Annotated in this window: 48 protein-coding genes (1 of these 48 cut by a window edge); 24 read left to right on the top strand and 24 right to left on the bottom strand. The window is 70.4% G+C overall.

The genetic code is table 11. From position 1 onward, the window contains the following. Positions 1–611 carry the 3' end of a sulfotransferase family protein gene (locus ABB55_RS08845; RefSeq protein ID WP_152981982.1) on the top strand. The gene continues 1051 nt to the left of window position 1, outside the view, so the window shows 611 of its 1662 coding nt (coding positions 1052–1662); its start codon lies off the left edge, out of view; it ends in the stop codon at positions 609–611. Here ABB55_RS08845 and ABB55_RS08840 read toward each other — a convergent pair. Genes ABB55_RS08840 through ABB55_RS08825 form a run of 4 tightly spaced genes read right to left on the bottom strand, consistent with a single transcriptional unit; the run spans position 577 to position 3423 of the window. Further along, positions 577–1836 (bottom strand): CCA tRNA nucleotidyltransferase, encoded by a 1260-nt coding sequence (locus ABB55_RS08840; RefSeq protein WP_054358489.1) that lies wholly within the window; start codon positions 1834–1836, stop codon positions 577–579. The genes ABB55_RS08845 and ABB55_RS08840 overlap by 35 nt on opposite strands. After that, the gene (locus ABB55_RS08835) at positions 1833–2108 is read right to left on the bottom strand and encodes a DUF6111 family protein (protein WP_054358488.1); all 276 of its coding nucleotides are present in this window, start codon (positions 2106–2108) and stop codon (positions 1833–1835) included. The genes ABB55_RS08840 and ABB55_RS08835 overlap by 4 nt, the downstream gene beginning before the upstream one ends. Beyond that, entirely contained in the window at positions 2108–2788 is a 681-nt protein-coding gene (locus ABB55_RS08830; protein ID WP_054358487.1) for a CoA pyrophosphatase, read from the bottom strand. The genes ABB55_RS08835 and ABB55_RS08830 overlap by 1 nt, the downstream gene beginning before the upstream one ends. Before the next feature lie 44 nt (positions 2789–2832). Further along, a complete protein-coding gene (locus ABB55_RS08825) occupies positions 2833–3423 on the bottom strand; it encodes a DUF1285 domain-containing protein (protein ID WP_054358486.1) in 591 nt (196 codons plus the stop codon). A gap of 268 nt (positions 3424–3691) precedes the next feature. Between ABB55_RS08825 and ABB55_RS08820 the strand changes: the two genes are divergently transcribed. From ABB55_RS08820 to ABB55_RS08805, 4 genes are read left to right on the top strand one after another with little or no spacing between them, the layout of a single operon-like run. After that, complete coding sequence (locus ABB55_RS08820; RefSeq protein ID WP_140941019.1) at positions 3692–4699, top strand: AAA family ATPase; 1008 nt, start codon at positions 3692–3694, stop codon at positions 4697–4699. A gap of 8 nt (positions 4700–4707) precedes the next feature. Continuing rightward, on the top strand, positions 4708–5652 hold the full coding sequence (locus tag ABB55_RS08815; RefSeq protein ID WP_054358484.1) for a DUF58 domain-containing protein: 945 nt from the start codon (positions 4708–4710) through the stop codon (positions 5650–5652). Then, complete coding sequence (locus ABB55_RS08810) at positions 5652–8513, top strand: DUF4159 domain-containing protein (protein ID WP_244472158.1); 2862 nt, start codon at positions 5652–5654, stop codon at positions 8511–8513. The genes ABB55_RS08815 and ABB55_RS08810 overlap by 1 nt, the downstream gene beginning before the upstream one ends. Positions 8514–8568: 55 nt before the next feature. Further along, positions 8569–10650, top strand: a complete 2082-nt coding sequence (locus ABB55_RS08805) for a hypothetical protein (RefSeq protein WP_054358482.1) — start codon at positions 8569–8571, stop codon at positions 10648–10650. Positions 10651–10935: 285 nt separating this feature from the next. Here the strand turns inward: ABB55_RS08805 and ABB55_RS08800 are convergent, their stop codons facing one another. Together ABB55_RS08800 and ABB55_RS08795 are read right to left on the bottom strand one after the other, a co-directional pair. Next, positions 10936–11442 (bottom strand): GNAT family N-acetyltransferase, encoded by a 507-nt coding sequence (locus ABB55_RS08800; RefSeq protein WP_054361924.1) that lies wholly within the window; start codon positions 11440–11442, stop codon positions 10936–10938. Positions 11443–11819: 377 nt separating this feature from the next. After that, positions 11820–12287: an NUDIX domain-containing protein gene (locus ABB55_RS08795; protein WP_054358481.1), complete on the bottom strand. Its 468-nt coding sequence runs from the start codon at positions 12285–12287 to the stop codon at positions 11820–11822. Between the two features lie 668 nt (positions 12288–12955). On the opposite strand from ABB55_RS08795, the gene ABB55_RS08790 reads away from it, so the two are divergent. After that, positions 12956–13855, top strand: a complete 900-nt coding sequence (locus tag ABB55_RS08790; protein WP_054358480.1) for a metallophosphoesterase family protein — start codon at positions 12956–12958, stop codon at positions 13853–13855. A gap of 65 nt (positions 13856–13920) precedes the next feature. Here ABB55_RS08790 and ABB55_RS08785 read toward each other — a convergent pair whose 3' ends face one another. Then, the gene (locus ABB55_RS08785) at positions 13921–14610 is read right to left on the bottom strand and encodes a hypothetical protein (RefSeq protein WP_152981981.1); all 690 of its coding nucleotides are present in this window, start codon (positions 14608–14610) and stop codon (positions 13921–13923) included. Positions 14611–14715: 105 nt separating this feature from the next. Between ABB55_RS08785 and ABB55_RS08780 the strand changes: the two genes are divergently transcribed. Next, positions 14716–15195 (top strand): YbaK/EbsC family protein, encoded by a 480-nt coding sequence (locus tag ABB55_RS08780; protein ID WP_054358478.1) that lies wholly within the window; start codon positions 14716–14718, stop codon positions 15193–15195. 45 nt (positions 15196–15240) lie between these two features. On the opposite strand, the gene ABB55_RS08775 is transcribed toward ABB55_RS08780, so the two are convergent. The 4 genes from ABB55_RS08775 to ABB55_RS08760 all read right to left on the bottom strand — a co-directional run bounded on the left by ABB55_RS08775 (position 15241) and on the right by ABB55_RS08760 (position 18107). Then, entirely contained in the window at positions 15241–16227 is a 987-nt protein-coding gene (locus tag ABB55_RS08775) for a S1/P1 nuclease (RefSeq protein ID WP_054358477.1), read from the bottom strand. 142 nt (positions 16228–16369) lie between these two features. Then, positions 16370–16594, bottom strand: a complete 225-nt coding sequence (locus tag ABB55_RS08770; RefSeq protein WP_054358476.1) for a YodC family protein — start codon at positions 16592–16594, stop codon at positions 16370–16372. Between the two features lie 81 nt (positions 16595–16675). Beyond that, positions 16676–17575, bottom strand: coding sequence for an oxygen-dependent coproporphyrinogen oxidase (hemF, locus tag ABB55_RS08765; protein ID WP_054358475.1), 900 nt, complete (start codon positions 17573–17575; stop codon positions 16676–16678). Positions 17576–17633: 58 nt separating this feature from the next. Continuing rightward, positions 17634–18107, bottom strand: coding sequence for a tRNA (cytidine(34)-2'-O)-methyltransferase (locus tag ABB55_RS08760; RefSeq protein ID WP_054358474.1), 474 nt, complete (start codon positions 18105–18107; stop codon positions 17634–17636). Between the two features lie 349 nt (positions 18108–18456). Between ABB55_RS08760 and petA the strand changes: the two genes are divergently transcribed. From petA to ABB55_RS08725, 7 genes are all read left to right on the top strand, one after another. Then, positions 18457–18990 carry a ubiquinol-cytochrome c reductase iron-sulfur subunit gene (petA, locus tag ABB55_RS30860; protein WP_054358473.1) on the top strand — a complete coding sequence of 178 codons (534 nt, stop codon included), beginning with the start codon at positions 18457–18459 and terminating at the stop codon, positions 18988–18990. Between the two features lie 24 nt (positions 18991–19014). After that, positions 19015–20265: a cytochrome b gene (locus ABB55_RS08750; protein WP_054358472.1), complete on the top strand. Its 1251-nt coding sequence runs from the start codon at positions 19015–19017 to the stop codon at positions 20263–20265. Between the two features lie 26 nt (positions 20266–20291). Continuing rightward, a complete protein-coding gene (locus tag ABB55_RS08745; RefSeq protein ID WP_054358471.1) occupies positions 20292–21173 on the top strand; it encodes a cytochrome c1 in 882 nt (293 codons plus the stop codon). 273 nt (positions 21174–21446) lie between these two features. After that, positions 21447–22499, top strand: coding sequence for a dienelactone hydrolase family protein (locus ABB55_RS08740; RefSeq protein ID WP_054358470.1), 1053 nt, complete (start codon positions 21447–21449; stop codon positions 22497–22499). Positions 22500–22648: 149 nt separating this feature from the next. Further along, the gene (locus tag ABB55_RS08735; RefSeq protein WP_054358469.1) at positions 22649–23524 is read left to right on the top strand and encodes an S-methyl-5'-thioadenosine phosphorylase; all 876 of its coding nucleotides are present in this window, start codon (positions 22649–22651) and stop codon (positions 23522–23524) included. 113 nt (positions 23525–23637) lie between these two features. Further along, positions 23638–25758 carry a methyl-accepting chemotaxis protein gene (locus ABB55_RS08730; protein WP_054358468.1) on the top strand — a complete coding sequence of 707 codons (2121 nt, stop codon included), beginning with the start codon at positions 23638–23640 and terminating at the stop codon, positions 25756–25758. A gap of 145 nt (positions 25759–25903) precedes the next feature. Then, complete coding sequence (locus ABB55_RS08725) at positions 25904–26431, top strand: adenine phosphoribosyltransferase (protein ID WP_054358467.1); 528 nt, start codon at positions 25904–25906, stop codon at positions 26429–26431. Between the two features lie 43 nt (positions 26432–26474). On the opposite strand, the gene epmA is transcribed toward ABB55_RS08725, so the two are convergent. Further along, positions 26475–27518 carry an EF-P lysine aminoacylase EpmA gene (gene epmA / locus ABB55_RS08720; protein WP_054358466.1) on the bottom strand — a complete coding sequence of 348 codons (1044 nt, stop codon included), beginning with the start codon at positions 27516–27518 and terminating at the stop codon, positions 26475–26477. A 122-nt stretch (positions 27519–27640) separates the two neighbouring features. Here epmA and efp point away from each other — a divergent pair, with 122 nt between their 5' ends. Further along, positions 27641–28207 carry an elongation factor P gene (gene efp, locus ABB55_RS08715; RefSeq protein ID WP_054358465.1) on the top strand — a complete coding sequence of 189 codons (567 nt, stop codon included), beginning with the start codon at positions 27641–27643 and terminating at the stop codon, positions 28205–28207. Positions 28208–28302: 95 nt separating this feature from the next. Here the strand turns inward: efp and ABB55_RS08710 are convergent, their stop codons facing one another. After that, positions 28303–31776 (bottom strand): indolepyruvate ferredoxin oxidoreductase family protein, encoded by a 3474-nt coding sequence (locus ABB55_RS08710; RefSeq protein WP_054358464.1) that lies wholly within the window; start codon positions 31774–31776, stop codon positions 28303–28305. Between the two features lie 217 nt (positions 31777–31993). Between ABB55_RS08710 and ABB55_RS08705 the strand changes: the two genes are divergently transcribed. Then, a complete protein-coding gene (locus tag ABB55_RS08705; protein ID WP_083463470.1) occupies positions 31994–34303 on the top strand; it encodes a heavy metal translocating P-type ATPase in 2310 nt (769 codons plus the stop codon). Positions 34304–34350: 47 nt separating this feature from the next. On the opposite strand, the gene ABB55_RS08700 is transcribed toward ABB55_RS08705, so the two are convergent. The 6 genes from ABB55_RS08700 to aztA form a co-directional block, all read right to left on the bottom strand. Further along, positions 34351–34932 carry an HXXEE domain-containing protein gene (locus ABB55_RS08700; protein ID WP_054358463.1) on the bottom strand — a complete coding sequence of 194 codons (582 nt, stop codon included), beginning with the start codon at positions 34930–34932 and terminating at the stop codon, positions 34351–34353. Positions 34933–35032: 100 nt separating this feature from the next. Then, positions 35033–36016 (bottom strand): WD40 repeat domain-containing protein, encoded by a 984-nt coding sequence (locus tag ABB55_RS08695; RefSeq protein WP_054358462.1) that lies wholly within the window; start codon positions 36014–36016, stop codon positions 35033–35035. Positions 36017–36289: 273 nt separating this feature from the next. Beyond that, positions 36290–37273: a CobW family GTP-binding protein gene (locus tag ABB55_RS08690; protein ID WP_054358461.1), complete on the bottom strand. Its 984-nt coding sequence runs from the start codon at positions 37271–37273 to the stop codon at positions 36290–36292. A 94-nt stretch (positions 37274–37367) separates the two neighbouring features. Then, on the bottom strand, positions 37368–38351 hold the full coding sequence (locus ABB55_RS08685) for a metal ABC transporter substrate-binding protein (protein ID WP_054358460.1): 984 nt from the start codon (positions 38349–38351) through the stop codon (positions 37368–37370). 65 nt (positions 38352–38416) lie between these two features. Then, entirely contained in the window at positions 38417–39286 is an 870-nt protein-coding gene (locus ABB55_RS08680; RefSeq protein ID WP_054358459.1) for a metal ABC transporter permease, read from the bottom strand. A gap of 11 nt (positions 39287–39297) precedes the next feature. Next, complete coding sequence (aztA, locus tag ABB55_RS08675) at positions 39298–40044, bottom strand: zinc ABC transporter ATP-binding protein AztA (protein WP_054358458.1); 747 nt, start codon at positions 40042–40044, stop codon at positions 39298–39300. Between the two features lie 133 nt (positions 40045–40177). Between aztA and ABB55_RS08670 the strand changes: the two genes are divergently transcribed. After that, entirely contained in the window at positions 40178–40522 is a 345-nt protein-coding gene (locus tag ABB55_RS08670) for a hypothetical protein (RefSeq protein ID WP_054358457.1), read from the top strand. A 315-nt stretch (positions 40523–40837) separates the two neighbouring features. Beyond that, complete coding sequence (locus tag ABB55_RS08665) at positions 40838–42223, top strand: FAD-binding oxidoreductase (RefSeq protein ID WP_054358456.1); 1386 nt, start codon at positions 40838–40840, stop codon at positions 42221–42223. A gap of 123 nt (positions 42224–42346) precedes the next feature. Here the strand turns inward: ABB55_RS08665 and ABB55_RS08660 are convergent, their stop codons facing one another. After that, positions 42347–43888, bottom strand: coding sequence for a bifunctional metallophosphatase/5'-nucleotidase (locus tag ABB55_RS08660; RefSeq protein WP_054358455.1), 1542 nt, complete (start codon positions 43886–43888; stop codon positions 42347–42349). A 202-nt stretch (positions 43889–44090) separates the two neighbouring features. Here ABB55_RS08660 and hemH point away from each other — a divergent pair, with 202 nt between their 5' ends. The 3 genes from hemH to ABB55_RS08645 all read left to right on the top strand — a co-directional run bounded on the left by hemH (position 44091) and on the right by ABB55_RS08645 (position 46891). Further along, positions 44091–45224, top strand: coding sequence for a ferrochelatase (gene hemH, locus ABB55_RS08655; protein WP_083463469.1), 1134 nt, complete (start codon positions 44091–44093; stop codon positions 45222–45224). 192 nt (positions 45225–45416) lie between these two features. Beyond that, positions 45417–46355: an SPFH domain-containing protein gene (locus ABB55_RS08650; protein WP_276557182.1), complete on the top strand. Its 939-nt coding sequence runs from the start codon at positions 45417–45419 to the stop codon at positions 46353–46355. Positions 46356–46435: 80 nt separating this feature from the next. Then, entirely contained in the window at positions 46436–46891 is a 456-nt protein-coding gene (locus tag ABB55_RS08645) for an NfeD family protein (RefSeq protein WP_054358454.1), read from the top strand. A 150-nt stretch (positions 46892–47041) separates the two neighbouring features. On the opposite strand, the gene ABB55_RS08640 is transcribed toward ABB55_RS08645, so the two are convergent. Next, a complete protein-coding gene (locus tag ABB55_RS08640) occupies positions 47042–48079 on the bottom strand; it encodes a KpsF/GutQ family sugar-phosphate isomerase (protein ID WP_083463468.1) in 1038 nt (345 codons plus the stop codon). Between the two features lie 260 nt (positions 48080–48339). Here ABB55_RS08640 and ABB55_RS08635 point away from each other — a divergent pair, with 260 nt between their 5' ends. Further along, on the top strand, positions 48340–50187 hold the full coding sequence (locus tag ABB55_RS08635) for an outer membrane beta-barrel protein (RefSeq protein ID WP_054358453.1): 1848 nt from the start codon (positions 48340–48342) through the stop codon (positions 50185–50187). 141 nt (positions 50188–50328) lie between these two features. Here the strand turns inward: ABB55_RS08635 and galU are convergent, their stop codons facing one another. Further along, positions 50329–51204 carry a UTP--glucose-1-phosphate uridylyltransferase GalU gene (gene galU / locus ABB55_RS08630; RefSeq protein ID WP_054358452.1) on the bottom strand — a complete coding sequence of 292 codons (876 nt, stop codon included), beginning with the start codon at positions 51202–51204 and terminating at the stop codon, positions 50329–50331. A 465-nt stretch (positions 51205–51669) separates the two neighbouring features. Here galU and ABB55_RS08625 point away from each other — a divergent pair, with 465 nt between their 5' ends. Both ABB55_RS08625 and ABB55_RS08620 read left to right on the top strand, forming a co-directional pair. Then, positions 51670–52860 carry a lytic murein transglycosylase gene (locus ABB55_RS08625; protein WP_244472157.1) on the top strand — a complete coding sequence of 397 codons (1191 nt, stop codon included), beginning with the start codon at positions 51670–51672 and terminating at the stop codon, positions 52858–52860. Between the two features lie 74 nt (positions 52861–52934). Beyond that, positions 52935–54353: an SGNH/GDSL hydrolase family protein gene (locus ABB55_RS08620; protein ID WP_054358451.1), complete on the top strand. Its 1419-nt coding sequence runs from the start codon at positions 52935–52937 to the stop codon at positions 54351–54353. A 155-nt stretch (positions 54354–54508) separates the two neighbouring features. Here the strand turns inward: ABB55_RS08620 and ABB55_RS08615 are convergent, their stop codons facing one another. After that, on the bottom strand, positions 54509–55927 hold the full coding sequence (locus tag ABB55_RS08615) for a glutamate synthase subunit beta (protein ID WP_054358450.1): 1419 nt from the start codon (positions 55925–55927) through the stop codon (positions 54509–54511). A gap of 89 nt (positions 55928–56016) precedes the next feature. Then, the coding region (locus tag ABB55_RS08610) for a GltB/FmdC/FwdC-like GXGXG domain-containing protein (RefSeq protein ID WP_476742257.1) at positions 56017–57131 on the bottom strand (1115 nt) is incomplete at its 5' end.

Genomic DNA, 57131 nt, shown 5'->3' with positions numbered 1-57131 from the left:
TCCGCCCGCGCTTCGACTTCGTGCTCCTCTGCCTGCAGCGCTCGGGCTCGCACATGCTCGGATCGGCGCTCGGGCACCATCCGCGGGTCGCCTTTCACGGCGAGTTCGAGCCGCTCCGCCGCCGCGGCCACTATGCGGCCCAGAGCGGCAAGCTGAACTTCGCCGCCGTGATGTACAATCAGGCGGAAACCGCGGCGTCGCTGGGGGTCGACCTTTCGAGCCTGCCGATCATCCACCTGGTCCGCGATCCGCGCGCGGTGGCGGTCAGCAACCTGCGCAGCGCCCTGTCGCGCCGGGAACTCGGCCGCGCCCACCGCGCCCATTTTCGCGACCCGGCCGCGATCCCCGCGCAGATGAACTATGTCCCTCCGGAAGATGCGATCCGGGACTGGATGGCGAAGCATGCGGACGATTTCGCCCGGCTGAGGCCGCTGATCGGCGACAATCCGCGCATCCTGACCGTCGACTATGGCGAATTGACCGGATCCGGCGACATTCGGGAGCTTCGGCCCGAGCCGGCCGAGCGGATCTGCCGCTTCCTCGGCATCGAGCCCGCGCCGCTGCCGGTGTCGATCGTCAAGTCCGGGGGGCCGGTTCCGGAAGCGGAGTGAGCGCCAGGCGCGCCATCAGCTCGCCGCCGGTCAGCGCGAAATCGCTGGCCAGCCAGAGCGTTTCGGCCTCGGCGAGAAGTTCGCCGATCCGCGGTCCCCTCTCGATGCCCGCCGCCATCAGGTCGCGTCCGCCGATCGGCAGGCGCGGTGCGCGCCAGCGCCAGGGCAGGGCGAGATGATGGGCGAAGGCATCGTCCGCCGCGATCCGCCCGCGCGCCGCCGCCAGCGCCAGCGCGTCGCGATGACCGACCTCGCCGGCCCGGTAGAGCAGCCGGCGCGCCGCCGCCTCGTCGAAATCCGTCCCGATGGCGCGCGCCATGGCGACGGCGAGCGCCATCCGGTCGCGCGCCGCGCCGGGCAGGCGGAGACGCTCGACCAGCCGCGGCGCATCGGCCTCGGTCCAGACGGCCAGCGCGGCCAGGAACAGCGGCCAGTCGGCCTTGCCGCCGGGCGCCACGACGGCGTCGCGGGCGACGGCGTGCAGCCGCGCGAAGCCGGCGAGATCGGCGGCCCCGCCGAGCACCCGTTGCAACAGGCCGCAATCGCTCATGATCGTCGCCGTCGCCGGTGCGCCGGACGCGACGACCAGCTTGGCGGTCTCCTGCCCGATCCGCTCGGCGGAGAGCCGATCGAGCCCGTCGCGTGCCCGGATGCAGGCCGCCAGGCCGGCGCCGTCGGGCGCGCCGTGCCCATAGGCGGCATGGAAGCGGAAGAAGCGCAGGATGCGCAGATAGTCCTCGCGGATGCGGTCCTCGGGCCGGCCGATGAAGCGGACCCGGCGGGCGATGCAGTCCTCGATCCCGCCGACGAGATCGCGCACGCGGCCGTCCGGCGTCGCATAGAGGGCATTCATGGTGAAGTCGCGCCGCTGCGCATCGGCGTTCCAGTCGCGGCCGAAGCGCACGGTCGCGTGGCGGCCGTGGGTCTCGATATCCTCGCGCAGCGTGGTGACCTCGAACGGATGGCCGTCGACCACCACCGTGACGGTGCCGTGGTCGATGCCGGTCGGCACCGGCTTCAGCCCGGCGCGTTCGGCGCGCGCCATGACGGTCGGCGGGGCGGCGGTCGTGGCGATGTCGACATCGTTGACCGGCAGGCCCATCAGGGTGTTGCGGACCGCGCCGCCGACCGCCAGGGCCTCGTCGCCGTCGCGTGCGATCACCCGGAACAGGCGCTGCAGGCGCGGATCGACGAGCCACCCGGCTCCGGCGATCGAGGCGGTCACTTCGTGTCGAACCGGCCCGGCACCAGTTTCCCGTTTTCCATGTGGGTCGGAATGTAGCGGCCATTGAGACCGGCATGGCCGCTGTCGTCGAGCACGGCCAAGCCCGCGAGGCCGATCGCCACCAGGACCAGGCCGGACAGGACGAGCCAGACGATGGGCGCTGCGGCCAGGATTCCGACCTCGCCGATCTGTCCGCGCGCCTTGGCGTAGGCGGCCCAGATCACGAAGGGTGTCAGGAACAGGCTCAGTTCAATCAGCACCTGGCGCAGCATCAGACGTATAGCCTCTCGTATATTCGGCGCAGGATGCCGGCCGTCACACCCCATATATAGTGATCGCCATAGGGCATTTCATAGAAATATCGCCGGCCCGAGGGGGCTTCGCGAAAATTGATGCGGTGGTTGTCCGGGTTCATCAGGAAGCCGAGCGGCACCTCGAAGACATCGGCGACCTCGTTCGGGTTGGGCGTGGCCCGGTAGCCGGGGCGGATCATGGCCAGGACCGGCAGGATGCGGAAGCCCGAGCGCGTGTGGTAGGGCGCCGCGTAGCCGATCATCTCGACGAGGCCGCGATCGAGCCCGATCTCCTCCTCGGCCTCGCGCAGCGCGGCCTCCGCCGGCGAAGCGTCGGTCGGATCGATCTTGCCGCCCGGAAAGGCGATCTGCCCGGCATGAGAGGAGAGATGGTCGGTGCGGCGGGTCAGGATCACGCTCGCCTCCGGCTCGCGGGCGACGATCGGCACCAGCACCGCCGCATCGCGCAGCCGGGGCTGCGGCTCGAAGATCCGCCCGTCCGGGTTCAGCCAGTCGTCGCCGGTCGGCTCGCCGGCATAGACCGCGTCGGGGTCGAGCGTCAGACGCGGCGTCGCGACGGCGCGGAAGCGCTGCGGGGCGAACGGCGAGGCGGCGACGGCGGACGCGTCGAGCGGATCGGAAGCAAGGTGGAGGGGCAAGGGCGGCGTCCGGATCGGCCGAGGCTCATCGCCTGGGCGTTCGTTCATTCGAGGCTCGTCGCCTCGGCGGCAGGGAGAATGGGGAAGAATCGGCCGGCCGACCAGACCCCGAACCAGGGCGCACCGTCGACCGGGGCCTCGGTGCCGGCGGCGACCAGCTCATACATCACCGCGCGGGCGAGCCGCGCCTCCAGGCGGCCGCGGACGTGAAGATAGGGCCGGAGGCCCTGATTGTCGGCGTCGATTTCGAAGCGCAGCGGATGCTCCGGCCCGGCTTCGACGACGTCGCCGACATTGGTGCGGAAGACGAGCTTCTGCGCCGCTTCCGCGCCCACGGCCTGCATCTCGACGGCCAGGAAGGGGGCGTCGTCGACGCGGATGCCGCATTTCTCGACCGGGGTGACCAGATAGGTGCGGCCGTCCTCGTCGCGCCGCAGCACCGAGGCGAACAGGCGCACCAGCGCTTCCCGGCCGATCGGGGTGCCCATGTAGAACCAGGTGCCGTCGGCGGCGATGCGCATGTCGATGTCGCCGCAGAAGGGCGGATTCCAGCGCTCGACCGGCGGCGTGCCGCGGATCTGCCCGGCGCGGGCGATCAGCGCCTCCAGCCCTCCCATCACTTTGCCGTTATCCATCCGCCTGCGTTCCCTGGAACCGCGCCCCGCATCGACCCGGCCGTCCCAGGCAGTTGGGGCTTTGGCCTTGATTTGTCCACCGTTGATCCATGTGATCCCATCAGGAATAGGTCGTCCGGCTTCGGCTGCGGCAGGATGCCTGCGACGAAGGAGACCGGCCGGTGCGGAATATCCGGGTGCGCAACACCGGGCTTCCTGCCAAGATCGGTTCCGGCAGGCGGACTCGGGGTATCGGCGATCCCGGCGTGACAAGAGAGGTTCCGGCCGCATGAGTGCGATGAACGAGATGGTCAAGGTCGACGACAAGGCGATCATCGCCGAGGCGGAAGGTGCGGTCGAGACGCTCGCTCGGGTCAAGGCCGGCGTCGGCGAGGTGATCTTCGGCCAGGAGAGCGTCGTCGAGCGCTCGCTGGTGACGATCCTGTCCGGCGGCCACGGCCTGCTGGTCGGCGTGCCCGGGCTCGCCAAGACCAAGCTCGTCGAGACCCTCGGCACCGTGCTCGGGCTCGATGCCCGCCGCATCCAGTTCACACCCGACCTGATGCCGTCCGACATCGTCGGCTCCGAAGTGCTCGACCAGGCCGGCGACGGCTCGCGCTCGTTCCGCTTCATCCGCGGTCCGGTCTTCGCCCAGCTGCTGATGGCCGACGAGATCAACCGCGCCAGCCCGCGCACGCAGTCGGCGCTCCTGCAGGCGATGCAGGAATACCACGTCACCGTCGCCGGCCAGCGCCACGACCTGCCGCGCCCGTTCCACGTGCTGGCGACGCAGAACCCGCTCGAGCAGGAGGGCACCTATCCGCTGCCCGAAGCCCAGCTCGACCGCTTCCTGATGCAGATCGACGTGCACTATCCCGACCTCGCCTCCGAGCGCCGCATCCTCCTGGAGACGACCGGCGCCGGCGAGGCCCGTGCGGCCGCGGTGCTGTCCGCGGAGCGGCTGGCTGCCATGCAGGCGCTGGTCCGGCGCATGCCGGTCGGCGAGACGGTGGTCGAGGGCATCCTCGAACTGGTCCGCTCCTGCCGGCCGATGGAGGAGACCGACGACATCACCCGCCACATCGCCTGGGGTCCCGGCCCGCGCGCCAGTCAGGCGCTGATGCTGACCGTGCGCGCCCGCGCGCTGCTCGACGGCCGGCTGGCGCCCTCGCTGGACGACGTCCAGGCGCTGGCCGAGCCGGTGCTGCAGCACCGCATGGCGCTGACCTTCGCGGCGCGGGCGGACGGCATGACCATCGCCCAATTGATCGGCAAGGCGAGGGCTCGGATCGGTTGAGCGACAGGATGAAGGGAGCCGGAGTGGCGGACAGGAACGGTCTCGGACTGGTCAAGACGGCGAAGAGCCTGTCCGCGGCCCTGCCGGATCTGCTCGTCGAGGCCCGTCGCGTCGCCGCCACCGTGGCGGCCGGCTGGCATGGCCGCCGGCAGGCCGGACCGGGCGAGACCTTCTGGCAGTTCCGGCCCTTCACGGCCGGCGAATCGGTCGGCCGGATCGACTGGCGGCGCTCCGCGCGCGACGATCATCTCTATGTCCGCGAGCGCGAATGGGAGAGCGCCCATACGGTCTGGCTGTGGCCGGATCTGTCGCCCTCGATGGACTTCCAGTCCCGCCTCGCCCCCGTGACCAAGCGCGACCGGGCGGTCGTGCTGCTGCTCGCCGTCGCCGATCTGCTCGCCCGCGGCGGCGAGCGCGTCGGCGTACCCGGCCTGCTGCGCCCGACGCCGCACCGGGCCGCCGCCGAGCGCGCCGCGGCGGCGCTGACCCATCTGACCGGCCGCGAGGCCTTCCCGGACAGCCATCCGATCCGCCGCTTCTCCGATCTCGTGCTGGTCGGCGACTTCCTCGATCCGATCGAGACCACCGCGGCGGTCTTGACCCGGATCGCAGGATCGGGCGCGCGCGGCCATCTGGTGCAGGTGATGGACCCGGTCGAGGAGACCTTCCCGTTCGCCGGCCGGACCGAGTTCCGCGATCCGGAGACCGGCGCGCGCATCGTCGCCGGCCGGGCCGAGGACTGGCAGGCCGCCTATCGCGACCGGCTGGCCGCGCATCGCGACCAACTGCGCCGCCTCGCCGCGCGGCTCGGCTGGACCTACCTGATCCACCACACCGACCGTTCGGCCGCCGAACCGCTGCTGGCGCTGCACGGCCGCCTGTCGGCCTCGGCGCGCGGCGCCGGCAACGTCAAGGCGGGCGGCTCCGTCTCGACCCTGGAGGTCGCATCGTGATGGGCCTCCTGCCGCTCGGCTTCACCGCCCCCCTGATGCTCGGCGCGCTTGTCCTGCTGCCGGCGATCTGGTGGCTGTTGCGCCTGACCCCGCCGCGTCCGCAGGAGATCGCCTTCCCGCCGACCCGGCTTCTGTTCGACATCGTCAAGCGCGAGGAGACCCCGAACCGGAGCCCCTGGTGGCTGACGCTGCTGCGGCTGCTCCTTGCCGCCCTGGTGATCATGGCGCTGGCCGGCCCGGTCTGGCGACCGCTCGCCCGCAGCGACGGCGGCAGCGGGCCGCTCTGGCTGGTCGTCGACAACGGCTGGGGCTCCGCCGACCGCTGGGGATCGATCCGGTCGGTCGCCGAACGGCTGATCGCCCAGGCCTCGGATGCCGGCCGTCCCGTCGCCCTGATCGCGACCGCCGAGGGCACCAGCCAGCCGCTCGACCCGGGCGCCGTCGGCGAGGCGCGCAACCGTCTCGCCGCCCTGGAACCGCGGCCATGGCAGCCCGATCGCGCCGCCCTGCTGCCGTCCCTGCGCAAGAGCGCCGAGAAGACCGCACCGGGCTCGGTGATCTGGCTCTCCGACGGCCTCGACCACCAGTCCGGCACGCGCTTCGCCGCCGACCTGCAGGGCTTCGCGGGCGCGACGCCGATCACCGTCTATGCCGGCGGCACCTTGCTGCCGCTCGCGCTCGGCGAGACCGAGAACCAGCTGAAGGCCCTGACCGCGACGCTGCTGCGCGCCGACACGGCGGGCCCGCGCGGCGGCCTCGTCCGCGCGCTCGATCCGAAGGGCCGCGTCGTCGCCGAAGTCCCGTTCGGCTTCGCGGCCGGGCAGGCGTCGACGACGGCGAGCTTCGACCTGCCGATCGAGCTCAGGAACGACATCGCCCGGGTCGAGATCGAGGGCGCCGGCCATGCCGCGGCCGTGCAACTGCTCGACGAGCGCTGGCGCCGGCGCGCGGTCGGCCTGCTGTCGGGCTCGAGCGCCGACACGGCCCAGCCGCTGCTCTCCCCCGTGCATTATCTGACCCGTGCCTTGGCGCCCTTCGCCGAGGTGCGCGAGCCGCGCGCGACCGATACCGCCCAGGCGATCCGCGATCTCGTGCGGCAGAACGTGTCGGTGATCATGACCGCCGACATCGGCACCATCGTCGGCGATGCCGAGAAGGTGACCGAGGACTGGGTCGCCAATGGCGGCGTGCTGGTCCGCTTCGCCGGTCCCCGGCTCGCGGCCGTCAAGGGCGGCGACCGGCTGGTGCCGGTGGCGCTGCGCCAGGGCGGGCGGACGCTCGGCGGCGCCCTGTCGTGGTCGCAGCCGCAGGCGCTCGGCAGCTTCAGCCAGACCGGCCCCTTCGCGGGTCTCGACGTGCCGCGCGACGTGACCGTGACCCGGCAGGTGCTGGCCGAACCGCATCCCGATCTCGCCCAGAAGACCTGGGCCAGCCTGACCGACGGCACGCCGCTGGTCACCGCGACGCGGCTCGGCAAGGGCTGGCTGATCCTGTTCCACGTCACCGCCGATACCGGCTGGTCGAACCTGCCGCTGTCCGGCAGCTTCATCGAGATGCTGCGCCGGGTCGTCGCCTATTCGTCCGCCAGCACCGGCAAGACCGAGGCCGGCGGCGCCGGAACCGGCCAGGAGGCCGCCGAGGCCGGCAACCGCGCCGCCGCGGGCCCGGTCCTGCTGGCCCCGCTGCGCCTGCTCGACGGCTATGGGCGCCCGGTGCTGCCCGGCGCCGACGCCAAGCCGATCCCGGAAGGCCGGCGCGACCTGGAGGTCGGACGCGAACACCCGCCGGGGCTCTACGGAACCGAGGAGGCCTTCGTGGCACTGAATCTGATGCGGGCGGGCGACAGGATCGCCGCGCTCGATCTCTCGGCCGTCCCCGCCGCCCGGGTCGAGGCCTATGCGGCCGGCGGCCCGCGCGACCTGAAGCCCTTCGCCTTCGCGGCCGCGCTCCTGCTGCTCCTTCTGGACGGCGTCGCGGTGCTGTATCTCGCCGGCCGCCTCCTGCGCCGGCCCGCGGTTTCGGCCGCCATGCTGGTCCTTGCGGCCCTGACCGCGCTGGCGCCGCTTTCGGGCCACGCGGTCGCGGCCGACGCGGCACGCGAGAAGTTCGAGCGCGATGCCGCCCTGGGCACGCGGCTCGCCTATGTGGTCACCGGCAATGCCGAGATCGACGAGGTCTCGCGCCGCGGACTGGAAGGCCTGTCGCGGGTGCTCGCCGACCGCACCGCCCTGGAGCCGGCCATGCCGGTCGGGGTCGACCTGACCCGCGACGAACTGGCCTTCTTCCCGCTGCTCTATTGGCCGGTCGATGCCGGCGCCGCGCGCCCGGACCCCAAGGTGATCACCCGGGTCGATGCCTTCATGAAGAATGGCGGCACCATCCTGTTCGACACCCGCGACACGCTCAATGCCGGCGTCCTGCGCGGCACCGGGCGGACCTCGCCGGCCAACGAGGCGCTGCGGCGCATCCTGACCGGTCTGGACATCCCGGATCTGGAGCCTGTCCCGACCGATCACGTCCTGACCAAATCCTTCTATCTGCTGCAGGATTTCCCCGGCCGCTTCGACGGCGGCTCGCTCTGGGTGGAGGCGACGCCGCCGCAGGATCCCGCGCAGGCGGCCGAGCGGCCGGTGCGGCCGGGCGACGGCGTCTCGCCGATCATGATCACCGGCAACGATTTCGCCGGCGCCTGGGCGCTGAGCGACGGCGGCGACTTCTTCCTGCCGACCGTGCCGAACGATCCGCGCCAGCGGGAGATCGCCTTCCGGGTCGGGGTCAATATCGTCATGTACACGCTGACCGGGAACTACAAGGCCGACCAGGTCCATATCCCGGCCCTTCTGGAAAGGCTCGGCCAGTGACCCTGCCCACGGTCGTGCCCCATCCGTCCGGTCCGCCGCGGGAGGACCGTGCCCGATGAGCTGGTCCTTCGATGCCGCGCCGCTGATGCCGCTCTGGCTGATCGCGCTCTTCGGGCTCGGCGCCGGTGCGCTCGCGCTGGTCTCGATCCTGGCCGGCCTGCGCGGCGGCTGGCTGCGCGTCGGCGCGGTCGCGGCGCTGGTGCTCGCCCTGATCAATCCGGTCTTCCAGCGCGAGGATCGCGAGGCGCTGCCGAGCGTGGTCGCGCTGGTGGTCGACAAGAGCCAGAGCCAGGCGCTCGGCACGCGCACCCGCGAGACCGAGCAGGCGCGCGCGACGCTGGCCCGCCAGATCGGCGCGCTCAAGGGCTTCGAGCTGCGCGAGGTCGAGGTCGGCACCGATCGCGACGGCGCCGGCGCCGACGGCACGCGGCTGTTCCAGGCGCTCGGCCAGGCCTTCTCGGACGTGCCGCCCGAGCGGATCGGCGGCGTCGTCATGCTGACCGACGGCCAGATCCACGACGTGCCCAAGGACAAGGCCGCGCTCGGCTTCGACGCGCCGCTGCATGTGCTGCTGTCGGGCCGCGAGCGCGAGATCGACCGCCGCGTGGTCGTCACCACCGCGCCGCGCTTCGGCCTGGTCGGCGCCGAGCAGAAGATCGCCTACCGGGTGATCGATTCCGGTGCGGTGCCGCCGGGTGGGCGGGTCAAGGTCACGATCCGGCGCGACGGCGAGACCGTCACGGTCCAGCAGGTGACGCCCGGCCAGGTCGCCAACGCCACCGTCAAGATCACCCATGCCGGCGACAACATCGTCGAGATCGAGGCCGAGGCCATCGCCGACGAACTGACCACGGTCAACAACCGGGCGGTCAGCACCATCGAGGGCATCCGCGAAAACCTGCGCGTGCTGCTGGTCTCCGGCGAGCCGCATGCCGGCGAACGGACCTGGCGCAACCTGCTCAAGTCGGATGCCTCGGTCGATCTCGTCCATTTCACCATCCTGCGGCCCCCGGAGAAGCAGGACGGCACGCCGATCCATGAGCTGTCGCTGATCGCCTTCCCGACGCGCGAGCTGTTCCAGGAGAAGATCAAGGATTTCGACCTGATCATCTTCGATCGCTACCAGCGCCGCGGCATCCTGCCGTCGATCTATTTCGACAATATCGCGCGATACGTGCGCGAAGGCGGCGCCGTGCTGGTCGCCTCCGGCCCCGATCCGGCCGGCGCCGGCAGCCTGTTCCGCACGCCGCTGGCCAGCGTGCTGCCGGCCGAGCCGAACGGCGTGGTGCGCGAGGAGCCCTTCTTTCCGAAGGTCAGCACGGTCGGCCAGCGCCATCCGGTCACCCGGGCGCTGCCCGGCGGTGCCTCCGACCCGCCGCAGTGGAGCCGCTGGTTCCGCCTGATCGAGGCGACGCCGTCGAGCGGCACGGCGGTGATGACCGGCATCAACGACAAGCCGGCCCTGATCCTGTCGCGTGAAGGCGCCGGACGGGTCGGGCTGCTGCTGTCCGACCATGTCTGGCTCTGGGCGCGCGGCTACGAGGGTGGCGGGCCGCATGGCCAGCTGCTGCGGCGGCTCGCCCATTGGCTGATGAAGGAGCCGGATCTCGAGGAGGAGGCCCTGCGGCTGGTGCAGCGCGGCCGCGACCTGGTCGTCGAGCGCCAGACGCTCGGCGCCGAGGTCAAGCCGGTGACCATCACCAAGCCGACCGGCGAGACGCTGACGGCGAAGCTGGAGCAGTCCGAGCCGGGCCTCTGGCGCACCCAGACGCCGGCGCGCGAACTCGGCCTGTGGCGCGTCACCGACGGGGAGCGCACCGCGCTCGCCCATATCGGCCCGCCCAATCCGCGCGAATTCACCGACGTGCTGTCGAGTGCCCGCCCGACCGAGGCGCTGGCCCAGTCGACCGGCGGCGGCGTGCGCCGGCTGGTTCAGTCCGGCGATCAGGTGACCACGCCGCGCGTGCTGCCGCTGCGCGCCGGCGTCACCCTGTCGGGCAGCGACTGGATCGGCCTGAAGCAGACCAATGCCAGCGTCCTCAAGGGTGTCGACCGCTACGGCTTCTTCACCGGCCTGCTCGGCCTCGCCCTGCTGCTCGGCGCGGTCTCGCTATTGTGGTGGCGCGAAGGGCGGTAGCCCATCCGGGTGGTACGCCGGCGGTCCGGCCCCCTCGCTCGCGCTCGGGTGCGTTCGGGATTTCGATCGCGGTGCGATCGATCGGCGCGCGATGCGCACCGACCATCCCTCGTCCGGCCCCCTCGCTCGCGCTCGGGTGCGTTCGGGATTTCGATCGCGGTGCGATCGATCGGCGCGCGATGCGCACCGACCATCCCTCGTCCGGCCCCCTCGCTCGCGCTCGGGTGCGTTCGGGATTTCGATCGCGGTGCGATCGATCGGCGCGCGATGCGCACCGACCATCCCTCACCCCCAGCGCCAGTTCTTGGCGGGGCCTTGGGCCTGGGCGTGAGCACCGGGGGTCAATTCGGCGATGAGGACGCGCCGGGTGTCGACCGGACCCGGCAGTTGCACCCGCTCCGGAGGCACGTGGCGGAAGCCCAGCGGCCCGTAATAGGGCTCGTCGCCGACCAGAAGGACCATGCGGTGGCCGAGCCGGGCCGCGGCCTCCAGCGAGGTCCGGACGAGGGCGCGACCGATCCCGCGGTTGCCGAAATCCGGATGGACGGCCAGCGGGCCGAGCAGGAGCGCCGGATCCGCGCCGATCCGGATCGGCGTCAGCCGCACGGACCCCGCGACCCGGCTGCCGACCAGCGCGACCAGCGAGAGATCCGGGTCGGCCGGGACGCCTTCGCGCAGCCGGAAGGCCGTCTTGGCGAAACGGCCGGGACCGAAACCGATCTCGTGCAGATCCTCGATCGCGGCGTCGTCTTCGGGCAGTTCGGGGCGAATCAAATAGAGGGGCGCGTGCATCAGCATGGGTCCGGTATCGTCGTCAGTCAGGCGGGCATTTGTGCCCGCGCTCGAACCGGAACCCCTGGACCGCACTGCTGCCGATGGCGGAGGCGTCGGGATCAGGACTTGGCGCGCGGGCCGGCGGCGTGGATCGCTCCACGTCGTTCGCCTCGTCGTCGCTGCGCCATGCCGAACCGCACGATCCGCTCCCGTTGACCCAATGTTGGGTTAACCCAATGTCGGGTTGCCCCGATGTCGGGTTGACCCAATATCGGGTCCACAATGACTGCCGGCCGGAGATCGGCTGTTCCGAACCCGCCGCGCAGAGGGTTTGTCGCTAGCATGAGCGGCACGGTGGTTCAAGGGCACCGAGCGGCTCGATGGCGCAATGCTGCCTACCAGATGTCGGCGCGCGGGGCGCCCTCGACCACCTCGGCGATGCGCCGCCGGGTGGCCCCGGTCGTCTCCTCCGGCAGGGCGTCGAGCGGAAAGAAGCCGACTTCGCGGATTTCCGCATTGGGCACGAAGGGCGACGGGCTCATCGTGAAGGCTTCGACCACGAACAGCGCGACGTGATCGCGCCGCGACGTGCGGCTGTTCAGATAGAGGCCGAAGATGCGGCTTTCCTCGACCCGGAGGCCGCCTTCCTCCTCCAACTCCCGCACCAGGGCGCGGCCGGCGCTCTCGCCCGGGTCGACGCCGCCGCCCGGCAGGTACCAGCCGGGCAGATATCCGTGCCGGACCAGGAAGATGCGGCGCTGCCCGTCGACCACGAAGCCGCGCACGCCGAGCGTCACCGGACGGGTGACGAGACCCGACCAGGTCACGGTGCGCCGCACGATCGGCTTCAGGCGATTGAGCACGCTCGGTGGTCTCCTGTCGGCCGACAATCTAGCCGAAACCGGTTCATGAAGTCTTCTTCAGCCGAGGCACCCGCCTGCTTCCACAAAGGAAGCCGTCTGCGGTGCCGTCCCGCTGCCCGCCATGTGGCGTCTGCATGGCGGCATTGCCAGACGGAGGGCTGCCGTTTTGCTGTGCTTTTGCCTATTTGATGACGTGTGCAATGCACAATGGATGGCCGCCGCGGGCGGTCACGAGACGGCAGTCCGCCCCCTGCGGGCAGCGACGCCGTCCGCTTTGAGGACCTGTCATGTTCGCCGTTCTGCGCCGGATGTTCCGGATCGAAAGCTTTTCCTGGGCGCCTGCGGTCGATTGGACCAATCCGCGCGTCGTCGCGACGCTGCGCACCTTCCCGAACACCTGAGCCTGACCGGACACCCGAGCCGGATCGCGTCCGGTCGGGTGCGGCCATCGCGCCGGCGGTCGCCTCCGATCGTCGGAACCTCCCGGGCGGCATGAAGTTGGCTAGCGGAGCCGTCGCCGGGTCCTGTCCGGCGCTGGCCGCTTTTTGCATGTCTGGCGTTTCCTCGGACGCCGGCATGGGCTAAAGCGGTCGCGCCGCCGACGGGAGACCGACCGGCGGTCCGGCCGTTTCGCGGACCGGGTTTCCGACCAGCCCCGCGCGAGGCTCATGTATTCTTTCGCCCATCTGTCCGATCCCCATCTCGGCCCGCTGCCCGACGTCCGCCTGCGCGAACTGATGTCCAAGCGGGTGCTCGGCTATCTCAACTGGCGGCTCAACCGCGGGCGCGGCGCCATGCGGCCGACCGTGCTCGACGACCTGGTCGCCGACATGCGCGCCCATGCGCCCGGGCATGTCTGCGTGACCGGCGATCTCGTCAACATCGCGCTCGACGCCGAGGTCCATTCGGCGCGCGCCTGGCTGATGTCGCTCGGCGCCGCCGCCGACGTGTCCGTGGTGCCGGGCAACCACGACGCCTATGTGCGCACCGCCCTGAAGCAGGCGACCGAGGTCTGGGGGCCGTTCCTGACCGGCGACGGCAGCGAGCATGTCCGCTTTCCCTATCTGCGCCGCCGCGGTCCGGTCGCCTTCGTCGGCGTCTCCTCGGCCAAGGCGACCGGCCCGTTCATGGCCACCGGCACCTTCGACGTGAGCCAGGGCATGCGGCTGGCCGAACTCCTGGAGACGCTCGGCCGCGAGGGATTGTTCCGCTGCGTGATGATCCATCATCCGCCGATCCGCGGCGCGGCGCCCTGGGCGGCCCGGCTGATCGGCGCCGAGCGGTTCCGCCGGATCGTGCGCGAGGCCGGCGCCGAACTGGTCCTGCACGGCCATACCCACAAGGGCACCGTCGGCTTCATCGACGGGCCGACCGGCAGCGTACCGGTCGTCGGCGTGCCGTCGGCCTCGGCCTCGCCGCGGGCCGACCGGCGCGGTGCCGGCTGGAACCATTTCACCGTCGAGGGCGGGCCGGGCGACTGGACGCTGACCCATGTCGAGCGCGGCTTCGCGCCGGGGGCGAGCCAGGCCGGCGAGATCGCGCGCCGGACCCTCAGGCCCGGGACCTGACGGCCGGGCGGCCGGGGCCCGATCTGGCCTGGCCCGAACTGGCCGGCCTGATTCCTGGCCGATGCTCAGCCCGAACGCAGGATCGCGAAGGCGAGCAGGGCCGCGATGCCGAGGGCGAGGCCGGCCGCGAAGGCTGCGAGCGTCGACAGGCGGCCGGGCAGGGGCCCCGGCGCTGCGGGCGGCGTCGCCTCGGAAGAGGTCGGGACGGCCGGAGCGCCGTGCCCAGTGCCCGGCTCCCCAGTGCCCAGCTCCCCAGTGCCCTGACCCCCGGTACCACGTCCCCCGGTACTCCGTCGCGCCAGCAGCCAATCGGCCTCGAAAACCTGCTCGCGCTCGATCAGCCGCTCGGCGATGTAGTCGGTGACCGCATCGGCCATCTGGTCGAGCGCGGCGGTCTCGCGCAGCACCACGCGGCCGAGCCGGGTATCCTTCACGAAACGGTAGGTGCGCCGGTCGCGCGCCAGCGCGACATGGCTGGTCATGTCGATCCACAAGCGCGGCGGGTCGGTCGGCGGGATCGCCAGGGTGAAGAATTCCACCTCCGGCGGAACGTCCCGGGCCACGTCGGCCAGGGCCTCGGCCAGCAGGTGCAGACGGGCGCGCTCGGTGGCGGCGAGGTCGGCGAGGCTGTCGGCCTTCGCGGTGGCAACCTCGCGGACGCGCCGGATCGCCTCCTGCAGGCTGCGGACGGTCCCGGCCGGGCGACCGGACGGATCGGCATCGACCATCTCGAACGGCTCCAAGCGTTCCGGCATGGCCGCAACCCGTTGACCGGGCTTGCGGCGGTGGACGCCGATATCCTACCAGCAAGCCGGCCCGGTGCCATCCGCACAGGGCAGGAAACGGGAGACATAGGGACCATGGCGGAAAAGCTGAGCGGAATCGATCGGGTCCGCCTTGCCGCGACCGAACTCGGTCTGGCGGTCGAGATCGTCGAGATGCCGGGCTCGACCCGCACGGCCGAGGATGCCGCGGCGGCCTGCGGCTGTGCCGTCGGCCAGATCGTCAAGTCGCTGGTCTTCGTCGGCGCCGAGACGCGTCGTCCGCTGCTGCTGCTCGTCTCGGGCGCCAACCGGGTCGACGAGACCGGCGTCCGGGCGGCGATCGGCGAGGCGCTGGAGCGCCCGGATGCCACCTATGTCCGCACCACCACCGGCTTCGCGATCGGCGGCGTCGCCCCGATCGGCCACGAGACGCCGATGGTGACCTATCTCGACCGCGACCTGCTCGCCTTCGAGACCGTGTGGGCCGCCGCCGGCAGTCCGAAGGCGGTGTTCGCAGTTGCGCCCGCCCAGTTGGCGGCGGCGACCGGCGCGACCGTCATCGCGGTTACCGGCTGAACGGCGCCCGGGCGGGGAGCGGGCAGCAGCCTGTCCGTCGAGGGGCTACCGCAGTGCCGCGTTGATCAGGTTGGCGAGGCGCGCGCCGGCCACGGCCGCCTGTTGGCGGGCGACCGAGCGGGCTGCGGTCTCGTAGGCGCGGTCGAGGCGGATCGGGCCCTCACCGGAGCGGACCGGCTCGGCATAGGCGTAGCGGCGGGCGAGCGCGGCGCTCTCGGCGAACCAGGCGTCCGGGTCGGCGATGGCGGCGCGTGCCCGGTCGGCTCCCGGCAGCACGCTGGCCGACGGGCGCACGCGCTTCGGGTCGGTGCCGGCCGGGTCGCGGCCGAGCGCATCCTTGACGGCCTGGCGCGGCGTCGAGCCGGTGCCGAGCAGGCGGTCCCAATAGGCATGCAGCGGGATGATCTCGCCGGTCGCCGGCTGAACGTCGACGAAATTGCCCCCGGCATCGCCGCCCGGCCGCAGGACCGAACTGCGCGCGACCGCATGCAGTGGCTGGTGGGCATCGGCGACCAGATGGATCAGCCAGACCAGATCGTAGGAGCGGACGTCGTCCGTCGCGCCCGAGCCCGGCGCCAGGGCGGCGGAGAGCAGCTTGATCTGCGAGGCCGCGTCGACCGGATCGGCATGCACGGCCGGCGTGCCGTCCTCGCTGAAGCCGATATCCTTGAAATGCCAGTAGGCGTGCGGGAGCTTGTCGCCCCAGCCGATATTGCGGCCGGCCTCCGGCCCGTCGACCTTGTCGTCGCGGGCGTCGTAGCCGGGCGTGTCCTTGATCTCGTCGGCCCAGACCGAGGCGCGGATGAAGGCATATTGCCGGCCGGTGGCCTCGTCGGGCGCGCCCGCCGACCAGAGCCGGTACTGCTCGGCATTGACCCGCAGCAGCGCGTCGACCTTCGCCCGAACCGGCTCGTCGAGCCGCTCCCAGGCCAGCGCCGCGATCTGCATGTGACCGGCATCCCACCAGGCGGGAGCCGATGTCGCCGAGGCCGCAGCCAGGCCGAGCGCGAGGAAGAGGGCGGCGGGTCTCATGGCGGGCTCCGGCTGCACGGTCCCCGATCGGCCGGGGACCGCGACGATCCTCGCATGTCGGCCCGGCCCGAACAACGACCGCCCCGGTCCGGGCGGCGGAAGGTCGGGCCGCGTCTCGCGGAGCGCGCGGGCCGGCGCGGCCTCAGTCGTCGTCGTCTTCGATCTCGTCGTCCGCGTCCTCGATCTCGTCATCCGACTCGATCAGAGCGAGCGCGATCGGCGGGACCGTGCCGGTGCGGAGCGTCTGGTCCTGCTCGGAAAACCACAGGCAGGTGATCGCGGTGGGGGTCACCTCGGTCACCGTCATGGCCGGGCCGCCTGAGCGCAGGGAGACGACATCGCCGGGGGAAAACAGGGTGTCGGACATGGAAAGCCTCCATCGAAGGAAGGCGTCAGCCTAGCTGATTCCCGTTGCGCCAGAAGCGGCTGCGGGTTTTCCCGCATGGTCTCACGGCCATTTCACCACGGGCGGCATCGAGGAGAGGATCGAATCGACATTGCCGCCGGTCTTCAGGCCGAAGATCGTGCCGCGGTCGTAGAGCAGGTTGAACTCGACGTAGCGGCCGCGCCGGACGAGCTGCTCCTCGCGGTCGGCCTCGGTCCAGGGCGTGCCCATGTTGCGCCGGACCAGCTCCGGATAGATGCCCAGGAAGGCTTCGCCGACCGCCTGCGTGAAGGCGAGATCCTGCGCGAAGCCGTTGCCGTCGAGATAGTCGTAGAAGATGCCGCCGATGCCGCGCATCTCGTTGCGGTGCTTCAGGAAGAAGTACTCGTCGCACCAGGCCTTGTAGCGCGGATAGTCGGCGCCGTGGGCCTGGCAGGCGGCCTCCATGGCGGCATGGAAGGCGATCGTGTCGGGATCGTCCTGGGTCCGCCGCTGGTCGAGCACCGGCGTCAGGTCCGCGCCGCCGCCGAACCAGCGCCGGGTCGTGACGACCATGCGGGTGTTCATGTGCACGGCCGGGACATTCGGATTGTGCAGATGGGCGATCAGCGAGATGCCGCTGGCCCAGAAGCGCGGGTCCTCGGCGGCGCCGGGCACCTGGCTGCGGAATTCCGGGCTGAACTCGCCGTGCACCGTCGAGCAGTGCACGCCGACCTTCTCGAAGACGCGGCCCTTCATGATCGACATCACGCCGCCGCCGCCGTCCTGGCCGGTGTGGTCGGTGCGCTGCCATGGCGTGCGCTCGAAGCGGCCGGCCGGCCCGGTCGCGCCTGCGGCATCGGCGAACGGGCCGTCGAAGGCGTCCTCGATCTGCTCGAAGGCCGCGCAAATGCGGTCGCGCAGGGTCTCGAACCAGGCGCGGGCAACCGTCTTTTCGGTCTCGATGGTGGCGGGCAGGGACAAGGACGACCTCTTGCGGGCTCGGGCGGGAACGGCGCGCGATGGCGGGCCGCTCACGACACTACTCCGCCGGCCCGGCTGCGGGAAAGCCGCCTGTCTGGCGCAGGGCCTCGCCCAGGATCATGCCGGCGGCGACCGCGACATTGACCGAGCGCATCCCGGCGACCATCGGGATGACCACCCGCGCCTCGGCCAGATCGTGCACGGCATCCGGCACCCCGGCCGATTCCCGCCCGAGCATGAGCAGATCGCCGGGCCGATACGCGAATTCGGTATAGGGCATGGCGGCGCGGGTGGTGACCAGGACGAGGCGCCCGCCGGCCTGCCGGCGCCAGGTCTCGAAGGCTGCGAAGCTGTCGTGCCGGGTCAGCGTGGCGGCCGGCAGATAGTCCAGCCCGGCGCGACGCAAGCCCTTGTCGGTAATGACGAAGCCCGCCGGTTCGATGAGATCGACCGGCACGCCGAGGCAGGCGGCGAGGCGCAGAATCGAACCCGTATTCTGCGGGATGTCGGGCTGGTAGAGGACAAGGCGCATGGGTTCGTCTCCGAATGCGGACAGGCATGCCGATGTCCTGGCATTCGTCAATGGCTATCGGGATTTAGGCTTTCATGTTGCGGTGCCGCGACGTGGTCGTAAATCCGGCCGATTGCTGCTTTCGGCGTGCTGGACAATCTTCGGAAGTAGTGCCAAAACACCGCGCGACCGGCCGAAGCTGCGCCAAGGCACGCCGTTTCCTGCCGATCTCGGCGCCCGCCTGCGCCCGTCCGCCTTCTTCCGAAGAACCGCCTTCCGGGCACCCGGTCGCGCGGTTGTCGCGGCAGAGGCGGGTCGAACGGGGCGGAACGGCGAGACGGGTCGGCCGCATGTTCGAGAGGATCCGATCTTGGCTAACACCCACACGGCAGAACCGACCCGCCGCGACTTTCTCTACATCGCGACCGGCGCCGCCGGCGCGGTCGGCGCCGCGTCGCTGGCCTGGCCCTTCATCGCCCAGATGAACCCCGACGCCTCCGCCCTGGCGCTGGCCTCCCTGGAGGTCGATGTCTCGGCGATCAAGCCGGGCCAGATCGTCACGGTGAAATGGCGCGGCAAGCCGGTCTTCATCCGCAATCGCACGCCGGAGGAGATAGAAGCGGCCCGCAAGGTTCCGCTCGGCGAGCTGAAGGATCCGCAGACCGACGAGGCGCGCGTCCAGAAGGGCCGCGACAACTGGCTGATCGTGGTCGGCGTCTGCACCCATCTCGGCTGCGTGCCGCTCGGCGGCGTCGGACAGCGCGGCGAATACAATGGCTGGTTCTGTCCCTGCCATGGCTCGTCCTACGACACCTCCGGCCGCATTCGAAAGGGCCCGGCGCCGTACAACCTGCCCGTTCCCTCCGTCCAGTTTCTGTCCGACAAGGTCGTCAAGATCGGCTGATCGCCGGCTTCGGGAGACGAGATCATGCAGGGTCATTCGACCTATACTCCGAACAACGGCTTCACGCGCTGGCTCGAGCGGCGGCTGCCGATCATCAGCATGGCGCACGGCCAGGCGGTTGCCTTTCCGGTTCCGAAGAATCTGAACTACTTCTGGACCTTCGGCGCGATCCTGATGGTCATGCTGGTCTGCCAGCTGCTGACCGGCATCGTGCTCGTGATGCACTACACGCCGCACACCTCCCTGGCCTTCGCCTCCGTCGAGCACATCATGCGCGACGTGAACTGGGGCTGGCTCCTGCGCTACATGCACGCCAACGGCGCGTCGATGTTCTTCATCGCCGTCTACATCCACATGTTCCGCGGCTTCTACTACGGCTCCTACAAGGAACCGCGCGAAGTCCTCTGGATCCTGGGCGTGCTGATCTTCCTGGTCATGATGGCCACCGCCTTCATGGGCTACGTGCTGCCGTGGGGCCAGATGAGCTTCTGGGGCGCCACCGTCATCACCAACCTGTTCTCGGCCTTCCCGTTCGTCGGCGAGCCGATCGTGACCTGGCTCTGGGGCGGCTTCTCGGTCGACAACCCGACCCTCAACCGCTTCTTCTCGCTGCACTATCTGCTGCCCTTCGTGATCGTCGGCATCGTCATCCTGCACATCTGGGCGCTGCATGTCGTCGGGCAGAACAATCCGGCCGGCGTCGAAGTCAAGTCGATGCAGCAGGACACCGTGCCGTTCACCCCCTATGCGACGCTGAAGGACGCCTTCGCGGTGGTGTGCTTCCTGATCGTGTTCGCCTGGTTCCTGTTCTACGTGCCCAACTTCATGGGTCACCCGGACAACTACATCGAAGCGAACCCGATGGTGACGCCGGCCCATATCGTGCCGGAGTGGTACTTCCTGCCCTTCTACGCGATCCTGCGCGCCATCCCGTCCAAGCTCGGCGGCGTGCTGTGCATGTTCGGCGCCATCGCGGTGATGTTCATCGTGCCCTGGCTCGACACCTCGCGCGTCAAGTCGGGCGCCTACCGGCCGCTGTTCAAGCAGTTCTTCTGGGTGTTCGCGATCGTCTGCGTCGGCCTCGGCTATCTCGGCTCGCTGCCGGCGGAAGGGACCTACGTGCTGTGGGCGCGCGTGCTCACCGCCTACTACTTCCTGCACTTCCTGGTGATCCTGCCGGTTCTGGGTCTGATCGAGACCCCGAAGCCGCTGCCGGCCTCCATCAGCGAGGCGGTGCTCGGCAAGGCGGGTGCCGCTGCGGCGCACAAGGCCTGACACGAGCGATCACGGAGACGAGACCCATGAACATCCATCCTCGTATCGCTCGCTCCCCGATCGCCGGCGCCCTGCGCGCCGTCGCGGTCGCGGCCGGCCTCGCGCTTCTGTCCGGGACGGCGATCGCCGCGGAAGAAGGCGCCGCGGTGCATCATCCGGAAATCACGGCCCAGAAATGGTCCTTCGCCGGGCCGTTCGGCCGGTTCGACAAGGGTCAGCTGCAGCGCGGCTACAAGGTCTACAAGAACGTCTGCGCCAACTGCCACTCGATGAAGTATGTCGCCTTCCGCAATCTTTCGGACGAGGGCGGCCCCGGCTTCACCGAGGAGCAGGTCAAGGCGATCGCTGCCGAATACAAGGTCACCGACGGCCCGAACGACGACGGCGAGATGTTCCAGCGTCCCGCCCGCCCGTCGGACCGCTTCCCGTCGCCCTTCCCGAACGAGCAGGCTGCGCGCGTCGCCAACGGCAACGCCCTGCCGCCGGACCTGTCGCTGATGGGCAAGGCCCGCGCCGCCCATCGCGGCTTCCCGGGCTTCGTCTTCGACATCTTCACGCAGTACCAGGAATCCGGTCCGGACTACGTCTACAGCCTGCTGACCGGCTACACCGACGCCCCGCACGGGCAGGAATGCGCCTCGGGCCTGAACTACAACAAGGCCTTCCTGGCCGGCGCCTGCATCGCCATGGCCAAGCCGATCGAGGACGGCGTCGTCGACTATACCGACGGCACCCCGGCCACGGTCGAGAACTATGCCCGCGACGTGTCGGCCTTCCTGATGTGGACCGCCGAGCCGAAGCTCGAGGACCGCAAGCGGACCGGCTTCAAGGTCATGGCCTTCCTGATCGTGTTCGCCGGCCTGCTGTGGTTCACCAAGCGCAAGATCTGGGCGGACGTGGCACACTGATCGCCCGCCATCCTGACGACCTGCGAACGGGGCCTTCGGGCCCCGTTTTGCGTTTCAGCGGGGCGATCGGGCGGGCCGTCGTCCGGAAGCTTCGCGGCACCCGCGCGGCCGGGTTTGACTGCGATCCGTCAGTCGATTTTCCGAATATGTTTCGTTGATGTAGTCTGGCTGAAACAATGAAATGATGACGTAGCGATACCGAAACTCGATAGTGATAGACTTTCTCATCGGCAAGACTAAAAGGCTCTCAACCCATCACGGAGCCCAGTCTCGATGTTTGTCCGGTCATTTGTTCTTTCCTGTTCCTTTCTGACGTCTCTCATCATCGTCGGAACCGGTGTCCGTGCGGCGGAAGTCCGCCATGCCGCGCCCGAGCCGGCGGAGACGCTGACCATCCCGGACGTGGTTCCGGCCATGCCCGACAAGGTCAGCTTCCAGAGCAAGCTGTCGGCGGACAGCTACAATCTGATCGACGGCTATCTGTGGAAGCCGGTCGGCGCCTCGGCGCAGGCCAAGGTGCCGCTGGTCATCGTGGCGCATGGCCATACCGGCATGTTCTATTGCGGGTCCAACCCCGCCTATGCGGTCGCGGTCTCCGGCGCCTGCAACGTCACGATCCAGTCGCAGTATACCAGCCTCGCCCGCGAGCTGACCGCGGCCGGCATCGGCATGATGCTGGTCAACAGCTTCACGCCGGCGCGCAACGACCGCATCCTGCAGCTGCACGTCAATCAGACCGGATGGGAGATCTATCCGCTCGGCCTCAACGAGGACAAGACCAAGCGCGATCCGCTGGTCTCCGACCATGCCTCGCGGCCCTACGATCTCGCCGGCGCGGCCGCCGCGGTCGGCACCGTGGTGCCCTGGGCGAACGGCAGCAAGCTGGTCGCGCTCGGCTATTCCCATGGCGGCAGCGCCGCCATGGCGCTCGCCCTCAGCAACCATCCGGTCAATACCAGCCCGCTCAACGGCGGCCGCCAGTTCCTGCGCATCTTCGCCACCTACCCGGGCTGCGCGCTCGGCGGCACCAACACCTACTACAAGGCCTCCGCGGCGGTGACGCCGCTCAGCATCGGCACCGGCAGCGCCGACACCTCCGTGCCGCCGGGGACCATGCCGGGCACCCCGTCCGACAAGGGCGCCTGCCGCGAGCGCTACGAGGCGGCCAAGACGGCCGCGGTCGCCGGCAGCGGTCTCTTCCGGATCGACTGGTGGAACTATACCGGCGCGACCCATTCCTGGGAGACCGCGCAGGGCCCCGAGAACGAGGCCGCCCGCGCCCACTGGCGCGCCAAGGTGATCGCCTATGCGGTCTCGCTGAAGTGAGGCCGGGCGGCCGTCCCGTCCCCCCTTTCCGCGGGGCGACGGGGGCCGCCGCCGTAAGCCCTTGAATCCGCGGCCGTCCGATCGGGCGGCCGGCTTCCGCTGCGCGCCGAAACGCTCTAACCTCGCGCTCTCGACGACGGGAGGGCGCGATGGTGAGGTCTGTGATCGGGGTGATCGGCGGCTCGGGGCTCTATGACCTGCCCGGGCTGGAGGATGCGCGCTGGCAGAGGGTCGAAAGCCCCTGGGGCGAGCCGTCCGACGATCTGCGCTTCGGCACCATCGCCGGCCGTCCGATCGTCTTTCTGCCCCGGCACGGGCGCGGCCATCGCGTCTCTCCCTCCGATATCGACTACCGCGCCAATATCGACGCCCTCAAGCGCGCCGGGGTGACCGACATCGTCTCGGTCTCCGCGGTCGGCTCCTACCGGGAGGATCTGCCGCCCGGCACCTTCGTGCTGGTCGACCAGTTCGTCGATCGGACCGTGCGGCGGGCCTCGTCCTTCTTCGGCAGGGGCTGCGTCGCCCATGTCGCCTTCGGCCATCCGACCAGCCCCGGCCTGATGGACCGGCTGGCGGCGGCCGCCGAGGCGGAGGCGATCCCGGTGGTGCGCGGCGGCACCTATGTCTGCATGGAGGGGCCGCAATTCTCGACGCTGGCCGAAAGCCGTGCCTACAAGGCGCAGGGCTTCGACGTGATCGGCATGACCAACATGCCCGAGGCCAAGCTCGCCCGCGAGGCGGAGATGCCCTACGCGACCGTCGCCATGGTCACCGACTACGATTGCTGGCATCCGGACCACGATCATGTCGACGTGGCGCAGGTGATCCGGGTGCTGACCGACAATGCCGACAAGGCGCGCCGCCTGGTCGCCCGCTTCGCCGCCGATTTCCCGCTCGAGCATCCGCCCTGTCCGGTCGGCGCCGACCATGCGCTCGACTTCGCCGTCATGACCGCGCCGGACAGGCGCGACCCCGCCCTTGTCGCGCGCCTCGACGCCGTCGCCGGCCGCGTCCTCGGCCGTTGACGGCTGGCCCCGGCCGGACCCGCAAGACGAGAAAAATCGAACGGAATCGTGGTTTTTACCGATTTGGAAACGACCTCTCTGCAACCTTGGCGACGGGACAGAAGGGGTGACGCATGGTGGATCGCGGTCACGGCACGCGCCGGGGAATCGGGCTCAAGGTCAAGCTGCCGTTGGTGATCGTCGGTCTCGGCCTGCTGGCCTCGGCGACGATCGGGGCGATCGGCTATTTCGAAGCCCGCAAGGGGCTGACGGATGCGGCCGAACGCAATCTCGCTTTCGTGGCCGAGACCCGCGTCAAGGCGCTCGACAGCCGGCTCTCCACCATCGTCGGCACCGCCGGGGCGATGGCCGACAGTTCGGCCGCCCATCATGCCGCCGGCAAGCTCGCCGAAGCCTTCTCGGTCGCCTCGGTCGATCTGGAGAAGGTGCTGAAATACTATCAGGCACCGGCGACCAAGGCGGCGCGTGCGGCGCTCGACGGCGCCGACAACCCGACCATCTATTCCTGGAACCACAAGGAGGTGCACGGCACCTTCAAGGCCCAGCGCGAACAGCTGGATCTCGACGACATCTTCGTCGTCTCCGCCAAGGGCCAGGTCGCCTATTCGGTCACCAAGTCGGCCGAGTTCACCCGCAACGTCAATGATGCCGGCTTCCCGAATGCCGGCCTCAAGCGCGCCTTCCAGGCGGCGCTGGCCGCCAAGGGCAAGCCGGTCCTCAGCGACATCGATGCCGCCCTGCCCGAAGCCGAGCGCATGGTCTATGCCGCACGCAGCATCGGCGAGGCCGCCGACGAGGGCGTGCTGGTGGTCTCCTTCCCGGCCGCGAAGCTGCTGCCGGAGGCGGTCAATCGCGGCGTCTCAAGCGCCGTGCTCGGCTCCGACGGCAAGCTGCGGCTCGGTGCCGGCATTGCCGGCCTGGAGGCCGCCGTTGCCGACACGGTGACCGCCGCCCGGGCGGCCGAACGGCCGATCGGCTTCGCCAAGGTCGGCGGCGCCGGCGCGGAGGGCTTCGCGGCCTGGCGCGCGGCGGAAACGCCCGGCATCGCCTGGAGCCTGGTCTCCGTCCAGGACGCCGAGACGGCGCTGGCCGCCGTCACCACGATCCGGGACCGGATGATGGTCGCGGCCGCGATCGTGCTCGGCATCCTGGCTCTGGTCGGCCTGTTCGCGGCGCGCATGGTGACGGGTCCGCTCGGCGGACTGGTCGGCACGCTCGACCGGATGGCGGCCGGCGAACTCGACATCGAGGTCGCGGCCTCGCGCCGGCGCGACGAGATCGGCGATATCGGCCGTGCGGTGGAAGGCATCCGCACGCGCCTGGCGACCGATGCGCGCGAGCGCGAGCGGATGGCCGCGGAAGCCGCGCGGCAGGAGGACGAGGTCCGCCGGCGCATGCTCGGCGGGCTCGCCGAGGATTTCGAACGCGCCGTCGGGCGCGCCATTTCGGAGGTTTCGGACGGCGTGCGCGGCATCGGCCGTTCCGCCGATGCGATGGCCCGGCTCGCCCAGGCGGCGCGCGGCCGTTCCGAGACCGTCGTCTCGGCCGCCGATCAGGCCGGCCGCGAGGTCGAATCGGTCGCCGCGTCCACGGGCGAACTGGACCGCGCCATCCGCGAGATCGCCGAACTGATCCACAGCACCAACCGGATCGCCGAGGAGGCCGGCCGGCGCACGGTCGAGACCACCGGCATCGTCGGCTCGCTGTCCGGCTGCGCGGTCAAGATCGGCGAAGTCGTCACCCTGATCGAATCGATCGCCAGCCAGACCAACCTGCTCGCCCTCAACGCCACCATCGAGGCGGCGCGTGCCGGCGAGGCTGGGCGCGGCTTCGCGGTCGTCGCCTCCGAAGTCAAGGCGCTGGCCGGCCAGACCTCCAAGGCGACCGAGGAGATCGCCCGGCAGGTCGCCGAGATCACCTCCGCCGCCAATGCGGCCGCGGGCGCGATCACCGACATCCAGGGTCGGGTCGGCGCCATCACCGAAGCGGTGCTGCGGGTTGCCGGTGCGGTCGAGGAGCAGTCGGCGGCGACCAGCGCGATCGCCAACGGTGCCGCCGGTGCGCGCACCGGCACCGGCGCGGTCGGCCGCGAGGTCGAGGCGGTTCGGACCGACGCGACCGAGACCGACAAGGCGGCGAGCCTGCTCGTCGAAGGCGTCGAGTTGCTCGACCGGCAGACGCAAGGCCTGCAGTCGCGGGTGCGGTCCTTCGTGGAGCAGATTCGCGCCGCTTGATCCGACCGCTTGATCGGATCGCCGTGGCCGGGGACAATCCGCCCCGATCCAACCGCCTGAGTCTGGAGCCTCTCTGTGTCGATCGGATGGTGCCATCCGATCGACATCGGCGTCAGGCCGCGCCCTCGGCCCCACGGGACTGTTCATGGACCTCCGCGACGCGATCCGCACCATCCCCGACTATCCGAAGCCCGGCATCCTGTTCCGGGACATCACCACGCTGCTCGGCGATGCGCGCGCGTTCCGGCGCAGCGTCGACCAACTGGTCGCGCCCTGGGCCGGCGGCAAGATCGACAAGATCGCCGGGATCGAGGCGCGCGGCTTCATCCTCGGCGGCGCCGTCGCTCATCAGCTCTCGTCCGGCTTCGTGCCGATCCGCAAGAAGGGCAAGCTGCCGCACACCACGGTGCGGATCGCCTATTCGCTGGAATACGGCCTCGACGAGATGGAGATGCACGAGGACGCCGTCGCGGCCGGCGAACGGGTCATCCTGGTCGACGACCTGATCGCCACCGGCGGCACGGCGACCGCCGCCGTCCAACTCCTGCGCCAGATGGGGGCCGAGGTCGTCGCCGCCTGCTTCGTGATCGACTTGCCGGACCTCGGCGGAGCGGACAAATTGCGCGCCCTCGGCGTCGACGTGCGGACTCTGGTTTCCTTCGAGGGGCATTGAGCCCTGAGGGCGATCGCCGGCCGCGGGATCGCCGGCCGGACGATCACTCCGACACCGGCACCCACATCACGTCCTCGACGCGCGCCGCCCCGGTCGCCAGCATGACCAGACGGTCGAAGCCGAGGGCGATGCCGCTGGTTTCCGGCATGGCCACGAGGGCGGTGAGGAAATCCTCGTCGATCGGGTAGCGCTCGCCGTAGAGCCGCTGCTTCTCGTCCATGTCGGCCTCGAAGCGGGCGCGCTGCTCGGCCGGGTCGGTCAGTTCGCCGAAGGCGTTGGCGAGTTCGACCCCGCAGGCATAGAGCTCGAAGCGCTCGGCGAGGCGCGGATCGCCGGGCTTGCGGCGGGCGAGAGCGGCTTCGCTGGCCGGGTATTCGCAGAGGATGCTCGGCCGACCGATGCCGAGATGCGGCTCGATCCGTTCGACCAGGATGCGGGAATAGATGTCGGTCCAGCTGTCGTCGGCGGCGAAGCGGATGCCGGCGCCTTCCGCCGCGGCGGCGAGCGCCGGCCGGTCGGGCGCGCCGTCGGGTGCGATGGTCGCCAGGAGATCGATGCCGGCATGGCGGGCGAAGGCGGCGGCGACGGTCAGCCGCTCCGGCGCGGCGGTCGGATCGGCCTCGCGACCCCGGTGGGACCAGCTCTGCGTGCCGGCGGTGGCGGCGGCAAGCGCCAGGAGCGCGGCGCAATCCTCCATCAGCCGCGTGTAGGGCGCGCCGGCGCGGTACCATTCCAGCATCACGAATTCCGGATGGTGCAGGGCGGTGCGCTCGCGGTTGCGCCAGACCCGGGCGAAATCGAAGATGCGGGTCTCGCCGGCGGCGACCAGCTTCTTCATGGCGAATTCGGGCGAGGTGTGCAGGTAGCGCCGGCGCGGGGCGCCGTCCGGGCCGATCAGGTCGGTGGCGAAGCCGTGCAGGTGGGTCTCGTTGCCGGGCGAGACCTGCAGGGCCGCGCATTCGACCTCGGTGAAATCCTCGGCCGCGAACCAGGCCCGGACGGCCGCCGTGATCCGATTGCGCGCCAGAAGGCGCGGCCGGCGGTCGGCATGGCGGGCTTTCTGCCACCAAGGCGAGGCGTCTTCCATCGAACCACTTCCCTTCTCGGCGCGAAAATGTCAGAGAAACGCCCGAAAGACCCGCTCGCCCGGCGAGACCGGGGTCTCCGGCTATTGTCCGGACCTAACCGAAACCATTCCGAGGTCGCCCCGTGAAGGTCAATGCTCAAGCGCTCCGCCGCGGCAATGTCGTCGAACTCGACGGCAAGCTCTATGTCGTTCTCTCTGCCGAGAGCTTCCACCCCGGCAAGGGCACGCCGACGACGCAGATCGACATGCGCCGGATCGCCGACGGCGTGAAGGTCTCCGAGCGCTGGAAGACCACCGAGCAGGTCGAGCGTGCCTTCCTGGACGAGCGTCCCTTCACCTATCTCTACGAGGACGCCGAAGGCTTTACCTTCATGAACATGGAGAGCTTCGAGCAGGTCGCCGTGCCGAAGGAAGTGATCGGCGACGGCGCGGTCTATCTGCACGAGAACATGGAAGTCCAGCTGTCGCTCTACCAGGGCGTCCCGGTCTCCATCGAACTGCCGCAGCGCGTGACCCTCGAGATCGTCGACACCGAGCCGACCATGAAGGGCCAGACGGCCTCGTCCTCCTACAAGCCGGCGACCCTGTCGAACGGCGTGCGCACCATGGTGCCGCCGCACATCTCGACCGGCACCCGCGTGGTCGTGATGACCGAGGACGGCTCCTACGTCGAGCGCGCCAAGGACTGATCCGCAACGCGGCGGTTTCCGCGTCGATCTCGGACCTGTCTGTCGATCCGGCCGCGCCGACGCGGGGCCGGATCGATTGTTTTCGGGCGGCATCGCTATTCCGCGGCCACCGTCAGGGTCGGCCGGGCGGGGTGGCGGAACGCGGCCAGGCGGGCCGGCTGCCCGTCCTCGAAGCGCTGGACGCTGGCCGCCTTGACCGGGCCAAAGCCGCGGATCGTCGCGACCGCCTCCAGGAGCGCGACGGCGGCGGCATGGTTGGCGGGCGTCAGCGCCCGGGCGATCTCGTCGAGCAGCGCTTCTTGCTCGGCGAGCAGCCGCCGCTCCATGCGCCGTTCCTCGGTCCAACGGAACGGGTCGAGGAGACCGCCGCGCAGCGATCGGGCCGCGGCGAGCAGCCGGAACGCCCGGAACATCCAGGCGCCGAAGCGCATCTTGGCCGGCCGGCCGGTGGCCGGGTCGGTGCGGGCGAGGAGCGGCGGGGCCAGATGCACCTCCAGCCGATCCCAGCTCTCGAAGGCCGCGCCGAGCTGTTCGGTGAGGCGGCCGTCGGCATGCAGCCGGGCGACCTCGTATTCGTCCTTCACCGCCATCAGCCGGAACAGCGACACGGTCGCGGCCTCGGTCAGGCTGGTGCGGCCGGGCAGGGCGCGGGCCTCGGCGGCCCGGATCGCCTCGATCCGCTGCCGGTAGCGGGCCGCATAGGCGGCATCCTGATAGGCGGTCAGATGGTCGACGCGGCGCGCGATGCGCTCGTCCAGGCTTTCCGACAGCCGCCTATGATCGAGGTTGCCGGCGGCCGGACGGACCAGGCCCTCCAGCGCGCCCGGATCGACGGCCGCCTGCCGGCCGAGCCGGAAGGCCGCCAGATTGAAGGCGACGGCGGCGCCGTTGAGCGCGATCGCCTCCTCGATCGCCTGCCGGCCGAGCGGCACGCGGCCCATCTGCCAGGCGAGGCCGAGCATGAACAGGTTGGCGCCGATGCTGTCGCCGAGAAGCGCGGTGGCGAGGCGGGTCGCCTCGGTGAAGCGGCTGAGGCCCGGCCCGGCGCGCTCGCGGATCGCCCGGATCAGCCGTTCGGTCGGCAGCGAGAAGTCGGCCCGGCGGGTCGCGTCGCCCGTCGTGGTCTCGTGGGTGTTGACGACGACCGCCGTGCGGGCTGGATCGATCGCGGCCAGCACCTTGGGCGAGGCGGTGACGACGAGGTCGCAGCCGATGATCAGGTCGGCGCCGCCGGCGGCGATGCGGATGGTGGTGATGTCCTCGGGCGCCGGCGCCAGGCGGATATGGCTGGTCACCGCGCCGCCCTTCTGGGCGAGGCCGGCCATGTCGATGATGCCGATGCCGCGGCCCTCCAGATGCGCCGCCATGCCGAGGATCGCCCCGACCGTGACCACGCCGGTGCCGCCGACGCCGGTGACGATCACCGCGAAGGTCCGGTCGAGCGCGGGCAGGTCGGGCTCGGGCAGGTTCGACGCGGTCGCGGCGGGCTGCGCCGCCGCGCGTTTCGGCTTCGCGCCATGGACGGTGACGAAGCTCGGGCAGAAGCCCTTCACGCAGGAGAAGTCCTTGTTGCAGCTCGACTGGTCGATCTGCCGCTTGCGGCCGAACTCGGTCTCGACCGGCGCGACCGCGACGCAGTTCGACTGCACGCCGCAATCGCCGCAGCCCTCGCAGACCAGTTCGTTGACGAGGACCCGCTTGTCGGGATCCGGGAAGGTGCCGCGCTTGCGCCGCCGCCGCTTCTCGGCCGCGCAGGTCTGGTCGTAGAGCAGCACCGTCAATCCGGGGATCGCCGCCAGTTCGCGCTGAACGCGATCGAGCGCGTCGCGGTGGTCGATCGTCGTGAAGGGCGGGAAGCCGACATCGGGCGGATACTTGTCGGGCTCGTCGGTGACCACCGCGACCCGCACCGCGCCCTCGGCCGCGGCCTGGCGGGCGATCGCCGCGAGGGTCAGGCCGCCGTCATGGGCCTGGCCGCCGGTCATCGCGACGGCATCGTTGTAGAGGATCTTGTAGGTGATGTTGACGCCGGAGGCCTTGGCGGCCCTGAGCGCCAGCGAGCCGGAATGGTTGTAGGTGCCGTCGCCGAGATTCTGGAAGATATGGGTTTCCTTGGAGAAGGGCGCCTCGCCGATCCAGTTGGCGCCTTCCCCGCCCATATGGGTGTAGCCCTCGGTGGCGCGGTCCATCCACTGCGCCATGAAATGGCAGCCGATGCCCGCATAGGCGCGATGGCCCTCGGGCACGCGGGTCGAGGTGGAATGCGGGCAGCCGGCGCAGAAATAGGGCGTGCGCAGCGCGACCGGCTCGATCGCCGCCAGCACCCGCTGGGCCTCGGCGAGCCTGGCGACGCGGGCGCGGATGTCGGCATCGTCGGCATGGCGCAGGATGCGTTCGCCGATCGCCACCGCGATGTCGTTGGTGTCGAGCGCGCCCTTGGACGGGAACAGCCAACGCCCCTCCTCGTCGCGCTTGCCGACGATCTGGGGGGCAGCGCGCCGGCCGTAGAGCTGGTCCTTGATCTGGGTCTCGATCAGCGCGCGCTTCTCCTCGACCACGACGATCAGGTCGAGCCCATCGGCGAAGCGGGCGAGGCCGCTCGGCTCCAGCGGCCAGGGGCAGGCGACCTTGTAGAGCCGCAGGCCGAGTTCGCCGGCGCGGACCTCGTCGATGCCGAGATCGTCGAGCGCCTGCAGCACATCGAGCCAGCTCTTGCCGGCCGCGACCACGCCGATGCGCGGCGCGCGGCCGCCGGCCATCACGATCCGGTCGAGCCGGTTGGCCGCGAGCCAGGCGAGCACCGCCGGCATCTTGTCCTCGTGCAGCCGCGCCTCCTGGGCGAGCGGGTGGTCCTGCGGCCGCAGATGCAATCCGCCCGGCGGCAAGACGTGGCCCTCCGGCACCACGGGAGCGACGCGGTCGACCCGGCCGTCGACGACCGCGGTCGATTCGACCGTGTCCTTGACGCATTTCAGCCCGACCCAGACGCCGGCATAGCGCGACAGCGCCCAGCCGTAGAGGCCGAAATCCAGGATCTCCTGCACGCCGGCCGGGTTCAGCACCGGCATCATGGCGTCCACCATGGCGTATTCGGAATGATGCGCCGTGGTCGAGCTCTCGCAGGTATGGTCGTCGCCCATCAGGGCGATGACGCCGCCATGGGGCGAGGTGCCGGCGAGATTGGCGTGGCGAAAAACGTCGCCGGACCGGTCGACGCCCGGGCCCTTGCCGTACCAGATGCCGAAGACGCCGTCGAAGCGGCCCTGGCCGCGCACTTCCAACTGCTGCGAACCCCACAGCGCGGTGGCGGCGAGATCCTCGTTGATGGCCGCCTGGAACTTCACGTCGGCGGGCGTCAGCACCTTGACGGCGCGGGAGAATTGCTGGTCGAGCCCGCCGAGCGGCGAGCCGCGGTAGCCGGTCACGTAGCCGGCGGTGTTCAGCCCGGCGCGACGGTCGCGTTCCTTCTGCATCAGCGTCAGGCGGACGAGCGCCTGCGTGCCCGAGACGAAGACCCGCTCGGCCGAGAGGTCGTATTTGTCGTCGAGTGTAACCGCATTGCGCGGCATGCCGTTTCCTCCCGGAACGCCGCCGGTTGCCCGGGCGTTTGGTTCAGGCTGTCATGCGTGGTAGCCGGGCGTCAACGCGCACCGGGCGCGGGGCGCGCGCGCCCACGCGGACAATTCCGCATGGGTCTCGTGCGGAGGCGGCGCTTGCCCCTTGACCTTGCCCCGAGGGGAAACCTTACCTGGGTGAGCGGACCCGAAGACCAGACAGGAACCGTCCATGACCGCGCCCGCCGCAGCCCCCGCAGACCGCCTGACCGGCGCCCCGCCGTCCGGCGCCGGTTCGCACGATCGGTCCGCCGATCCGGTGGTGCTCGACCTGACCGGGATGACCTGCTCGGCCTGTGCGGTGCGTATCGAGAAGGTGCTGTCGCGCGTGCCCGGCGTCGAGCAGGCGACCGTCAACCTGGCGCTTGAGACGGCCGAGGTGCGGGCGCCGGGCATCGAGGGGGCCGCGCTGGTGGCGGCGGTGGAACGGGCCGGCTATGGCGCGACGCTGCGCGCCGAGGCCGCCCGGGCGCGGCGGCAGGCCCTGGAGGCGGCGACCGCCGAGCGGCGGGCGGAGGAGCGGCGCACGCTCCTGGTCTTCGCGCTCTCCGCGGTGCTGACGCTGCCCTTCGTGGTCGCCATGGTGCCGATGGCCTGGGGCGCGCATGCCCATTGGCTGACCCCGACCCTGCAATTGGCACTCGCCACGCCGGTCCAGATCGTCGCCGGCTGGCGTTTCTATGTCGGCGCCTTCAAGGCCCTGCGCGGCGTCTCTGCCAACATGGACGTGCTGGTCGCGCTCGGCACCACGGCCGCCTATCTGTTCTCCGTCGCGATGATCGCCACCCATGGCGAGCATGCCGCCGGCCATCTCTATTTCGAGGGCTCGGCCACCATCTTGACCCTGATCCTGGCCGGCAAGCTGATGGAGGCGCGCGCACGGCGGGCGGCCTCGGCCGCGGTGGCCAGCCTGATGGCGCTCCGGCCCGACACCGCCATCCGGCTCGTCGGCGACGCACAGGAGACCGTCTCGATCGATGATCTGAGGTCCGGCGACCGCATCCTGGTCAAACCGGGCGAGCGGGTCGCCGCCGACGGTCTGGTCGAGGAGGGGGCGAGCGAGCTCGACGAATCGCTCGTCACCGGCGAGAGCTTGCCGGTCGCCAAGGGGCCCGGCGACACGGTCACGGCCGGCACCATCAACGGCTCCGGCGCCCTGACGGTGACGGTCCGCGCGGTCGGCGAGGATACCGTGCTGGCGCGCATCGCCCGGCTGGTCGAGCAGGCGCAGATCGCCAAGGCGCCGGTGCAGAAGCTGGTCGACCGGGTCGCGGCCCTGTTCGTGCCGGTGATCGTCGTGGTCGCGCTCGCCACCTTCGCCGGCTGGGCACTGGTCGGCGCGGAGACCGAGACGGCCTTCGTGGCCGCCGTCTCGGTGCTGGTCATCGCCTGCCCCTGCGCGCTCGGCCTCGCCACGCCGGCTGCGCTGGTCGCCGGCACCGGGGCTGCCGCCAAGGCCGGCATCCTGATCAAGGATATCGAGGCCCTGGAACGCGCCCATGCGGTCGACGTGGTGGTGTTCGACAAGACCGGCACGCTGACCGCCGGCCATCCGGCCGTGACCGACGTGGTCGTCTTCGGCGGCCGCGGCGACGACATGCTGCGGCTGGCCGCCAGCGTCCAGGCGGCGAGCGAGCATCCGCTCGCCAAGGCCATGGTGGCGGCCGCCTTCTTCAAGGGCCTCGTGCTGTCGCCGGCGCGCGAGGCCCGCGCCGTGACCGGGCGCGGCGTGACCGCGACCGTCGACGGCCGCCGTGTCGCCATCGGAAATGCCGCCCTGATGGCCGAACTGGCCGTCGACACGCGGCTCTACGCCAAGGAGCTGGCCCGGCTGGAGGCCGAGGCCAAGACGGTGGTGACGGTCGCGCGCGACGGCGAGGCGGTCGGGCTGATCGCCATGGCCGACCCGATCCGCCCGGACTCGCGCGCCGCCGTGGCCGCCCTGCAGGCGCGCGGCATCGCCTGCCGCATGCTGACCGGCGATGCCGCGCCGGTGGCCGCCGCGGTCGGCGCCGCGCTCGGTCTCGACGGTGTCGAAGGGCCGGTGCCGCCGGAGCGCAAGGCGGCCGCGATCGCGGCGATGCGGCGGGACGGGCGGATCGTCGCCATGGTCGGCGACGGCATCAACGATGCGCCCGCGCTCGCCGCCGCCGATGTCGGCATCGCCATCGGCACCGGCGCCGACGTGGCGCTGGAGACCGCCGGCATCACCCTGATGCGGCCCGATCCGCGCCTCGTGCCGGCTGCGCTCGAGATCGCGCGGGCGACCTGGGCCAAGATCCGGCAGAACCTGTTCTGGGCCTTCGCCTACAATGTCGTCGGCGTGCCGCTCGCCGCGCTCGGCTATCTGACCCCGGCGCTGGCCGGCGCCGCCATGGCGCTGAGTTCGGTCTCGGTGGTCACCAACGCGCTGACGCTGACGCGCTGGAAGCCGACGCTGGCGGACGGTGACGCGGCGGGCGAGCGGCGGGCCGCGGACTGAGCGGGCTGTGCCGACGAGGGTGCAGGCCTGGCGCGCTTTGCGCGCTGTCAGGGATTGCGCGCCTGGCGGGCGCGGCGCAGTGCGTTGAGGGCGATCGCGGCATGGATGGCGAGCGCGATGCCGAGGCCGGCCAGATGCTCGCCGATCCCGGCCGGCGTGCGGACCAGGGCGAGGCCGCCGATCGGCAGGAACAGGAGGATCGCGGTGACCAGGCCCGGATTGTAGGCCTTGAGCCGGACCGCCATGGCGATGTGGCTGACGGCGTTGACGACCATCAGATAGGCCGCCGCCAGGCCCCAGCCGGGCGCCGCCAGCACGGCCCCGTAGAGCGCCGCCAGATTGAGGCCCCAGACACCCGGAAGATTGATCACCAGCACGTCGGCCGTGGTCAGCGCCTCGACGCCGCCGAAGACCCGCTCGTTGACGAAACGGCGGAACCGGTCGCCGGCATGCTCCTCGACCTGATGCAGCATGTAGGCCGGCCCGGCCAGCAGCACGAGCCCGATCGCCGCAGGCAGGAGCGGCTGCAGCACGAGCGCCGACAGCCCGAACACCACGCCCGCGGCCAGGGCTGCGGCGACCCAATGGGCGGCGATCCGATCGACGAGGTGTGACGCGAAACCCGGCATGGGCGGCTCCCGGCAGCGTCGCCCGGGCGCGATGCCCGGGACGCACCGTCACTGTGCCGCAAAGCCGTTACGGAAAGGTGCCGGGAAGCGCGGCTGCTGCTCAGGCGGCGCCGATATCGACCAGCCCGGCCGCGCCGCTCTCCGTGCCGATGGCCAGCGTCATGCCGTCCGGGCTCCAGGCGAGCGCGGAGACCGGCTCGCCGCTCGGGTGGCGCATGGCGACCTCGGCCTGGTCGCCGAAGCGGACCGCCAGCACCATGCCGTCCTGGTAGCCGATCGCGACGACCTCCTCGGTCGGGTGGCAGGCGACCTGGGTGGCGAGCTTCGGATAGGGGCCGAGCTGCAGGGGCGGCTTGCCCATCGGGCCGTCCTTGGCGCTGAACGGCCAGAGGATGGCCGCATTGGCGCCCGCGGTGGCGAGCCAGCGGCCCTTCGGGCTCCAGGAGACCGACTTCACCTTGGCCGGATAGCCGGTCATGCGCATGTGCTTGCCGTCTTCGATGCGCCAGCCGTGCAGGGCCATCTCCTGCATGGTCGTGACCAGGAAGCGGCCGTCCGGCGAAACCGTGATGCCGGTATGGGCGCCCTTCCAGCCGAGCTCGGCCGGGGCGCCCTTGGCGGTCACCCAATGCAGGATCGCCTTGTCGACCGTCGCGGTCGCCAGCCGCAGCCCCTTGGGCAGGAAGGCGACGCCGCCGACCGCCTTCTCGTGCGGGAACTCGACCACCTGGCCGTCGGCCAGCCGCACCCAGGCCATCCGCCCGCTGGCGAAGGCGACCGCGCCCTGCGGGCCGCAGGCGAGCTGGTCGATCCACTTGCCCTTCTTCTCGAACAGCAACTGCGTCGCGCCCTCGGCGTCGGTCGCCATGACGCGGCCGTCGTCGCCGGCAGTGATCAGCGATTTGCCGTCGGGCGCCGCCACCGCCGCCAGGATGCCGCCGTCATGGACCTGGACGGCGCGGACATCGTCCGCCGCATGACCGAGATGGACGGAGCCGTCGCCGAGGGCGAAGGCCGCGCGTCCGCCGAGATGGGTGACGGCGACCACATAGGCGGGGAGGGCGAGGGGGGTCAGTCGGGGCAAGGCGGGAATCCGGACGGTGGGTGATGCGGTCGGGTCGGCCGAGGCCGGCGGGGACGGGCGGTTCCGGCGGACGGCTGGATGCCGCGCCGGCTCGTGTCGTCCGCCGTCCCCTTTTGACCCCTTCCGGGCGTCAGGACAACGCCCGGCAGCGGCATGGCGGCACGGACCCGCGTCTTTTCATGCCGTCCGTCCCGATCCGGCCCCGTCCGGCACGAACCGATCCGGGGCGCGGGGCCGGGGAGCCGCCCTGTCGAAGGCGGGGGCTCTGCGGCGTCAGGCGGCGATCCGGCAGGCCTCGAAGCCGGTCCTGAGGCCGGCCCAGTCGAGGTCGCGGCCGATGAACACCAGCCGGCTCTCGCGCGGCTCGTCGGCCCGCCAGGGGCGCTGGTGGTCACCCTCGACGATCATGTGCACGCCCTGCACGACATAGCGGTCCGGATCGTCCTTGAAGGCCAGGATGCCCTTGAGCCGCAGGATGTTGGGGCCCTGGGCCTGGGTCTCGCGGTTGACGAAGTCGAAGAACTTCTCCGGGTCCAGGTCGCCCGCCTTGAGCGAGATGGAGCGGACGTCTTCGTTGTGGTGATGATGGTCGTCGACCAGGAAATCCGGATCGACCGACAGGATGCGGGTCAGGTCGAAGGCGCCCTTGTCGAGGATCTCGCCGAGCTCGACCTTGCAGCGCTCGGTCTCGATGACGCGCGCATAGGGGTTGATGGCGCGGATGTCGCTGCGCACGCGGGCGAGCTGCTCGGGCGTGACCAGATCGACCTTGTTGAGCAGGATCACATCGGCGAAGGCGACCTGGTCCTCGGCCTCCGGGGCGTCGTCGAGCCGGCTGGCGAGGTTCAGCGCATCGACCACGGTGACGATGGCGTCGAGCCGGGTGCGGGCGCGCACGTCGTCGTCCATGAAGAAGGTCTGCGCCACCGGCGCCGGATCGGCGAGACCGGTCGTCTCGATCAGGATGCCGTCGAAGCTGCCCTTGCGCTTCATCAGCCCTTCGATGATGCGGATCAGGTCGCCGCGCACGGTGCAGCAGATGCAGCCGTTGTTCATCTCGAAGACTTCCTCGTCGGTATCCACGACGAGGTCGTTGTCGATGCCCACTTCACCGAACTCGTTGACGATCACGGCGTATTTCTTGCCGTGGTCCTCGGTCAGGATGCGGTTCAGGAGCGTCGTCTTGCCGGCCCCGAGATAGCCGGTCAGCACGGTGACGGGGATCGGGGCGGTCGCGGATGCAGTCGCAGAAGACATGGGCTTTGGCCTCTTCGGCAAAGGAGCGAGCCCCGGACGGGCCGGAGCTCGCGATGCGGTCGTCGAAACGTCCGGTCTACCGGCGGTCGGGGACTCAGGCCCCGGCCATGGCCGCAGTCAGGAGCTTCACGTTGTGGCGGACCATATCGATATAGGTGGCCGCCGGTCCAGTTTCAGGGGAGAGCGAGTCCGAGAAGATCGATCCGCCGAGGCGGATGCCGGTCTCCTTGGCGATCCGCTCGACGATGCGGCCGTCGGTCATGTTCTCGACGAACACGGCCTTGACCTTCTCCTTCTTGATCTGGCGGATCAGCTTGGCCACGTCCTTGGCGGTCGCCTCGGCCTCGGTCGAGATGCCCTGCGGGGCCAGGAAGGTGATGCCGTAGGCGCCGGAGAAGTAGCCGAAGGCGTCGTGCGAGGTCAGGACGCGGCGCTCGGTCGCCGGAATCTTGTCGATCGCGGTCTTCACGTCGGCCTCGAGCGCGTCGAGCTTGGCCAGATAGGCGCCGGCATTGGCCTCGTAGGTCGCCTTGCCGTCCGGGTCGGCGGCGATCAGGCCGTCGCGGACATTGGCGATATAGACCTTGGCGTTGGCGACCGACTGCCAGGCATGCGGATCTGTGGCGCCGTGATCGTGGCCGGCATGGGCGTCCTTGCCCTTGCCCTTGGCCTTGGGGTCGTGATCGTGATCGTCGTCCTCGTCGGCCATCTCGCGCGGCGTGATGCCGGTGGTGGCGGTGACGAGCGGGGCTTTGGTGCCGGAGGCCTTGACCAGGCGCTGCATCCAGCCTTCGAAGCCGAGGCCGTTGACGAACACGACCTTGGCGCCGGCGACCGACTTCGCGTCGGCCGGCGTCGGATTGTAGACATGGGCGTCGCCGTTCGGGCCGACCAGGATCTTGACGGCGACCCGGTCGCCGCCGACCTGGCGGACGAAGTCGCCGAGGATCGAGAAGGTGGCGACGACGGGGATCGGATCGGCGGCGCGGGTCGGGCCGGCACCGAGCGGCAGGACGACGAGGGCAGCAGCCAGCGAGGCCGCTGCGCCGAGGACGGAGCGACGAACAATTCCGGTCATGGGTACCTCCGATATGCGAATGGCCTGGGCTTCCGGGCGGGCCTTTGGGCGGGCCCGGGAGCGGGTCAGGCTTCCAGATGCCGGGCCGGCAGAAAGTGGCGGATCGCCCCGCCGGCGCGGCCGAAGACGAGCGACAGGGCATAGGCCCCGCCGGCGACGAGGATGATGGCCGGCCCGGAGGGCAGGCTCAGGTGATAGGAGAGCAGCAGCCCCCCGATGCTCGACAGGCCTGCGATGATCACCGAGATGCCGATCAGGCCGGTCAGGTCGTTGGTCCACAGCCGCGCGGCGGCGGCGGGCAGCATCATGATGCCGACGGCGAGCAGGGTTCCGAGCGCATGGAACCCGCCGACCAGGTTCATGACGACGAGCGCCATGAAGGTGAAATGGACGCGTGCGCCGGCATGGGAGACCGAGCGCAGGAAGGCCGGATCGACGCATTCCAGCACCAGCGGGCGCAGGATGACGGCGAGCGTGATCAGGGTGCCGGTGCCGACCCCGGCGAGCAGCAGCAGCGTCTGGTCGTCGAGCGCCAGCACCGAGCCGAACAGGACATGCAGCAGGTCGACATTCGAGCCGCGGGCCGAGACGATGACCACGCCGAGGGCGAGCGAGATCAGGTAGAAGGCCGCGAGCGTCGCATCCTCTTTCAGCACCGTCGCGCGGGCGACCGCGCCGGCGCCGAGTGCGACGGCGAGGCCGGCGACGAGGCCGCCGATGGTCATGGCCGGCAGCGACAGACCGGCCAGCAGGTAGCCGATCGCGGCGCCGGGCAGGATGGCATGCGCCATCGCGTCGCCGGTCAGCGACATGCGGCGCAGCATCAGAAAGACGCCGATCGGCGCGGCGCCGAGCGACAGGGCAAGGCTGCCGACCAGCGCCCGGCGCATGAACTCGAACTCGGCGAAGGGCTCGATCAGCAGGTCGTACAGCATCGCGGGTTCCCTCAGGCCGCCGCGTCGCGGGCGCAGATATGCGCCGCGTCGTCGAAGGCCTCGATCATGCGGCGCGCCGCGAGCAGGTTGGTCGGCGTCAGAACCTCCGCGGTCGGCCCCCAGGCGACCACCTCGCGGGCGATCAGCACGGTCTCGGGGAAGCTGCGCCGCACGGTCTCCATGTCGTGCAGCACGGCCGCGACCGTGCGCTTTTCGTCGTGCCAGCGGCGGATCAGGTCGAGCAGGTCGGCCGCGGTCTTGGCGTCCACCGCGTTGAACGGCTCGTCGAGCAGGATCAGGGACGAGTCCTGCAGGAGCAGGCGGGCGAACAGGCAGCGCTGCATCTGCCCGCCCGACAGCGTGCCGATGGCGCGACGCTCGAAGCCCTCCAGGCCGACGGCGCGGATGGCATCCTCGATCCGGCCGCGCTCGCCCCGGCCGATCCGCCCGAAGGCGCCGACCTTGCGCCACAGGCCCATCGAGACGAAATCGTAGACGCAGAGCGGGAAGCTGCGGTCGACCTCGGCCAGTTGCGGCAGATAGGCGATGTCGTGCGGGGCGATGCCGTCGAGCCGCATGCGGCCGCCGAGCGGCTGCAGCATGCCGACGATGCCCTTGAGCAGCGTCGACTTGCCGGCGCCGTTCGGCCCGACCACGGCGATCAACGCGCCGGATTCGATCGCGCCGGTCAGGTGGTGCACGGCCGGATGGCGATCGTAGCCGAGCGTCAGGTCCTGGAATTCGATACGGGCGGCCACGGGCGGTCCTCTGCGGCTGCGATCAGGAAAGGGCCCAGGCCACGCCGGCCCAGATCAGAACGGAGAGCGTTAGCGCCACCGCCAGGCGAATGCCCAGCGACAGGCGCAGGAGCGAAAGCGACGGCGCCGCCGCATGGGCATGGCGCGCGCCGAGTGCGACGGTCGCCGCCTCGGGGCCGTGCGGGTGATGGTCGTGGCCGGCATGGTCGTGGCCATGATGGCGGTGCTGACGGCGGCCATGCTCGCCGTGATGGTTGTGCTCGCCGTGATCGTGGCCGCCATGATCGTGCTGGTGGGCGCCATGATCATGATCGTCGTGCGTCCCGGGTGCCGAAGGACCGGCATCGCGGTGGTCGTGAGGGGCATGCCCTGCGTGGTCGTGCCTGGCATGCCCCCCCTGCACGGCCCCCGACGCCGCGGGCATCGGCGGGGTGCCGGCGGCTGCGGCCGGGAGAAGCGTGATCTGGGACGGGGATGAGGTCACGGGCTGCTCGCAGCGATCCATGGCGGAACGATGCGAATGTTATACCGTAACAGTCAGCCTCCGCCAAGGGGCCAGCCATGCAGGCCGGGCCGGTCGGCCCGCCGCTGCCGGCACGCTTCGCTCAGCGGCCCGACAGGTTGGGCCGCAAGCCCGGGTCTCGACGATGCCGGAAGGTCCGCGATCCGGTGATCGAGGGGGCCGGGGTCGCCCGGGGTCGCCCGGGGTCGGGGACGGGGTTGCGATCGGGGCGCTATCGCCGCGGCGGACGGCGTGCCACCATCGCGCGGAGCAGCATTGGAGCGACGGGACATGGCAGGGCGCAAGGCGGGCATCTGGGCCGAGGTCAAGGCGGCGTTGGGCGACATTCCCCATGCCGACGATGCGGCGACCCTGAAACTGAAGAGCCGCGACTTCTTCTGGTTCTCGCCGATCCTGAAGCCGCAACTGGAACATTGCCGCGCCGATCTGGTCGTCGCCCCGCGCAATCGCGACGAGGTCATCCGGGCGGCCTCGGTCGCGGCACGGCTGCGCGTGCCGATCACGGTCCGCGCCGGCGGCACCGGCAACTACGGCCAGGCGGTCCCGCTCGAAGGCGGCATGCTGCTCGATGTCTCCGCGCTCGACCGGACGCTCTGGGTCAAGCCCGGCGCCGGCCGCTTCGAGGCGGGCGCGCGGCTGCTCGACATGGACCGCGGGCTCTTTGCCGAGGGCCAGGAGGTGCGGCTCTATCCGTCGACCCGCAAGCAGGCGACCATCGGCGGCCTGATCGCCGGCGGCGCGGGCGGGGCGGGGTCCTGCACCTGGGGCCAGATCTCCGATCCGGGCGCCGTGCTGGCTTTGCAGGTGGTGACCGTCGAGGAGAGCCCGCGGATCGTCGAACTGCGCGGGCCGGACGTGCTCAAGGTGCTGCATGCCTATGGGGTCAACGGTGTCATCACCGAGACCGAGATCCCGCTCGCACCGCGCCACGACTGGGCCGAGCGCATCGTCGCCTTCCCGGATCTCGCCGCCGCCGCCCGCTTCGGGCAGGCCTTCACGGAGGCCGACGGCATCGCCAAGCGGCTGGTCTCGATCCACGAGCCGCGCATCCCGGCCGCGATCAAGCGGCTGAAGCCCTATGCGCCGGACGGGGCGGCGATCGCGATCCTGATGGTCAGCGAGCCGCAGGCGGAGGCCTGCGAGGCGATCGCGGCGGCCCATGGCGGCACGGTCACGTTCCGCCGCACGGCCGAGGCGGCGCGCGCGGCGGCCTTCGACGGCCATGGCGCGATCGCGCCGCTCTACGAATACACCTGGAACCACACCACGCTGCACATGCTGAAGGTCGATCCGACCATCACCTATCTGCAGCTCCGCTTCCCGCCGGGGCGCAATCTCGATCTGGTCGCCTGGGTCGGCGAGCGCTTCCGCGACGAGATCTGGCTGCATCTCGAATTCCAGCGCCGCTTCGGCCGGGTGACCAATTCGGCCCTGCCGATCGTCAAGTTCACCAGTCCGGAACGGCTCTATGCCATCGTCGACGAGCTGAATGCCAACGAGGTCGCGGTCAGCGACCCGCACAGCTACGCGCTCGACGATGCCGGCTGGAAGCGCGTCGACAGCGGTGCGGCTCAGTTCAAGTCGCTCGCCGACCCGCACGGCCTGATGAATCCCGGCAAGCTGCGCGCCTGGCCGCCGGCCGAGGCGGCGGAGTAGGGCTTTCGGGCTGCGGCGACGGGATGGGGATGACCCCGTCGAAGCGCCGGCAACAGGCGGGGCGGAGCTGCCCTACCGGCGGCGTCCGCCGCGCCGGTCAAACCCTCCGCCGAACGCTCAGGCTCACTTGATGACGATGCGGCCCTGCACCGTCTGGTCGACGGTGCCGCGCTCCTTGACATAGGCCATCACGTCGTTGGCCATCAGCTTGGAATCGCGCTCGCCGAGCAGGGGCTTGGACTTGATGAACATGCGGTAGTTGTCGCCGCCGCGGCCCATGAAGTCGTTGATGGCGATCTTGTAGGTCTTCTTCGGGTCGAGCGGCTCGCCGCCGATCTTCACGGAGACGACCCGGCTGCCGACCGGCTTCGACTTGTCGACCTCGACCGTCGCGCCGGAAATCTGCGGGAAGCGGCCGCCGGTCTCGCCGAGCTGGGACAGGCCGTTCTCCAGCGCCGCCAGAATGGTGTCGCCGGTATCGGCAAGCAGCAGGGTGCGGTTGCCGAAGGGCAGCTCGACCAGCACGTCGCGCCGGGAGAAGGGGGCGCCGGCGACATACTGCTTGTTGCCGCGGATGCCGCCGCCATTGGTGATGGCGATGTCGGCGCCGGTCGCCCAGCGCATGCCGTCGGCGATCAGGTTGCCGATCGCCGCCTCGCCGGTGCGCACCGTCGTCGAGCGGCTGTCGAGCGGCACGGCCAGCTTGGCGATCTCGACATCGAGCTCGCGCGACAGTTCCTTCCGGTAGGTTTCGACGCGCGCTTCCGTCTCCGGATCCGGCGCGACCGTGGCGCTGTCCATGATCCGGAAATTCGGCCACCAGGTCACCGTGCGCCGGCCGCCGCGGTCCTCGGCATTGATGGTCAGGTCGACGGCGGTGACATACTCGCCCTCTTCCTTGGACTCGACCATGGCGGTGCGCCCGTCGAACATCAGCGCCAGATCGTGGTCGTCGCCCGACAGGATCAGGTCGAAGGCGCCCGACTGGATCAGCGCGAAATCCTGCACGCGGTTGGCATGGGCGACCAGCACGACGAAGTCGACCCCGCCGCTCTTCAGCTTGCGCGCCTCGGCGGTCGCGGTGCGGATCAGATCGGTGAATTTAAGATCGCCCGGCGAGGACTTGTTCGGGCTGTCGTCCGCGGTCACGCCGACGATGCCGATCTTGACGCCGTCGACCTCGATCACCGACGAATCCTTGAAGCCGGCGACCGGCTCGCCATTCGGCTCGCGCAGATTGGCGGCGAGCTTATGGGGCGATTTCAGGGCCGCCATGCGTTCGCGGAAGACCTGCGGGCCGAAATCGAATTCGTGGTTGCCGGGCACGAAGACATCCGGCGGCACGATGTTGAGGATCTCGACGATATGGGCGCCGCGGTCGAAACCGGACATCAGCGACGGCGAGATCGTGTCACCGCCATGGACATAGACCACCGTGCCGCCCTTGGCCTTCTCGGCCCGGGCGATCGCTGCCAGCCGCGAGAAGCCGCCGCGCTTCTTGTCGCCGTCGATCTTGTAGATGTCGTTGACCAGCAGGAAGGTCAGCTTGGCTTCGGCGGCCCGTGCAAGACCCGCCGGCAGGGCGGCGGCGACGAGGCCGGCGACGACCAGGGCGGCCGCCGCCCGGGCGAACGCATGGCGGACACGGTGCGACAGCAACTGCATGGTCCCTCACATTCCGAAAGACGCACAAAAACCGGAACTATTCGTGAACATCAGTGTGGCAAAGCCATGCCGGCTTGTCCATAGGACTCGTCGCAAGCAACGGATATGATCGGCCGATGATCGGATTGCACCCTCGGGGCGTATCTCCGGCAACCGTGCCGCGGTCGCCGTCGTCCCGACCGCGCTGTGAAAGGACCTGACGTTGAATTCCACTCCCGGCCCCGTCGCCGCCTCCGATGTCGCCCCCGGGGTTGCCCTTGGGGTCCCCCGTCCCGCCGCTCCGGCGTCGGACCGCGCCGCCCAGCATCGGGCCATCCGGCTTCCCTCCGACCACCCCCCGGTCAAGGCCGGCCGCATCGGCGTGCTGATCGTCGCGCTCGGCACGCCGGATGCCACCGACTACTGGTCGATGCGGCGCTACCTGAAGGAATTCCTGTCCGACCGGCGCGTCATCGAGACGCCGCGCTGGCTGTGGTGGCCGCTGCTCAACCTGATCATCCTGACCACCCGGCCGGGCCGCAAGGGGCGCGACTACGACACGATCTGGAACAAGGAGCGCGACGAAGGCCCGCTCCGGACCATCACCCGCTCCCAGTCGGACAAGCTGCAGGCGGCGCTCGGCGCCGACAGCGGCCGGATCGTGGTCGACTGGGCGATGCGCTACGGCAATCCGTCGATCGCCAGCCGTCTCGCCCATCTGCAGGCCGAGGGCTGCGAGCGCATCCTGGTCTTCCCGCTCTATCCGCAATATGCCGCGGCGACGACCGCGACCGTCAACGACGTGGTCTTCGACGTGCTGAAGACCATGCGCTGGCAGCCGGCGATCCGCACCGTGCCGCCCTATCACGACGACCCGGTCTATATCGACGCGCTTGCCGAGAGCCTGACGACGAGCCTGTCCGGCCTCGACTGGACGCCGGACATGGTGCTCGCCTCCTTTCATGGCATCCCGAAGAGCTATTTCGAGAAGGGCGACCCCTACCATTGCCATTGCGCCAAGACGGCGCGGCTCTTGCGCGAGACGCTCGGCTGGGACAAGGACAAGCTGCGTCTGACCTTCCAGTCGCGCTTCGGGCCGGAGGAATGGCTGCAGCCCTATACCGACAAGACCGTCGAAGCGCTCGGCAAGTCGGGCGTCAAGAATCTCGCCGTCATCACGCCGGGCTTCACGGCCGATTGCCTGGAGACGCTGGAGGAGATAGCCGGCGAGAATGCCGAGATCTTCCATCATGCCGGCGGCGTCAACTTCCACGCGGTGCCGTGCCTGAACGACAGCGATCTCGGCATGCGGGTGATCGAGGCGGTCACGCGGCGCGAACTGTCGGGCTGGATCTGAACGGGCGACGGCGTCCGGTCCGGGCCGGGTCCTGCCTCCCAAGCGATTGGAGGCCGAGGCCGGCCGGATCGGGCGCCGCTTGCGTCTGCCGCCACGGTGGCGACACGATCGGTTCATGAATGTTGCGGTGCTGGACGGGTCCGCATACCTTCCATGTCGGAGGGGCGCGGCCGGGCGTTCGGGGGATCGCACATGAATTTCGTCATTTCGGGCAGCGACATGGTCATCATCGCGATCGTTGCGGTGCTGATCGTCACCGTGTTCGCGGGCGTCAAGACGGTGCCGCAGGGCTCCAATTGGACCGTGGAGCGATTCGGCCGCTATACGCGCACGCTGAAGCCGGGCCTCAACATCATCACGCCCTTCGTCGAACAGATCGGCGCCAAGCTCTCCATGATGGAGCAGGTGCTCGACGTGCCGACGCAGGAGGTCATCACCAAGGACAATGCGACGGTCTCGGTCGACGGCGTCGCCTTCTTCCAGGTCCTCGACGCCGCCAAGGCGGCCTACGAGGTGCAGAGCCTGGAAACCGCGATCCTCAACCTGGTCATGACCAATATCCGTACGGTCATGGGCTCGATGGATCTCGACCAGCTCCTGTCGCACCGCGACGAGATCAATGTCCGTCTGCTCTCCGTGGTCGATGCCGCCGCCGCCTCCTGGGGCGTCAAGGCCAACCGCATCGAGATCAAGGACATCATCCCGCCGGCCGACCTGGTCGCGTCGATGGGCCGGCAGATGAAGGCCGAGCGCGACAAGCGCGCCGCGGTGTTGGAGGCGGAAGGCTCGCGCCAGTCGGAAATCCTGCGTGCGGAGGGCCAGAAGCAGGCCCAGATCCTGGAGGCCGAAGGCCGCCGCGAAGCCGCCTTCCGCGACGCCGAGGCCCGCGAGCGTCTCGCTGAGGCCGAGGCCAAGGCGACGCTGATGGTCTCCGAGGCGATCGCCAAGGGCGACCTGCAGGCGATCAACTACTTCGTCGCGCAAAAATATATCGAGGCCTTCAAGGAGATGGCGTCCGCGCCGAACCAGAAGGTGGTGCTCATCCCGATGGAGGCGACCTCGATCATCGGTTCGATCGCCGGCATCGCCGAGATCGCCAAGAGCGCCCTCAGCCACGACCGCAAGGCGTAAACCCCACCGTCGGGCGCGTGGGGATCCGCCTCACGCGCTCCCCGCTGCCGCTGGCCTCGTTCTCCGAAGGAGACTCCGCCATGGATCTGACCGGCTTGTTGATCGGATGGGCTTCGACAGCCTGGTTCTGGCTGGTATTCGGCCTGGTTTTGCTCGTCTTGGAAGTCTTCGCGCCCGGGACCTTCTTCCTCTGGCTCGGCGTCGCCGCCCTCGTGGTCGGCGGGCTCGATCTGGCCTTCGACCTGACCTGGCAGGTGCAGTCCATCGCCTGGGGCGTGCTGTCGCTGGTCCTGCTCCTGGCCGGCCGGCGCTATTTCAACGCCCGCGACCAGCATTCCGAGGACCCGCATCTGAACGAGCGCGCTTCGCGCTATCTGGGGCGCGTCTTCACCCTGGCGACGCCGATCCTCGAAGACCACGGCTCGCTCAAGGTCGACGACACGATCTGGCGCATCTCGGGCCCGGACATGAGCGCCGGAACCCGCGTCAAGGTGATCGGCGTCGACGGTCCGATCCTGAAGGTCGACCGGGCCTGAGAGGAGAGGGGCCGCTCTCGACGCGGCTGATCGTCCCGCCGCTGATGCGGCGGGTCGCTGTAGGATCTGAGCGGAATGACTGGGCCGGCCCCTGCGGACCGGGGGCCTGACGACCATGCGCGCGGGACGTTGGCGTCCGGCGCGCCCTCCTCAGGCGACGCCGATGCGGAGCAGGTCGTGCATGTGGACGATGCCGACCGGGCGCTCGTCGTCGACCACCAGAAGCGCGGTGATCGAGGCGGCGTTGAGCATCTCGATGGCGGTGGCGAGCAGCGCGTCCGGACGGATGGTCTTCGGGCGGCGGGTCATCACCTCGTCGACCGAGCGGACCAGCAGGTCGTCGGCGATGTGGCGGCGCAGGTCGCCGTCGGTGACGATGCCGGCGAGGCGGCCGTCCTCGGAGAGGACGCCCAGGCAGCCGAAGCCGCGCTGGTTCATCAGCAGGATCGCCTCCTTCATGGAGGTGCCGAGCGGGGCGAGCGGCACGGCCGCGCCCTGGTGCATCACGTCGCGGACATGCTTCAGGCTGGCGCCGAGCTTGCCGCCCGGATGGAAGACCTTGAAGTCCTGCGCGGTGAAGCCGCGGCTTTCGAGCAGCGCGATCGCCAACACGTCGCCGATGGCCAGCTGCAGCATGGTCGAGGAGGTCGGCGCGAGACCGTGCGGACAGGCCTCCTGCACCTTCGGCAGTTCGAGCACGATGTCGGCCGCCTTGCCGAGCGTCGAGGCGGCATTCCAGGTGACGGCGATCAGCGGCACGCGGAAGCGGCGGGTATAGGCGAGGATCGAGGCCAGCTCGCTGGACTCGCCCGACCACGACAGCGCGATCACCGCATCGTCGGCGGTGACCATGCCGAGGTCGCCGTGGCTCGCCTCGCTCGGATGGACGAAATAGGCCGGCGTGCCGGTCGACGCCATCGTGGCGGCGATCTTGCGCCCGATATGGCCGCTCTTGCCGATGCCGGAAATGATCACCCGGCCGCGGGCGGCGCGGATGGTGGCGACCGCCTCCATGATCGCGCGGCCGAGCGGGCCGTCGAGCGCGGCGGCGAGCATGTGCATGCTCTCGATCTGGATGCCGAGCGTGCGGCGCGCGGAGACGAGGTCGGAGGCCTGGTTGCCTTCGCCGGCGAGCCCCGAGAGGCCGCGATCCGCCTTCGAGACGATATTGGCGTCGATGAAGCGCATCCCCGTTCTCCTGGCACTTGGGCCGGGCCGGGTTCCGCCCGCCGGGCGGTCCCGATCCCCGGCGACCTCAGGCGGCCTTTTAGCACGTTTGCCGGCTGCGCCAACCCCGGCGGTTCGGCCGGCCCGGGGGATGCCCCCCTCGGGCCCGCCGGGCGGCCGGCAAGGAAGCCTTAACCATGTCCCTTTACGGTCCGGTAAGGAAGGCGCCCGGCGAGCGCCCGGCGCCCGGCGCCGAGAGGGAAAGAGGGCGGATTTCCGCGATGTTGCGCCGATCCGTTCCGGTCATCTGGCTGCTGGTCGGCGCCGCCGGCTCCGCCGCCGCGCAAGGGGCGCCGCCCCTGCGGGGATCGGACGGGGCTTTGCCGCCCGGCCTGCAGCAACTCCGCAGCGATACGGACCCGGTTGCGGCGCGGACGCCGGCCGCCGGGCGCCCGCGCGGCCGCGAATCAACCGCGCCGGCCGCCCGCCGGGCCCCGTTGGGCGGCGCCAATCCGCCGGCGTCGACCATCGACTGGCTCGGCCCGCCGATCGATCCGCCGGGCCTCGTGCCCGCCGATCCCCTATCCGCCGATCCCCTGTCCGCCGGCCCCGGCGCGCCGGGCCCAACCGACGCACGCCTCGCGGCGCCGGCGGCCCGGGGCGTCACCCTGGCGCCCATTTCAGGCGCGGGAGCCTATCCGGCCGCAGCCGTCCCCGGATCGACGCGCATTGATGCCGCCGGCCCGAACGCGACCGCCGCGAACCTGGCAGGCGCGCCGCTTGCGGGCTCGAGCCCGTCCGGTGTCGCCGGGCCTGCAGCGCAACGCGGCCGGGACGGACGCCCGGCGCCGACCGCCCGGAGCGGAGACCGGCGCGCCCTGACGACCGGTGCGCTGCGGCCGGCGACGCCCGCGCGCGCCACTGAGCCGGCGCCTCCGGCCGATCCGGTCCCGCCCGGCCTGCGCCGGACCGACGAGGACCCGCTCGCCGACACGGACGAGCCCTATGCCCAGCAGGGCTTCCGCGCCGGCGGCTTCCTGCTCAGGCCGGCGCTGGAGATCGGCCTCGGCCGCACCAGCAACGCCGCGGCCTCGACCACCGGCCGGCCCGGCTCCGTGCTGTCCTTCGCGCCGGAACTGCGCGCCGCCTCGGACTGGTCGCGCCATGCGCTCGAATTCGATCTGCGCGGCAGCTATCTGGCCTATCCGGCCGACCGCAGCCTCGACCAGCCGAGCGCCACCCTGAAGGCGGCGGGCCGGGTCGACCTGGCCGACGGCATGCGGCTCGATCTGAAGGCCGGCTATGCGGTCTCGCGCCAGTCCTCCGGCAGCGCCGAGAATCCGTCCGGGACGGCGGTTCCGTCGACCGCCACGACCGTGACCGGGTCGGCCGGCTTCACGCGCGATGCCGGCCTGATCTTCCTGACCCTGCGGACGGATCTGGAATCGACCCGCTACAGCGGCGGCACGCTGCAGGGCGGCGGCCCGATCGCGGATGCCGCCTCGCGCGACAACGACCGCGTGATCGGGGCGCTCAGGACCGGGTTCCATCTGTCCCCGGCGGTGACGCCCTATGTCGAGGTCCAGGCCAGCCGGCGCAGCTATGGCGAGCCGGCGGCGGCGAAACTGCGCGATACCGACGGGCGCGCCGTCAAGACCGGCGCCGAGCTCGATTTCGGGCCGCTGCTGCGCGGCGATCTTTCGGTCGGCTGGGCGAGCGAGAGCCCGGCGGGGCCGAAGCTCGGCGATCTCACGGGCGCGACCTTCGACGGTTCGCTGATCTGGTCGCCGACCCGGCTGACGCGGGTGACGCTGACCGCCAAGACCGCGTTCGAGCCGACCACGCTGGCCGGCTCGCCGGGCTCGATCGCGCGGACGGTCGGGGTCACGGTCAATCAGCAGTTCGGGCGCCAGATGGCGGCGGAGGCGGGACTGTCGGCGACCGACCGCCGCTATCAGGGCCTGCCGCTGGAGGAGCGCAGCACGACCGCCAAGGCCGGGCTGACCTGGAGCTTCAACCCGAACGTCCAGGCCTTCCTGCGCACGCAGTATGACCGGTTCCATTCCACCACGGCCGGCGCCGACTACGATGTCGGCACCGTCACGATCGGCCTGCGGCTGCAGAAATAGCGACCGCGTTACGATCGGCCTGCGGCTGCAGAAGTGACGAGCCGCGTCGTCATTGGCCCATGGCGCCGGCGGCGGTTCTGCACATGACGACGCCGCCCCCGGGGTCCGGAAGCGGCGTGTCGAAATGCGGTCGGGGTTCGGTCAGCCGAGCAGGCGCGCGATCTCCTTGCGGAAATCGGCATTCAGCTCCGGCCGGTCCAGCCCGAAGGCGACATTGGCGGCCAGGAAGCCGATCTTGGAGCCGCAATCGTAGGTCTCGCCCTTGAAGCGCGTGCCCCAGAAGGGCTGGTCGGCCATCAGGCGGATCATCGCGTCGGTCAGCTGGATCTCGCCGCCGGCGCCCTTCTCGTGGCGCGAGAGGTGGTCGAAGATCTCGGGCTGCAGGATATAGCGGCCGGAGATGAACCGGTTGGACGGCGCGGTGCCCTTCGGCGGCTTCTCGACCATGCTGGTGATCGCGAAGGCATCGGCGCCCCGGCTCTCGCCGACGCCGACGATGCCGTACTGGTGGGCGAGCGCGGGATCGCATTCCTCGACCGCGATGACATTGCCGCCGGTCTCGGCATAGACCTGCATCATCTGCGCCAGGCAGCCGGTCTCGGCCTTCATGATCATGTCGGGCAGCAGGACCGCGAAGGGCTCGTTGCCGACGATGTCGCGCGCGCACCAGACGGCGTGGCCGAGGCCGAGCGGCAATTGCTGGCGGGTGAAGCTGGTCTGGCCGGCGGGCGGCTGATAGCGCGACAGAAGCTCGAGTTCCGCGGTCTTGTTGCGGCTCTTCAGCGTCGCCTCGAGCTCGTAGGCGATATCGAAATGATCCTCGATGACGGCCTTGTTGCGGCCGGTGACGAAGATGAAATGTTCGATGCCGGCCGCGCTCGCCTCATCGACGATGTATTGGATGACCGGGCGGTCGACGACGGTCAGCATCTCCTTCGGCACGGCCTTGGTGGCCGGCAGGAAGCGCGTGCCGAGACCGGCGACGGGAAAAACGGCTTTGCGAATCGGTTTGGACATGGAGCCTGCTTTCGAATGGCCGCCCGAGCGTGCAGCGACGGTGCACTAGCCGCCGCTTGCGGCACGAACATGACCGTCATCCTGCCGTATTCGATCGCTCGAAGACCTGCAAGAGCAGCCGCGCCCGACGGAAACGCGCGAGACGGCACGGCGGTTTCCTCGATCCGGGCGCGTGAGACATCCGGGCCTTTTCGAGCGCGCGGGCGCGCATTACATTCACCATTAGGACGACGTTAACCGTATCCGGCCCTAGCTTCGACGGAAGATGCGGGGACTTGATCCGAATGCCCCGCCGCGCCCCGCCGCTGCGAGGAGATGACCATGACCGCCAACCGCCCACCGCTCGGTGCCTTGCGCCCGATGGACGACGCGATTGCCTGCCGCACCGATGCCCTGGCGCCGCCGGCGGGTGTCCGCTTTGATGCGCCGTCTCGGCGTGCCCTTCTGGCCGGCGGGCTCGGCGCTATGGCGGCGGCGGGCCTGGGCGGGCCGGCCTGGGGCCAGACGTCGACCTACGAATTCGCCCAATGGGTTCAGGTGTTCAAGCCGCGGGCGACCGCCAACGGCGTGCGCGGGGAGATGTATGACTGGGTCATGAGCCAGACCCAGCCGGACACCAAGGTGTTCGAGTTCGACAAGTCGCAGCCCGAGGTGCAGGAGCCGATCTGGCGCTACCTGAACCGCCGCGTCAACGAATGGCGCATCAATACCGGCCGCGAGCGGGTCAAGCAGTATGCCGAGCTGTTCGGTCGCATCGAGCAGGTCTACGGCGTCGACCGCTTCATGCTGTGCGCGCTGTGGGGCATGGAATCGGCCTTCGGCGACGTGGCCGTGAACACCAAATGGATGCGTCCGGTCATCCCCTGTCTCGCCGCGCTGGCCTGGGGCGACGCGCGCCGGCGCAGCTACTGGGAACAGGAACTGATCAACGCGCTGATCATCGTCGATCGCGGCTGGGCGACGCCGGCCGACATGGTCGGCTCCTGGGCCGGCGCCATGGGGCATACCCAGTGGATGCCTGAGGTCTGGCTCAACATGGGCGTCGATTTCGATCGCGACGGCCGGATCAGTCCGTTCGGCAAGCCCGACGACGCGCTTGCCGGCACGGCGCGCTATCTGGTCGAGCGCGGCAAGTTCCGGCGCGGCGAGACCTGGGGCTACGAGGTCAAGCTGCCGCCGACCTTCAATGCCGGCCTCGCCGACGGCAAACTGATCAAGACGGTCGCCCAGTGGAAGGCGCTCGGCGTGACCCGCGTTTCGGGCGACCCGTTCCCGCGCGATGCCGATCAGGCCCGCCTCGCCGTGCCGGCGGGGGTCAAGGGGCCGGCCTTCATGTATCTGCAGAACCTGTTTGCGCTGCGCTCCTACAACCCCTCGACCAAATATGCGCTGGCGATCGGCCATCTGGCCGATCGGATTCGCGGTGGCGGAGCCTTCGTGCAGCCCTGGCCGACCGACGAGCGCCAGTTGAGCCTGGAAGAGGCGCAGGAACTGCAGACCCGCCTGACCCAGCTCGGTTTCGACACCGGCGGTACCGACGGCCGCGTCGGCGACAAGACCCAGGCCGCCGTGCAGGCCTGGCAGCGCTCGGTCGGCATGACGCCGGCCGACGGCTTCCCGTCCGACAAGGTTCTCAAACGGCTCCGCGGCGGCTAGACTGCGGGCCGTTGGGGGAGGATGCGGCGCGGCGCCGATAGGGCCGCGCCCGCTGCTGCCCGGAGGTCCGCCCGATGCCGATCCTGCCTGAGACGATGCCCGCGGCCCCCGTGACCGCCGCGCCGCGGCTGCGCGTTGCCGGGCGCGCCGGCGATCGCCCGGGGCGGCTCGCCGGCCTGGTCCGGCTCGCCGCCGTGCTCCTGCTCGCGGTCGTCTCGGTGCTCGCCTCCGCGCCGCCCGCCGCAGCCCAGAATGACGGCGGCGGCTTCTTCCGCTTCCTGTTCGGCGGTGGCCGGCAGCAGGCCCCGACCCCGCCCGGCGGCATCGGCACCCGCCCGCCGGCCGGACAATATCCCGCCCCGCCCGGCGGCTTCGGCTATCCCGGCCAGCCCGAGACCGCCGCGCCGCCGCCGCGGCCGCGCGTGTCCAATCCGGAACCGCGCATCATCGAGCAGCCCAAGGATGCGGATGCCCAGGTGGTGCTGGTGCTCGGCGACAGTCAGGCGGCCGGTCTCGCGCTCGGCCTTCAGGTCGCCTTCGCCGACACGCCCTCGGTCAAGGTCGTCTCCAAGGCGCGGCCTTCGCTGAGCCTGGTGCGCGACGACGAGTATGATTTCCTCGCCCAGCTGCCGGCCATGCTGCAGGAGGGGCGCTTCGACTTCCTGGTCGTGATGAGCGGCATCAACGATCGCCAGTCCTTCTACGACCGAAAGACCGGTCAGAAGACCGACGACCTGAAGACCGACAAGTGGGAGGTCGCCTACCGGGCGCGGATCGGCGCGGTGCTGAAGGCCCTGCGCGAAACCGGCAAGCCGATCTACTGGGTCGGCCAGCCGCCGGTGGAGCGGCCGACGCTGTCGGCCTTCCTGAGCGTCACCAACGGCATCGTCAAACAGCTGGTCGAGGCGAACGGGGCGACCTTCATCGACATCTGGCCGGGCTTCACCGACGACGAGGGCAACTTCACCTATTCGGGCCCCGACGTGGACGGCAAGGAAAAGAAGCTCAGGGCCGGCGACGGCACGCATTTCAACCGGGCCGGCCAGCGCAAGCTCGCCTTCTTCGTCGAGCAGTCGATCCGCGACCAGCTGAAGGGCGTCGCCCCGGCCCCCGAGCCCGCGCTGCCGGAAGCGCCGGCCGCGCCGGTACTGCCGCAGGAGGTCATCCTCGCCGCGCCGCCGCCGCTGCCGCCGGCGCCGTGGAAGAAGATCGGCCCGGTGGTCAGCCTGAGCGGGCAGGTTGCCCCGGACGCCGAGACGGAGCTCGCCGGCGGCCCCGCGCCGGCCGCCCCCGGTGCACCGGCTGCGCGCACCAGCGGCAGCATCGTCACCGTCGCACCCGCGCCGACCCCCGTCCTGGTCAAGCCTTCGGACGCGATGCCGGGCGGCTTCCCGATCACCGAAACCCCGCTCTACCGCCGCTTCGTGCGCGGCGAGAACATCGAGGCGCCGACCGGCCGGATCGACGATTTCCGTTGGCGCCGCCCGCGCTGAGGCTCGGCCGGCGGGCCGGTTCGGCCCTCTCCGGTCGCTGACTCTCGTCCTTTTCGAGACGCAACATGACAAAGGCCCCGCCGTGGAGCGGGGCCTTAGGGTCTTGCGGTGCGACCGGTGCGGCCGGCCGGGTTACGCCGGCCGGAGCGGGGCGATCAGCGCGGCAGTTCGGACTTGCCCATCAGGGCGAGGTCGATCGAGCGGGCGGCCTGTCGGCCTTCGCGGATCGCCCAGACGACCAGCGACTGGCCGCGCCGCATGTCGCCGGCGGCCCAGACCTTGTCGACCGAGGTCTTGTAGTCCTCTTCGGTCGCCTGCACGTTGCCGCGGCCGTCGCGGGCGACGCCGATCTCGCTGACGAGGCCCTCGGCCACCGGCGCGACGAAGCCCATGGCGAGCAGGACGAGGTCGGCCTTGAGGACGAACTCGCTGCCCGGAACCTTCTGCATCTTGGCGTCGACCTCGATGCAATGCAGCGCCTTGACGCGGCCGTTCTCGCCCTCGAAGCGCTCGGTCAGCACCGAAAACTGACGCTCGGCGCCTTCCTCGTGCGAGGAGGAGGTGCGCAGCTTGAGCGGCCAGTTCGGCCAGTTCAGGAGCTTGTTCTCCTTCTCGGGCGGCTTCGGCATGATTTCGAGCTGGGTCACCGACAGGGCGCCCTGACGCACCGAAGTGCCGATGCAGTCGGAGCCGGTATCGCCACCGCCGATCACCACGACATGCTTGCCGCCGGCCAGGATCTGCTCGACATTGCCGACCGGCTCGTGGGAGACGCGGCGGTTCTGCTGCGGCAGGAACTCCATCGCGAAATGCACGCCGTCGAGCTCGCGGCCCGGGATCGGCAGGTCGCGCGGCTTCTCGGCGCCGCCGGTCAGCAACACGGCGTCATAGGCTGCCTTCAGTTCTTCGACCTTCAGGTCGACGCCGACATTGACGTTGTAGTGGAAGACGACGCCCTCGGCCTCCATCTGGGTGACGCGACGGTCGATCACGGTCTTCTCAAGCTTGAAGTCCGGGATGCCGTAGCGCAGCAGGCCGCCGGCCTTGGCGTTCTTCTCGTAGAGATGGACCTCGTGGCCGGCGCGGGCGAGCTGCTGGGCGGCGGCGAGGCCGGCCGGGCCGGAGCCGATCACCGCGACCTTCTTGCCGGTCTTGCGCTTCGGCAGTTCCGGCTTGACCCAGCCTTCCTCCCAGGCGCGGTCGGCGACCGAGCATTCGATCGTCTTGATGGTCACGGGCGTGTCCATCAGGTTGAGCGTGCAGGAGGCCTCGCACGGGGCCGGGCAGACGCGGCCGGTGAATTCCGGGAAGTTGTTGGTCGAGTGGAGGTTGCGCGCCGCGGCCTCCCAGTCGCCGTGATAGACGAGGTCGTTCCAGTCCGGGATCTGGTTGTTGACCGGGCAACCCGTGTGGCAATAGGGGATGCCGCAATTCATGCAGCGCGCCGCCTGATCGCGCGTTCCCTGCTCGCTCAGCGGGATCACGAATTCCTGGTAGTTGCGGATGCGATCATGCGCCGGCCGATACTTGCGGTCCTGGCGGTCGATCTCGAGAAACCCCGTAACCTTGCCCATCAGTCAGTCCCCGTCGCGCCCGCTCATCAAGGCGGCGCTGGTCAAATTCGGGATGCCGGAGGGAGCCGGCGAACGGCTCCCTCGTCTGATCACTCCGCCGCGACGGCCGTGCGCATGCGCTCCATTTCCTGCAGCGCGCGGCGATACTCGACCGGCATGACCTTGCGGAATTTCGGCAGATACTCGCCCCAGTTGGCGAGGATCGTCTTGGCCCGCTCGGAACCCGTATAGTGCGCGTGGTTCTCGATCAGCTGGCGCAGGCGCTCGCCGTCGTGACGGGTCATGTCGCTCATCACGTCGACCAGGCCGTGGGCCTCCAGGTCGCCGACCGCATGGTGGCGGCGGGCGGCCAGTTCCTCTTCCTCGATGACCGGCTCCAGCTCGACCATGGACAGGTTGCAGGCCTTGGCGAAATCGCCGGCCTCGTCGAGCACGTAGGCGATGCCGCCCGACATGCCGGCCGCGAAGTTGCGCCCCGTCTTGCCGAGCACGACCACGACGCCGCCGGTCATGTATTCGCAGCAATGGTCGCCCGCACCCTCGACCACCGCGACGGCGCCGGAGTTGCGCACCGCGAAGCGCTCGCCGGCGACGCCCCGGAAGTAGCCCTCGCCCTCGATGGCGCCGTACATCACCGTGTTGCCGATGATGATCGACTTCTCGGGCGTCAGCTTGGTCGCTTCCCTCGCCGGATAGATGATCAGGCGGCCGCCGGAGAGGCCCTTGCCGACATAGTCGTTGGCGGCGCCTTCCAGTTCCAGCGTCACGCCATGGGCGAGCCAGGCGCCGAAGCTCTGGCCGGCGATGCCCTTCAGCTTGACGTGGATCGTGTCGACCGGCAGGCCGGCATGACCGTAGCGCTTGGCGACCTCGCCCGACAGCATGGCGCCGGCGGTGCGGTCGGTGTTGCCGATCCGGTGCTCGAGCCGGACCTTCTCCTTGCGCTCCAGGGCCGGCATGGCCTCGGCGATCAGGGTGCGGTCGAGCACCTTGCCGAGCTGGTGGTCCTGCCGCTCGGTGTGATGGGTGGCGACGCCGGCAGGCACCTTCGGGCGGTAGAAGAGACGCGAGAAGTCGAGCCCCTTGGCCTTCCAGTGGCTGACGGCCTCGGCGCGATCGAGATACTCGATCTGGCCGACCATCTCGGCGAAGGTGCGGAAGCCGAGCGAGGCCATGATCTCGCGCACCTCTTCCGCGAGGAAGA

Origin of the sequence: Prosthecodimorpha hirschii, assembly GCF_001305515.1 — a bacterium.
Classification (GTDB): domain Bacteria; phylum Pseudomonadota; class Alphaproteobacteria; order Rhizobiales; family Ancalomicrobiaceae; genus Prosthecodimorpha; species Prosthecodimorpha hirschii.
The sequence above is the reverse complement of the archived record's forward strand: the minus strand, read 5'-3'. Positions and strand labels throughout refer to the sequence as shown.

What these genes read in the sequence shown, in the direction of transcription:
- ABB55_RS08700 (WP_054358463.1), bottom strand. Translation starts at nt 34,932, where the DNA reads ATGCCGGGTTTCGCGTCACACCTCGTCGATCGGATCGCCGCCCATTGG.
- ABB55_RS08825 (WP_054358486.1), bottom strand. Translation starts at nt 3,423, where the DNA reads ATGGATAACGGCAAAGTGATGGGAGGGCTGGAGGCGCTGATCGCCCGC.
- ABB55_RS08640 (WP_083463468.1), bottom strand. Translation starts at nt 48,079, where the DNA reads ATGCGCTTCATCGACGCCAATATCGTCTCGAAGGCGGATCGCGGCCTC.
- ABB55_RS08645 (WP_054358454.1), top strand. Translation starts at nt 46,436, where the DNA reads ATGGATCTGACCGGCTTGTTGATCGGATGGGCTTCGACAGCCTGGTTC.
- ABB55_RS08705 (WP_083463470.1), top strand. Translation starts at nt 31,994, where the DNA reads ATGACCGCGCCCGCCGCAGCCCCCGCAGACCGCCTGACCGGCGCCCCG.
- ABB55_RS08780 (WP_054358478.1), top strand. Translation starts at nt 14,716, where the DNA reads ATGGCGGAAAAGCTGAGCGGAATCGATCGGGTCCGCCTTGCCGCGACC.
- ABB55_RS08735 (WP_054358469.1), top strand. Translation starts at nt 22,649, where the DNA reads ATGGTGAGGTCTGTGATCGGGGTGATCGGCGGCTCGGGGCTCTATGAC.
- ABB55_RS08670 (WP_054358457.1), top strand. Translation starts at nt 40,178, where the DNA reads ATGGGCATGGCGCGCGCCGAGTGCGACGGTCGCCGCCTCGGGGCCGTG.
- ABB55_RS08615 (WP_054358450.1), bottom strand. Translation starts at nt 55,927, where the DNA reads ATGGGCAAGGTTACGGGGTTTCTCGAGATCGACCGCCAGGACCGCAAG.
- ABB55_RS08750 (WP_054358472.1), top strand. Translation starts at nt 19,015, where the DNA reads ATGCAGGGTCATTCGACCTATACTCCGAACAACGGCTTCACGCGCTGG.
- ABB55_RS08660 (WP_054358455.1), bottom strand. Translation starts at nt 43,888, where the DNA reads ATGCAGTTGCTGTCGCACCGTGTCCGCCATGCGTTCGCCCGGGCGGCG.
- ABB55_RS08775 (WP_054358477.1), bottom strand. Translation starts at nt 16,227, where the DNA reads ATGAGACCCGCCGCCCTCTTCCTCGCGCTCGGCCTGGCTGCGGCCTCG.
- ABB55_RS08650 (WP_276557182.1), top strand. Translation starts at nt 45,417, where the DNA reads ATGAATTTCGTCATTTCGGGCAGCGACATGGTCATCATCGCGATCGTT.
- ABB55_RS08685 (WP_054358460.1), bottom strand. Translation starts at nt 38,351, where the DNA reads ATGACCGGAATTGTTCGTCGCTCCGTCCTCGGCGCAGCGGCCTCGCTG.
- ABB55_RS08835 (WP_054358488.1), bottom strand. Translation starts at nt 2,108, where the DNA reads ATGCTGCGCCAGGTGCTGATTGAACTGAGCCTGTTCCTGACACCCTTC.
- ABB55_RS08805 (WP_054358482.1), top strand. Translation starts at nt 8,569, where the DNA reads ATGAGCTGGTCCTTCGATGCCGCGCCGCTGATGCCGCTCTGGCTGATC.
- ABB55_RS08745 (WP_054358471.1), top strand. Translation starts at nt 20,292, where the DNA reads ATGAACATCCATCCTCGTATCGCTCGCTCCCCGATCGCCGGCGCCCTG.
- ABB55_RS08725 (WP_054358467.1), top strand. Translation starts at nt 25,904, where the DNA reads ATGGACCTCCGCGACGCGATCCGCACCATCCCCGACTATCCGAAGCCC.
- ABB55_RS08665 (WP_054358456.1), top strand. Translation starts at nt 40,838, where the DNA reads ATGGCAGGGCGCAAGGCGGGCATCTGGGCCGAGGTCAAGGCGGCGTTG.
- ABB55_RS08815 (WP_054358484.1), top strand. Translation starts at nt 4,708, where the DNA reads ATGAAGGGAGCCGGAGTGGCGGACAGGAACGGTCTCGGACTGGTCAAG.
- ABB55_RS08740 (WP_054358470.1), top strand. Translation starts at nt 21,447, where the DNA reads ATGTTTGTCCGGTCATTTGTTCTTTCCTGTTCCTTTCTGACGTCTCTC.
- ABB55_RS08680 (WP_054358459.1), bottom strand. Translation starts at nt 39,286, where the DNA reads ATGCTGTACGACCTGCTGATCGAGCCCTTCGCCGAGTTCGAGTTCATG.
- ABB55_RS08800 (WP_054361924.1), bottom strand. Translation starts at nt 11,442, where the DNA reads ATGCACGCGCCCCTCTATTTGATTCGCCCCGAACTGCCCGAAGACGAC.
- ABB55_RS08730 (WP_054358468.1), top strand. Translation starts at nt 23,638, where the DNA reads ATGGTGGATCGCGGTCACGGCACGCGCCGGGGAATCGGGCTCAAGGTC.
- ABB55_RS08785 (WP_152981981.1), bottom strand. Translation starts at nt 14,610, where the DNA reads ATGCCGGAACGCTTGGAGCCGTTCGAGATGGTCGATGCCGATCCGTCC.
- epmA (WP_054358466.1), bottom strand. Translation starts at nt 27,518, where the DNA reads ATGGAAGACGCCTCGCCTTGGTGGCAGAAAGCCCGCCATGCCGACCGC.
- ABB55_RS08790 (WP_054358480.1), top strand. Translation starts at nt 12,956, where the DNA reads ATGTATTCTTTCGCCCATCTGTCCGATCCCCATCTCGGCCCGCTGCCC.
- ABB55_RS08820 (WP_140941019.1), top strand. Translation starts at nt 3,692, where the DNA reads ATGAGTGCGATGAACGAGATGGTCAAGGTCGACGACAAGGCGATCATC.
- ABB55_RS08710 (WP_054358464.1), bottom strand. Translation starts at nt 31,776, where the DNA reads ATGCCGCGCAATGCGGTTACACTCGACGACAAATACGACCTCTCGGCC.
- ABB55_RS08690 (WP_054358461.1), bottom strand. Translation starts at nt 37,273, where the DNA reads ATGTCTTCTGCGACTGCATCCGCGACCGCCCCGATCCCCGTCACCGTG.
- ABB55_RS08625 (WP_244472157.1), top strand. Translation starts at nt 51,670, where the DNA reads ATGGCGGCGGCGGGCCTGGGCGGGCCGGCCTGGGGCCAGACGTCGACC.
- galU (WP_054358452.1), bottom strand. Translation starts at nt 51,204, where the DNA reads ATGTCCAAACCGATTCGCAAAGCCGTTTTTCCCGTCGCCGGTCTCGGC.
- ABB55_RS08810 (WP_244472158.1), top strand. Translation starts at nt 5,652, where the DNA reads ATGGGCCTCCTGCCGCTCGGCTTCACCGCCCCCCTGATGCTCGGCGCG.
- ABB55_RS08620 (WP_054358451.1), top strand. Translation starts at nt 52,935, where the DNA reads ATGCCGATCCTGCCTGAGACGATGCCCGCGGCCCCCGTGACCGCCGCG.
- ABB55_RS08635 (WP_054358453.1), top strand. Translation starts at nt 48,340, where the DNA reads ATGTTGCGCCGATCCGTTCCGGTCATCTGGCTGCTGGTCGGCGCCGCC.
- ABB55_RS08770 (WP_054358476.1), bottom strand. Translation starts at nt 16,594, where the DNA reads ATGTCCGACACCCTGTTTTCCCCCGGCGATGTCGTCTCCCTGCGCTCA.
- ABB55_RS08760 (WP_054358474.1), bottom strand. Translation starts at nt 18,107, where the DNA reads ATGCGCCTTGTCCTCTACCAGCCCGACATCCCGCAGAATACGGGTTCG.